Source organism: Tardiphaga sp. (genome assembly GCF_028290785.1).
Taxonomy (GTDB): Bacteria; Pseudomonadota; Alphaproteobacteria; order Rhizobiales; family Xanthobacteraceae; genus Tardiphaga.
The window spans coordinates 1-57061 of record NZ_JAQGJD010000294.1 but is presented as its reverse complement, the minus strand read 5'-3'; the positions used below and the strand labels follow the sequence as shown (position 1 = coordinate 57061).

General features: G+C 64.4%; 52 protein-coding genes and 1 other RNA gene (1 of these 53 cut by a window edge). 25 read left to right on the top strand and 28 right to left on the bottom strand.

Annotation, left to right across the window (positions count from 1 at the left end; translation table 11 throughout):
• From JWR89_RS17905 to JWR89_RS17860, 10 genes are all read left to right on the top strand, one after another.
• On the top strand, window positions 1-629 hold the 3' end of the coding sequence (locus JWR89_RS17905; protein ID WP_299718534.1) for a nitrite/sulfite reductase. Its footprint begins 1027 nt before the window's first position; 629 of the gene's 1656 nt are visible here — the last part of the coding sequence; the start codon falls outside the window, past its left edge; it ends in the stop codon at window positions 627-629.
• Entirely contained in the window at window positions 616-1128 is a 513-nt protein-coding gene (locus tag JWR89_RS17900; protein WP_299718533.1) for a DUF934 domain-containing protein, read from the top strand. The genes JWR89_RS17905 and JWR89_RS17900 overlap by 14 nt, the downstream gene beginning before the upstream one ends.
• A complete protein-coding gene (locus JWR89_RS17895) occupies window positions 1128-1871 on the top strand; it encodes a phosphoadenylyl-sulfate reductase (protein WP_299718532.1) in 744 nt (247 codons plus the stop codon). Before JWR89_RS17900 ends, JWR89_RS17895 begins: the two co-directional genes overlap by 1 nt.
• 124 nt (window positions 1872-1995) lie before the next feature.
• Window positions 1996-2985 carry a sulfate ABC transporter substrate-binding protein gene (locus JWR89_RS17890; RefSeq protein ID WP_299718530.1) on the top strand — a complete coding sequence of 330 codons (990 nt, stop codon included), beginning with the start codon at window positions 1996-1998 and terminating at the stop codon, window positions 2983-2985.
• A gap of 82 nt (window positions 2986-3067) precedes the next feature.
• Window positions 3068-3907, top strand: a complete 840-nt coding sequence (cysT, locus tag JWR89_RS17885; protein WP_299718557.1) for a sulfate ABC transporter permease subunit CysT — start codon at window positions 3068-3070, stop codon at window positions 3905-3907.
• 5 nt (window positions 3908-3912) lie between these two features.
• Window positions 3913-4827, top strand: a complete 915-nt coding sequence (gene cysW, locus JWR89_RS17880; RefSeq protein ID WP_299718528.1) for a sulfate ABC transporter permease subunit CysW — start codon at window positions 3913-3915, stop codon at window positions 4825-4827.
• The gene (locus JWR89_RS17875) at window positions 4817-5860 is read left to right on the top strand and encodes a sulfate ABC transporter ATP-binding protein (RefSeq protein WP_299718554.1); all 1044 of its coding nucleotides are present in this window, start codon (window positions 4817-4819) and stop codon (window positions 5858-5860) included. Before cysW ends, JWR89_RS17875 begins: the two co-directional genes overlap by 11 nt.
• A gap of 270 nt (window positions 5861-6130) precedes the next feature.
• Window positions 6131-6640 carry a CAP domain-containing protein gene (locus JWR89_RS17870; RefSeq protein WP_299718527.1) on the top strand — a complete coding sequence of 170 codons (510 nt, stop codon included), beginning with the start codon at window positions 6131-6133 and terminating at the stop codon, window positions 6638-6640.
• Between the two features lie 97 nt (window positions 6641-6737).
• On the top strand, window positions 6738-7955 hold the full coding sequence (locus JWR89_RS17865) for a DUF3734 domain-containing protein (RefSeq protein WP_299718525.1): 1218 nt from the start codon (window positions 6738-6740) through the stop codon (window positions 7953-7955).
• Complete coding sequence (locus JWR89_RS17860; RefSeq protein WP_299718523.1) at window positions 7956-8744, top strand: 3-hydroxybutyrate dehydrogenase; 789 nt, start codon at window positions 7956-7958, stop codon at window positions 8742-8744.
• 129 nt (window positions 8745-8873) lie between these two features.
• Here JWR89_RS17860 and JWR89_RS17855 read toward each other — a convergent pair whose 3' ends face one another.
• The gene (locus JWR89_RS17855) at window positions 8874-10256 is read right to left on the bottom strand and encodes an oligosaccharide flippase family protein (RefSeq protein ID WP_299718522.1); all 1383 of its coding nucleotides are present in this window, start codon (window positions 10254-10256) and stop codon (window positions 8874-8876) included.
• A 165-nt stretch (window positions 10257-10421) separates the two neighbouring features.
• Window positions 10422-11258 carry a protein-disulfide reductase DsbD domain-containing protein gene (locus JWR89_RS17850; protein WP_299718520.1) on the bottom strand — a complete coding sequence of 279 codons (837 nt, stop codon included), beginning with the start codon at window positions 11256-11258 and terminating at the stop codon, window positions 10422-10424.
• Window positions 11259-11394: 136 nt separating this feature from the next.
• Between JWR89_RS17850 and JWR89_RS17845 the strand changes: the two genes are divergently transcribed.
• Window positions 11395-12030, top strand: coding sequence for a YqgE/AlgH family protein (locus JWR89_RS17845; RefSeq protein ID WP_299718518.1), 636 nt, complete (start codon window positions 11395-11397; stop codon window positions 12028-12030).
• A 72-nt stretch (window positions 12031-12102) separates the two neighbouring features.
• Here the strand turns inward: JWR89_RS17845 and JWR89_RS17840 are convergent, their stop codons facing one another.
• The 3 genes from JWR89_RS17840 to JWR89_RS17830 form a co-directional block, all read right to left on the bottom strand.
• Complete coding sequence (locus JWR89_RS17840; protein WP_299718516.1) at window positions 12103-13644, bottom strand: glycosyltransferase 87 family protein; 1542 nt, start codon at window positions 13642-13644, stop codon at window positions 12103-12105.
• Window positions 13645-13936: 292 nt separating this feature from the next.
• Window positions 13937-16813, bottom strand: a complete 2877-nt coding sequence (locus JWR89_RS17835) for an EAL domain-containing protein (RefSeq protein ID WP_299718552.1) — start codon at window positions 16811-16813, stop codon at window positions 13937-13939.
• Between the two features lie 124 nt (window positions 16814-16937).
• Window positions 16938-17933 (bottom strand): NAD(P)H-quinone oxidoreductase, encoded by a 996-nt coding sequence (locus JWR89_RS17830; protein WP_299718514.1) that lies wholly within the window; start codon window positions 17931-17933, stop codon window positions 16938-16940.
• Between the two features lie 102 nt (window positions 17934-18035).
• On the opposite strand from JWR89_RS17830, the gene JWR89_RS17825 reads away from it, so the two are divergent.
• The 4 genes from JWR89_RS17825 (at window position 18036) to JWR89_RS17810 (ending at window position 21677) form a co-directional block, all read left to right on the top strand.
• Window positions 18036-18227: a DUF1192 domain-containing protein gene (locus JWR89_RS17825; RefSeq protein ID WP_299718511.1), complete on the top strand. Its 192-nt coding sequence runs from the start codon at window positions 18036-18038 to the stop codon at window positions 18225-18227.
• A 518-nt stretch (window positions 18228-18745) separates the two neighbouring features.
• Window positions 18746-19258 (top strand): DUF1465 family protein, encoded by a 513-nt coding sequence (locus JWR89_RS17820; protein ID WP_299718509.1) that lies wholly within the window; start codon window positions 18746-18748, stop codon window positions 19256-19258.
• A 149-nt stretch (window positions 19259-19407) separates the two neighbouring features.
• Entirely contained in the window at window positions 19408-20520 is a 1113-nt protein-coding gene (locus tag JWR89_RS17815) for an acyltransferase (protein WP_299718507.1), read from the top strand.
• Between the two features lie 323 nt (window positions 20521-20843).
• Window positions 20844-21677, top strand: a complete 834-nt coding sequence (locus JWR89_RS17810) for a MipA/OmpV family protein (protein WP_299718505.1) — start codon at window positions 20844-20846, stop codon at window positions 21675-21677.
• Between the two features lie 237 nt (window positions 21678-21914).
• Here JWR89_RS17810 and JWR89_RS17805 read toward each other — a convergent pair whose 3' ends face one another.
• Entirely contained in the window at window positions 21915-22538 is a 624-nt protein-coding gene (locus JWR89_RS17805) for a TetR/AcrR family transcriptional regulator (RefSeq protein ID WP_299718503.1), read from the bottom strand.
• A 172-nt stretch (window positions 22539-22710) separates the two neighbouring features.
• On the bottom strand, window positions 22711-22953 hold the full coding sequence (gene rpmE, locus JWR89_RS17800; protein WP_299718501.1) for a 50S ribosomal protein L31: 243 nt from the start codon (window positions 22951-22953) through the stop codon (window positions 22711-22713).
• Window positions 22954-23125: 172 nt separating this feature from the next.
• Here rpmE and JWR89_RS17795 point away from each other — a divergent pair, with 172 nt between their 5' ends.
• Window positions 23126-24985 (top strand): ABC transporter ATP-binding protein/permease, encoded by a 1860-nt coding sequence (locus JWR89_RS17795; protein ID WP_299718499.1) that lies wholly within the window; start codon window positions 23126-23128, stop codon window positions 24983-24985.
• 7 nt (window positions 24986-24992) lie between these two features.
• Here JWR89_RS17795 and JWR89_RS17790 read toward each other — a convergent pair whose 3' ends face one another.
• The 5 genes from JWR89_RS17790 to JWR89_RS17770 all read right to left on the bottom strand — a co-directional run bounded on the left by JWR89_RS17790 (window position 24993) and on the right by JWR89_RS17770 (window position 28312).
• Window positions 24993-25286 (bottom strand): type II toxin-antitoxin system RelE/ParE family toxin, encoded by a 294-nt coding sequence (locus JWR89_RS17790; protein WP_299718497.1) that lies wholly within the window; start codon window positions 25284-25286, stop codon window positions 24993-24995.
• Window positions 25283-25510 (bottom strand): hypothetical protein, encoded by a 228-nt coding sequence (locus JWR89_RS17785; protein ID WP_299718495.1) that lies wholly within the window; start codon window positions 25508-25510, stop codon window positions 25283-25285. Before JWR89_RS17785 ends, JWR89_RS17790 begins: the two co-directional genes overlap by 4 nt.
• A 47-nt stretch (window positions 25511-25557) precedes the next feature.
• Window positions 25558-26004 (bottom strand): GNAT family N-acetyltransferase, encoded by a 447-nt coding sequence (locus JWR89_RS17780; RefSeq protein ID WP_299718493.1) that lies wholly within the window; start codon window positions 26002-26004, stop codon window positions 25558-25560.
• 105 nt (window positions 26005-26109) lie between these two features.
• Entirely contained in the window at window positions 26110-27141 is a 1032-nt protein-coding gene (locus tag JWR89_RS17775; protein WP_299718491.1) for a peptidoglycan -binding protein, read from the bottom strand.
• Window positions 27142-27313: 172 nt separating this feature from the next.
• On the bottom strand, window positions 27314-28312 hold the full coding sequence (locus JWR89_RS17770) for a flagellar motor protein MotA (RefSeq protein ID WP_299718489.1): 999 nt from the start codon (window positions 28310-28312) through the stop codon (window positions 27314-27316).
• Between the two features lie 178 nt (window positions 28313-28490).
• Here JWR89_RS17770 and JWR89_RS17765 point away from each other — a divergent pair, with 178 nt between their 5' ends.
• The 4 genes from JWR89_RS17765 to JWR89_RS17750 all read left to right on the top strand — a co-directional run bounded on the left by JWR89_RS17765 (window position 28491) and on the right by JWR89_RS17750 (window position 34937).
• Entirely contained in the window at window positions 28491-29300 is an 810-nt protein-coding gene (locus JWR89_RS17765; protein ID WP_299718487.1) for a DUF1295 domain-containing protein, read from the top strand.
• Window positions 29297-30325 (top strand): cyclopropane-fatty-acyl-phospholipid synthase family protein, encoded by a 1029-nt coding sequence (locus JWR89_RS17760; RefSeq protein WP_299718485.1) that lies wholly within the window; start codon window positions 29297-29299, stop codon window positions 30323-30325. Before JWR89_RS17765 ends, JWR89_RS17760 begins: the two co-directional genes overlap by 4 nt.
• 240 nt (window positions 30326-30565) lie before the next feature.
• Window positions 30566-31774 (top strand): efflux RND transporter periplasmic adaptor subunit, encoded by a 1209-nt coding sequence (locus tag JWR89_RS17755; RefSeq protein WP_299718483.1) that lies wholly within the window; start codon window positions 30566-30568, stop codon window positions 31772-31774.
• Between the two features lie 10 nt (window positions 31775-31784).
• Window positions 31785-34937: a multidrug efflux RND transporter permease subunit gene (locus JWR89_RS17750; protein WP_299718481.1), complete on the top strand. Its 3153-nt coding sequence runs from the start codon at window positions 31785-31787 to the stop codon at window positions 34935-34937.
• A 57-nt stretch (window positions 34938-34994) separates the two neighbouring features.
• Here JWR89_RS17750 and JWR89_RS17745 read toward each other — a convergent pair whose 3' ends face one another.
• The 16 genes from JWR89_RS17745 to tkt form a co-directional block, all read right to left on the bottom strand.
• Window positions 34995-36971: a S8 family serine peptidase gene (locus JWR89_RS17745; protein ID WP_299718480.1), complete on the bottom strand. Its 1977-nt coding sequence runs from the start codon at window positions 36969-36971 to the stop codon at window positions 34995-34997.
• A gap of 42 nt (window positions 36972-37013) precedes the next feature.
• The gene (locus tag JWR89_RS17740; protein WP_299718478.1) at window positions 37014-38057 is read right to left on the bottom strand and encodes a phosphatase PAP2 family protein; all 1044 of its coding nucleotides are present in this window, start codon (window positions 38055-38057) and stop codon (window positions 37014-37016) included.
• 185 nt (window positions 38058-38242) lie between these two features.
• Complete coding sequence (locus tag JWR89_RS17735; protein WP_299718476.1) at window positions 38243-39964, bottom strand: adenylate/guanylate cyclase domain-containing protein; 1722 nt, start codon at window positions 39962-39964, stop codon at window positions 38243-38245.
• A 389-nt stretch (window positions 39965-40353) separates the two neighbouring features.
• Window positions 40354-42174: a hypothetical protein gene (locus tag JWR89_RS17730; protein ID WP_299718474.1), complete on the bottom strand. Its 1821-nt coding sequence runs from the start codon at window positions 42172-42174 to the stop codon at window positions 40354-40356.
• Window positions 42175-42297: 123 nt separating this feature from the next.
• On the bottom strand, window positions 42298-43347 hold the full coding sequence (locus JWR89_RS17725) for a putative sulfate exporter family transporter (protein WP_299718472.1): 1050 nt from the start codon (window positions 43345-43347) through the stop codon (window positions 42298-42300).
• Window positions 43344-44129: an inositol monophosphatase family protein gene (locus JWR89_RS17720; protein ID WP_299718470.1), complete on the bottom strand. Its 786-nt coding sequence runs from the start codon at window positions 44127-44129 to the stop codon at window positions 43344-43346. Before JWR89_RS17720 ends, JWR89_RS17725 begins: the two co-directional genes overlap by 4 nt.
• A 99-nt stretch (window positions 44130-44228) precedes the next feature.
• The gene (locus tag JWR89_RS17715; protein ID WP_299718468.1) at window positions 44229-45293 is read right to left on the bottom strand and encodes a tetratricopeptide repeat protein; all 1065 of its coding nucleotides are present in this window, start codon (window positions 45291-45293) and stop codon (window positions 44229-44231) included.
• Window positions 45294-45300: 7 nt separating this feature from the next.
• Complete coding sequence (locus JWR89_RS17710; RefSeq protein WP_299718465.1) at window positions 45301-46047, bottom strand: thiamine phosphate synthase; 747 nt, start codon at window positions 46045-46047, stop codon at window positions 45301-45303.
• On the bottom strand, window positions 46011-47045 hold the full coding sequence (locus tag JWR89_RS17705) for a class I fructose-bisphosphate aldolase (protein WP_299718463.1): 1035 nt from the start codon (window positions 47043-47045) through the stop codon (window positions 46011-46013). The genes JWR89_RS17710 and JWR89_RS17705 overlap by 37 nt, the downstream gene beginning before the upstream one ends.
• A 48-nt stretch (window positions 47046-47093) precedes the next feature.
• Window positions 47094-47417 (bottom strand): type II toxin-antitoxin system PemK/MazF family toxin, encoded by a 324-nt coding sequence (locus JWR89_RS17700; protein ID WP_299718461.1) that lies wholly within the window; start codon window positions 47415-47417, stop codon window positions 47094-47096.
• The gene (locus tag JWR89_RS17695; RefSeq protein ID WP_299718459.1) at window positions 47414-47620 is read right to left on the bottom strand and encodes an antitoxin MazE family protein; all 207 of its coding nucleotides are present in this window, start codon (window positions 47618-47620) and stop codon (window positions 47414-47416) included. The genes JWR89_RS17700 and JWR89_RS17695 overlap by 4 nt, the downstream gene beginning before the upstream one ends.
• 68 nt (window positions 47621-47688) lie before the next feature.
• Complete coding sequence (gene fba / locus JWR89_RS17690) at window positions 47689-48756, bottom strand: class II fructose-bisphosphate aldolase (RefSeq protein ID WP_299718457.1); 1068 nt, start codon at window positions 48754-48756, stop codon at window positions 47689-47691.
• A gap of 160 nt (window positions 48757-48916) precedes the next feature.
• Window positions 48917-49213: a hypothetical protein gene (locus tag JWR89_RS17685; protein WP_299718455.1), complete on the bottom strand. Its 297-nt coding sequence runs from the start codon at window positions 49211-49213 to the stop codon at window positions 48917-48919.
• Window positions 49214-49221: 8 nt separating this feature from the next.
• Window positions 49222-50418, bottom strand: coding sequence for a phosphoglycerate kinase (locus JWR89_RS17680; protein ID WP_299718453.1), 1197 nt, complete (start codon window positions 50416-50418; stop codon window positions 49222-49224).
• A gap of 206 nt (window positions 50419-50624) precedes the next feature.
• The gene (gene gap / locus JWR89_RS17675; protein WP_299718452.1) at window positions 50625-51635 is read right to left on the bottom strand and encodes a type I glyceraldehyde-3-phosphate dehydrogenase; all 1011 of its coding nucleotides are present in this window, start codon (window positions 51633-51635) and stop codon (window positions 50625-50627) included.
• Between the two features lie 124 nt (window positions 51636-51759).
• Window positions 51760-53745, bottom strand: a complete 1986-nt coding sequence (gene tkt, locus JWR89_RS17670) for a transketolase (protein WP_299718450.1) — start codon at window positions 53743-53745, stop codon at window positions 51760-51762.
• A gap of 289 nt (window positions 53746-54034) precedes the next feature.
• On the opposite strand from tkt, the gene JWR89_RS17665 reads away from it, so the two are divergent.
• From JWR89_RS17665 to JWR89_RS17645, 5 genes are all read left to right on the top strand, one after another.
• On the top strand, window positions 54035-54376 hold the full coding sequence (locus JWR89_RS17665; protein ID WP_299718448.1) for a DUF4164 domain-containing protein: 342 nt from the start codon (window positions 54035-54037) through the stop codon (window positions 54374-54376).
• Complete coding sequence (locus JWR89_RS17660; protein WP_299718445.1) at window positions 54373-54756, top strand: cell division protein ZapA; 384 nt, start codon at window positions 54373-54375, stop codon at window positions 54754-54756. The genes JWR89_RS17665 and JWR89_RS17660 overlap by 4 nt, the downstream gene beginning before the upstream one ends.
• A 100-nt stretch (window positions 54757-54856) precedes the next feature.
• A non-coding RNA gene (gene ssrS, locus JWR89_RS17655) (6S RNA) lies at window positions 54857-55016 on the top strand.
• A 140-nt stretch (window positions 55017-55156) separates the two neighbouring features.
• Window positions 55157-55738: a 5-formyltetrahydrofolate cyclo-ligase gene (locus JWR89_RS17650; RefSeq protein ID WP_299718443.1), complete on the top strand. Its 582-nt coding sequence runs from the start codon at window positions 55157-55159 to the stop codon at window positions 55736-55738.
• Between the two features lies 1 nt (window position 55739).
• A complete protein-coding gene (locus tag JWR89_RS17645; RefSeq protein ID WP_299718441.1) occupies window positions 55740-56564 on the top strand; it encodes a TIGR00282 family metallophosphoesterase in 825 nt (274 codons plus the stop codon).
• Window positions 56565-57061 lie beyond the last annotated feature (497 nt).

The window sequence follows — 57061 nt, the reverse complement described above, 5'->3', positions numbered from 1 at the left end:
TCGGCGGACCGCCCGGCGACGCCACCGCTGACCAGATGGACGCTATTGCCGATCTCGCGGAAAAATATTCTTTTGGCGAGATCCGCGTCGGCCACGAACAGAATTTGGCGCTGCCGCATGTGGCCAAGCGCGACCTGCCGGCGCTGTGGAAGGCGCTCGACAAGATCGGCGTCGCCACGCCCAACGTCAACCTGGTCACCGACATCATCGCGTGCCCGGGGCTGGACTATTGCTCGCTGGCCAATACCCGCTCGATCCCAATCGCGCAGGAGCTAACGCATCGCTTCGCCAACCACGACACCGCCAACCTGATCGGCCGGCTGCATATCAACATCTCCGGCTGCATCAATGCCTGTGGCCATCACCATGTCGGCCATATCGGCATTCTCGGCGTCGAGAAGAACGGCGAGGAGTATTACCAGATCACCATCGGCGGTCGCGCCGACGAGCATGCGGTGGTCGGCACGCTGATCGGGCCGGCGGTACCCTATGCCGAGGTCGCCGATGTGATCGAGGATATCGTCGAGGCCTATCTGGCGCTGCGCCAGCGGCCAGACGAATTGTTTGTCGAGGCCGTGACGCGGCTCGGCGTCGAGCCGTTCAAGGAGCGCGTCTATGCCACTCGTTAAGAACGGCAGGGTCGCCGCCGACACGTTCGCTCATCTTGCCGACGATGCGGAGATTCCGGTCGAGGGCGCGGTGCTGATCCCGGCCGTGCGGTTTCTCGCGGACGCTGCAGCGCTGTCGCAACGCGCAGCGCCGACCGGCGTGATCTGGCCGAACAACCGCGACCTCGACGAACTCGTGCCATACCTCGACAAGCTCGCGGTCGTAGCGCTGGTATTCCCGACCTTCCGCGATGGCCGGGCCTACAGCCAGGCGCGGCTGTTGCGCGAGCGCTACAAGTTCAAAGGCGAGTTGCGCGCCACCGGTCAGGTGCTGCGCGACCAGTTCGTGTTCATGCTACGCGCCGGCTTCGACGCCTTCGAGGTGAAGAAGCAAGCCGACGCCGAAGCCTTCCTCGCCACCGCCAAGCGCTACACGGTGTTCTACCAGCCGACCGGCGATGGCCGCATCACCGCGCTGCACCGGCGTATGCAGTTGCGTCATTCGGAGAGCGCGAGCTGATGACGGCCGCTGCGCAAAACAGTTCGATTCCCGCGCAGGATGCGTTGTTCGACGTTGCCCTGAAGGCGCAGGAGTTCGACCGGCAGTTGCGTGACGCCGCGCCCGCGGAGGTGATCGCCGCGGCGTTACGCGAACTCGGCCGCGACAAGCTTGCCGTGGTGTCGTCGTTCGGCACCCAGTCGGCCGCGCTCCTGAAGGTGATGGCCGATGTCGATCCGGCGATCCCGGTGGTGTTTCTCGACACCGGGTGGCTGTTCGAGGAAACGCTGGCCTATCGCGACACGCTGGTCGCCACGCTGGGCCTGAGCGACGTGCGCTCGATCCAACCGCTGGAAGAAACCCTGCAGCACGACGATCCCGAGCGCGATCTGTGGTTCGCCAATCCCGACGCCTGCTGCCGAATCCGCAAGGTCGAACCGCTGGCGCGCGCGCTGGCGCCGTTCAGCGGCTGGATCAATGGCCGCAAGCGGTTCCAGGGTGGCCTGCGCGCCGCGATGCCGGTGGTCGAGGCCGACGGCGTCCGGCTGAAATTCAATCCGTTCGCCAATGTCTCGCGCGAGGATATCGAACTGATCTATGCCTCCGCGAAGCTGCCGCCACATCCGCTGGCTGCGTCGGGTTTCTACTCGGTCGGCTGCATGCCGTGTACCAGTCGTACTGCGCCCGGCGAGGACGAACGCTCCGGCCGCTGGCGCGGAAATGCCAAGACGGAATGCGGCATTCATACGACGAACGTTTCCTAGCACATTGCTGCCGTCATCTCGCCGATATCGAAATCTGGTTTCGTTGACTTCGAACCTGATTTTAATGACTTTCGCGATCTTGCCGTCGATGACGATGACGTTGTCCGGACGAATGGAGATTGGCATGTATCGTCGTATTCTTCCCGTGGTCGCGGGCCTGATTTGGGCGAGTTCGGCGTTGGCCGCCGACGTTTCGCTGCTCAACGTGTCGTATGATCCGACGCGCGAACTCTATACTGATTTCAACAAGGCCTTTGCTGCTGCCTACCAGAAGGACACCGGCAAGAGCATTGAGATCAAGCAGTCCCATGGCGGCTCCGGCTCGCAGGCGCGCTCGGTCATCGATGGCCTGCAGGCCGACGTCGTGACGCTGGCGCTCGCCTACGACATCGACGCCATCGCCAACAAGGGACTTCTGGCGAAGGACTGGCAGAAGCGCCTGCCGCAGAATTCGTCGCCCTACACATCGACGATCGTGTTTCTGGTTCGTAAGGGCAATCCAAAGGGCATCAAGGACTGGGATGACTTGATCAAGTCCGGCGTCAGCGTCATCACGCCGAACCCGAAGACCTCGGGCGGCGCGCGCTGGAATTATCTCGCCGCCTGGGGATATGCCGTCAAGAAGTTCGGCTCGGAGGCAAAGGCGCAGGAGTTCGTCGGCAATATCTACAAGAACGTGCCGGTGCTGGATACGGGCGCCCGCGGTTCGACCATTACCTTTGTCGAGCGCGGCGTCGGCGATGTGCTGCTGGCCTGGGAGAACGAGGCATTCCTCGCGGTCAAGGAATTCGGCAAGGACAAGTTCGAGATCGTGGCGCCGCAGTTGTCGATCCTGGCCGAACCGCCGGTCGCTGTGGTCGATACCGTCTCTGACAAGAAGGGCACCAAATCAGCCGCCGAAGCCTACTTGAAATACTGGTATACCAAGGAAGGCCAAGAAATCGCCGCACGTAACTTCTACCGTCCGCGCGACGCGGAAGTCGGCAAGAAGTATGAATCGTCGTTTGCCAAGGTCGAGTTGTTCACCATCGACGATCAGTTTGGCGGCTGGACCAAGGCGCAGAGCACGCATTTCGCCGACGGCGGGATCTTCGACAAGATCTACAAGAACTAACCGGCGACTGCCCCAGCCGAATGTTCGGCCGGGGCAGACATAAAGATACCGTTCAAGATTTTTAATGTGATGGTCAGGGGACATTGTGCGCGGGGCACCGAAACGGAGCGCTTTGCCGGGGTTTGGCCTGACCATGGGCCTCACCCTGACGTGGCTGTCGTTGCTGATCCTGATCCCGCTCGCGGGTCTTTTCATCAAGACGACCGAACTTAGCTTCACCCAGTTCGTCGATACGGTCACCAGCAACCGCACGCTGCACGCGCTGAAGATATCGTTCGGGCTGGCCTTCCTCGCGGCGTTGGTCAACCTGGTGGCCGGCCTGCTCATCGTATGGGCGTTGGTGCGCTACCGGTTTCCCGGCCGTCGTATCTTCGATGCCATCGTCGATATTCCCTTCGCGTTGCCGACCGCGGTGGCGGGCGTGGCGCTGACCGCGTTGTTCGCGCAGAAGGGCTGGCTCGGCGCGCCACTGGCGGAACTCGGCATCAAGGTGGCCTTTACCCCGCTCGGTATTTTCATCGCGATGGTCTTCATCGGGATTCCCTTCGTGGTGCGCACGGTGCAGCCGGTGCTGATCGATCTCGAGGTCGAGATCGAGGAGGCCGCGGCGTGCCTCGGCGCCAATCGCTGGCAGACCGTCACGCGGGTCATCCTGCCCAGCCTGACCCCGGCGATCCTGACCGGCTTTGCCTTGGCTTTCGCCCGCGCGGTCGGCGAGTACGGCTCGGTGATCTTCATTGCCGGCAATCTGCCGAACGTCTCGGAGATTGCGCCGCTGCTGATCGTGATCCGGCTGTCCGAATATCGCTATGCCGACGCGACCGCGATCGCCGTGGTCATGCTGGTCACCTCGTTCCTGATTATCTTCGTTCTGAACCGCATCCAGCGGTGGGCGCAGACCCGCGCTTTAGCCGTAGGCTGAACCGCATGACTCTCGTGACCATAGAGACATCGACCAGCGCCGCGGCTGTCCAGCCGTTTCCCTCCCGCGTGGCACCGCTGGCGCGGCGCGATGCCCGCACCGAGCCCCGTCTGGTGCGCGGCATTATCATCACCCTGGCGCTGACGTTCCTCACGGTGTTCGTCGTGCTGCCGCTGGCACTGGTGTTTCTGGAAGCTTTCTCCAAGGGCGTTGGTTTCTATCTGAAGGCGCTGGCCGATCCGGAGGCGCTTGCCGCCATCTGGCTGACGCTTGTCACCGCGGCGATCTCGGTCAGCCTCAACCTGGTGTTCGGGGTGGCTGCGGCCTGGGCGATCGCCAAGTTCGAATTCCGCGGCAAGACTTTGCTCATCACCTTGATTGATCTGCCATTCTCGGTGAGCCCGGTGATTTCCGGCCTAGTGTTCGTGCTGCTGTTCGGCGCACAGGGCTTCTTCGGGCCGTGGCTGATGGCCCACGGCATCCACGTCCTGTTCGCGCTGCCGGCCATCGTCCTGGCAACCGCCTTCGTCACCTTCCCGTTCGTCGCCCGCGAATTGATTCCGCTGATGCAGGAGCAGGGTTCGCAGGAGGAGGAAGCGGCGATCTCGCTCGGCGCGTCCGGCTGGCGTACGTTCCTGCTGGTCACGCTGCCGAACGTCAAATGGGGCCTGCTGTATGGCGTGCTGCTCTGCAACGCGCGAGCGATGGGCGAGTTCGGCGCGGTATCGGTGGTGTCGGGCCATATCCGCGGCGAAACCAATACGATGCCGCTGCTGGTGGAAATCCTGTATAATGAATATCAATTGGTGGGGGCGTTCGCGATCGCTTCGCTGCTCGCCTTTCTGGCGCTGGTGACGCTGATCGTAAAGACGATCCTCGAAGGCCATCTCGATGAAGGACAGCCCGCAAGTGACGATTGAAGTCCGCAATATCGTAAAGCAGTTCGGTGCGTTCAGGGCGCTCGACAATGTCGATCTCAAGGTCGCGAACGGCGAATTGCTGGCGCTGCTCGGCCCGTCCGGTTCCGGCAAGACCACACTGCTGCGGATCATCGCCGGGCTCGACTGGCCGGATGCCGGCGAGGTCTCGTTCGACGGCGAGAACGCGCTGGCGCGCGGCGCCGGCGAGCGCCATGTCGGCTTCGTGTTCCAGCACTACGCGCTGTTCCGCCACATGACGGTGTTCGAGAACGTCGCCTTCGGCCTGCGCGTGCAGCCGCGTGCTGTGCGCAAGGACGAAGCGGCGATCCGCGCCCGCGTCAAGGAACTGCTCGACCTGGTGCAGCTCGACTGGCTGGCCGGCCGCTATCCCAGCCAGCTCTCCGGCGGCCAGCGCCAGCGCATTGCACTGGCCCGCGCGCTGGCGATCGAGCCGCGCATCCTGCTGCTCGACGAACCCTTTGGCGCGCTCGACGCGAAAGTGCGAAAAGAGCTACGGCAATGGCTGCGTTCGCTGCATGAGGAGATCAACGTCACCTCGATCTTCGTGACGCATGACCAGGAAGAGGCGCTGGAAGTCGCCAACCGCGTGGTGGTGATGGACAAGGGCCGCATCGAGCAGATCGGCACCCCCGGCGACGTCTACGACAATCCGGCCACCGCCTTCGTGCATTCCTTCATCGGCGAGTCCATCATCCTCCCCGTCGATGTCAGCGAGGGCCATGTAAAGCTCGGCAGCAGGGTGCTGAATGTCGATGCCAACGGCGCTTCCGGCCCGTCAAAACTGTTCGTGCGGCGTCACGACATGCATGTCGGCCCGGTCGGCGAGGGCGCGTTCGACGGCACCGTGCGCCGGGTCCGCAGCTTCGGCCCGATCCAGCGCGCCGACATCGCGCTGAACGGCGACGGCGATACCCTGGTCGAGATCGACGCGCCCCGCGACCGCAACCTGACCGCCGGCGACATCGTCAGCCTGCAGCCGCGCCGCTACCGGATTTTTGCGGGACGGGATTGAGCGGGAACTGAGGGGTCTCCGTTCCCCGGACGCGATGCAGCACGCAGTGCTGCTTCGCAGATCCGGGGTCCCGGTGGAGTGAGAAAACCGGGATCCCGGCTCTGCGCAGCAGCGTTCCGTACGATGCTGCGCATCGCCTGCACGCTGCAGCGCGTCCGGGAAACGGCGCCGCAGCCAACGACCGGACCGTCGTCTCTCCTCATCGTGTCCCCGTTCACCTTTCAGCCACGGTTGATGTGCAACAACTCCGGCTTGGACGGGGGATTGCCGATGATGCGCGTGGCTACAGCCATTCTGGGATTTTTGCTGCTGGGCGGATGCGCCGCGGATGTCGCCACGGTTCCCGACCAGCCCACCATGTATCTCAGCATGGCCCATGGCGGCGCGAAGCTGGATCCGGTCGCCGCCGCGTCGATGATCTCGCTGTACCGTTCCAACAACGGCCTCGGTCCCGTGGTGGTCGATCCCGCACTGATGGCGCTGGCGGAAGACCAGTCCACCGCGATGGCGAAAAAGAACAAGCTCGATCACGACGTCAAGGCACCGCTAGCCAGACGTCTAAATGCCGGTGGCTATCCGGCGACACTCGCGGTCGAGAACGTCTCCGCCGGCTATCATACCATGGCGGAAGCGTTTTCAGGCTGGCGGGACTCGCCGCCGCACCGCGCCAACATGCTGAAATCCGGTGTCACAAAACTGGGCATTGCCGCCACCTATGCTCCCAACACCAAATACAAGGTGTTCTGGACCATGATCCTGGCCTCCACCGACGCCAAATAATCCGGCTGGGATGCTGCCGCGCAGCAATCCCGTTGACTGAGGGGTAAAGGAGCGCCACGCTGGGGTTCCCTTTCACCATTTTGATCGCAGGCCTGCCATGGACTCTTCCGATCATTCGACGACCGACGCTCCCGAGCCGGCCAAGGCCCCTGATAAGTCGCGTCGCGTGCTGGTGCTGCAGGGCGGCGGCGCGCTGGGCTCCTATCAGTCCGGCGCCTATCAGGCGCTGTGCCACCACGATTTTGAGCCCGAATGGGTCGCGGGCATTTCGATCGGCGCCATTAACGCCGCCATCATCGCCGGCAATCCGCGCGAGAAGCGGATCGGTCGGCTCAAGGAATTCTGGGAGATGGCCTCGGCGCCGGTGCCGTGGAAGCCGACGCTGTCCGGCGACCGTGCCCATACCGCCTTCGACAATGCCTCTGCGGCGATGATCATGGCGTTCGGCGTGCCCGGCTTCTTCACGCCGCGGTTTCCGCCGGCGCAGATTTTCCCATCCAGCAACCTGACCTCAATGAGCTACTACGACACCACGCCGTTGCGCGCGACGCTGCTGCGCTTGGTGGATTTCGACCGTATCAATGCCGCGACGACGCGCTTCAGCGTCGGGGCCGTCAACGTCGCCACCGGCAATCTGGAATATTTCGACAATACCACGCGCAACGACGATGGCTCGAAGAAGTGGACCATTGGCCCCGAGCACATCATGGCCTCGGCCGCGCTGCCACCGGGCTTTCCGGCTGTCCAGGTCGGCGAGGATTTTTACTGGGACGGCGGCATCGCATCAAACACGCCGCTGGACTACGTGCTGCAGGAGGAGACCCGCGAGGATCTCTTGATCTTCCAGATCGACCTGTTCAGCGCCCGCGGGCCACTGCCGGCGACGCTGCTCGACGCCGCCGAGCGCGAGAAGGACATCCGTTTCTCCAGCCGCACCCGCATGAACACCGACAAGAATAAGACCGTGCACAATGCCCGCAAGGCGGTGCGCGACCTGATCGGCAAGCTGCCGGAGGAGCTGAAGAACGATCCCTCGGTAATTTTCCTCAACGAGGCGGCCAAGGAAAACACCGTCACCGTGGTGCATCTGATCTATCGCAGCAAGCTCTACGAATCCTCGTCGAAGGACTACAACTTCTCCCGCCTCAACATGATCGACCACTGGCAGTCCGGCGAACGCGATGTCGGGCTGGCGATGCGCCATACCGAATGGTTTGAGCGGCCGCAGAACGGCGAGACCATGGTAACCCACGACCTGACCGCGGCGGACTACGAAGCCGCGGGCGGCATTTCGAATCTCAACAGGAGCACCTGAATGGCTAATCTCAAGGGCAAGGCTGCGGTCGTCACCGGATCGACCAGCGGCATCGGTCTGGCTTACGCGCGCGCCTTCGCCGGCGCCGGCGCCAACATCGTCCTCAACGGCATGGGCGCGCCGGAGGATATCGAGAAGGAGCGCGCCGCCATCGAGAAGGACTTTGGCGTCAAGGCCGTCCATTCGCCGGCCGACATGACCAAGCCCGCGGAAATCGCCGCCATGGTGGCGCTCGGCGAGACCACCTTCGGTTCGGTGGATATCCTGGTCAACAATGCCGGCATCCAGTTCGTCGCGCCGATCGAGGATTTTCCCGTCGAGAAGTGGGACGCCATCATCGCCATCAACCTGACCGCGGCGTTTCACGGCATCCGGGCCGTCATCCCCGGCATGAAGAAGCGCGGCTGGGGCCGCATCATCAACACCGCCTCGGCACATTCGCTGGTGGCGTCGCCGTTCAAGTCGGCCTACGTCTCGGCCAAGCACGGCATCGCCGGCCTGACCAAGACCGCCGCGCTCGAACTCGCCACCTTCAAAATCACCTGCAACTGCATTTCGCCCGGCTATGTCTGGACGCCGCTGGTGGAGAAGCAGATTCCCGACACCATGAAGGCCCGCGGGCTCACCAAGGAGCAAGTGATCCATGATGTGCTGCTGGAAGCGCAGCCGACCAAGGAATTCGTCACCTCGGAACAGGTCGCGGCACTGGCGCTGTTCCTGTGCGGCGACGACGCCGCGCAGATCACAGGGACGAATTTGTCCATCGATGGCGGGTGGACCGCGGAGTAGGGCTTAACCTCTCCGCGCGCTTCGCGGCCGTAGGGTGGGTTAGGCGCTCTTGCACCGTAACCCACCGCCGTGGTCGCTTCAGGAACGGTGGGTTATGCGCTTCGCGCTAACCCACCCTACGACGGTGCGCTAACCCCGCTTCCCGAACGCCAGTACGTGCAGCCCTAGCCTCGTCCGCACGATCCAGAACAGCAGCACCGTTTCGAACGTCAGCGCCAGCGACGTCGCCGCCGCGGCACCATAGCCGCCGTAGCGCGGCACCAGCATGACGCACAGCACCAGGTTCAACGCGAACGACACCGCATAGGCCAGCGCGCAGATTTTCTGGTGGCCGAGCATGTTGAGCAGCCGCTCCACCGGGCCGATCGCCGATCGCACCACCAGCCCGATGGCGGCGATGAACATGATGTCGTAGCCGGCAACGAAGCTTGGTCCGAACAGCCACAGCAGCGGCTTGCCGAGCGCCAGCAGGATTGCGGTTGCGGCGAGCGATGGCCAGAACGTCCACTTGATGGCGTGGGAGACATAGGCCGCCAGCCGATCGTTGTCGCCAGCCTGGTGATATTCGGTAAAACGGTGCGCCGTGGTCGCCGACATCGCGTAGTGGATGAACGACACCAACGCCAGGGTCTTCACCACGGCGAAGTACACGCCGACCTCTTCGGAGGAGCGGTACTGCTGCAGCACCAGCACGTCAGTGTAGGACAGCAGGAGGTAAAAGCTCTCCACCAGCAGGATCGGCAGCGAGGTGGCGAGCCAGCCGCGATAGTCGTAGGCCTTCGGGCCGGATTCGATATGCGCGTGCAGCCGGCGGTTCAGCACGATCATCTGCCCGATCATCGCCACCCACACGGCGCCGACGCTGGCCAGCATCGCGATGGTGGCGCCGAGCTGGAAGCCGAGCGCAAAGGCGCCGGCGGTGAAGCCGATGATCAGTGCCTGCCGGACAATGAATTGCGGCATCAGGCCGAGCGTCATCCAGTCGTGGGAACGCGCGATGCCGTCCTGGGTGTTGGCGACGACGAAGGCCGGCAGCGTCAGGCAGCCCAGATACAATGGCACGACGCTGTCCGGCGCGATCCAAGGCGACAGCAATTTGACGAGCCCGGCGAGCCCGAGCGACATAACGACGGATACGACGCCGGTCAGCCAGCGGCTGCCGGACAGGAAGCCGCGCAGCCGCGCCTGATCGCCGCTGGCGCGGTATTCCGGAATGATTTTTTGCGCGGAGGCGGCGATGCCGAAATCCATCATCGAGCCGAGCAGCAGCACCCAGGTCCAGACGTAGACATAGATGCCGTAGTCGGAGCCACCCATCCACCGCGCCAGCAGGATCTGGGAGAAGTAGGCCAGCCCGGCGCTGACGACACGGATCAGAAAAATGGTGCCGGCGAGGCGGCGCGTCAGCGCGGCTTCACCGCCGCCGCCGAGTTTGGCGCGCAGCCGTGCGATGAGGCCGGCGGGAGGCACAGCAGGCGCGGCGTTCACATCCATCACGGCCACAGCAGACATCCTGGCCGCATCCGCGCGGCGATCTCCCGGAGATAGCAAGCAGACGTTAATATCGGGTTGGATCTTCACCTTCGTAGGGTGGGCAAAGCGAAGCGTGCCCACCATTCGAAGCACACCGTAGCGGTGGTGGGCACGGCGCAAGGGCGCCTTTGCCCACCCTACGGATCAGTTCAAATTGACATTGAACTCATAGGCCTTGTCCGCCCCCACCAGCGTCAGTTTCAGCGCCGCGCCGTCGGCGCTGGCGCCGGGCGGCAGGCCGTCGAGCTCGAACTCGAACCGCTTCACCCCGGCCGGGCTATGCGCCTGCAGCTTCGGCACCGGCAGCGCCCACTCCGGGGTCGGGCCCTCGACGAACAGGCTGGGGTCGCCGCCATCGGGCGCAACCACATCGACCAGCACGTTCTTGCCGTCGCGTTTGACGTCGCGGATGGTCAGCGGATTGGGGTCGCCGAGGGTGGCCGGCTTCGGTACGGTATCGAGGGCGGCGGTCAAGGCGGCGTCCTCGGTGCTGGCAACGCTGGTGAAGGCGAGCTCGGCCTGGGCTTCCACCGGGATGCACAGCTTCTCGCACACCGCATAGCTGATCGCGGCGCGCAGCGTCACCGGCTTGCCGGCGTCCTTGGCGACGACGCGCAGCGGCATCACCACGTGCTTGACATAGCCCAGCGACTGGCCGCCGGCGCCGTCCTCGAATTTCTTCGGCGCCGGCCACAGCACGGTGACGGCCTCGACATTGTCGGATTTGGAAAAGTCGAACCGGGGAGGTACGCCGGAATCGCCGGGGTTGCGCCAATAGGTATGCCAGCCCGGCTGCAGCTGGAACGCGATGCCGCCCAGCATCACCGGCCCGCTGCGCGAGCCGGCCATCAACCGGACCTGGGAATGGCTATCGACCTGCCACGGCGAGGCGTCCTCCGCCTTCGCACCAACTATTAGTGATACTACAATGACACCGGCGGCGAGGCTTGCGGCAAGATGGTGCGGAACGGATGCGGTCATCGGACGTCCTTACAGGCCAAGCCTGTCATAAACCACTGAACTGCTTGTGATCCGCATATCGTGTGCACTGCGGAAGGTAGATTGACAGAACCGCCACCCAATATCAGGATAGCACCAACATGAGAGCGCCTTGCTGATGGAACCCACTCGCAAGCGACCCCGTAAAAGCCGCGCCGCTGCTCGCACCGAACCGGGCAGCTATCTCGATGGCCAGTTGCTGATCGCGATGCCGGTGATGGAAGACGAGCGCTTCGCCGGTTCGGTGATCTACGTCTGCGCGCACTCCTCCGAAGGCGCCATGGGGATCATCGTCAATCGTCCTGCCGGCAGCATCGATTTCCCGGAACTGCTGATGCAACTCGACATCATCGACAAGGCCGACGGCATCAAGCTCCCGGAAAGCGCCGAAAGCATGAAAGTGCTGAAGGGCGGGCCGGTGGAGACCGGCCGCGGCTTCGTGCTGCATTCCAGCGATTTCTTCATCCAGGATGCCACGCTGCCGATCGACGACGGCATCTGCCTCACCGCCACCGTGGACATCCTGCGCGCCATCGCGAATGGCGGCGGACCGAAGCACGCGATTTTGGCGCTGGGCTATGCCGGCTGGGCGCCGGGGCAGCTCGAGACCGAAATCCAGGGCAATGGCTGGCTGCATTGCGCCGCCGACGAGGACCTGATCTTCGGCGGCGATGTCGAGGCGAAGTATCAGCGCGCCCTGCACAAGATAGGCATCGAGCCCGGCATGCTGTCGAACGAAGCCGGCCACGCGTGAGAGCGTTGCTGGTTCGAGGCTGGCACCGGCATGCGCTCCCTCGCTCCACGGTTGCAGGGCGAGGTAATAATATTACTTCTGCTCGGTTAGCGGGCAGGCTACGTTCGACGAGTTGAGCTGCGCGCCCTCGATCTCGACGCAGGGCTTGGAGGCGTCTATCGCCAGGCCATAGGCCGCGAGCAACTCGGCGTGAAATGGCCTCCCTTTGATATGCATCTCCCACAACCCGCCCGGCAGCGGATCGCGCAGCCCGTCGCGGATGCGGTGGTCGAACTGGCCGCCCGGCAGGATCGGCAGTGCGATGTCCGCGATCAAGTAGAAGCGCGAACCCGCCGGGAGCTGTGGCGCCATAAAGGACAGCGGCTTGTCGAGCAGGAAGTACGTTGCCGGTTGCGCCAGCGGCGCCGGGATGGCCGGCGCGTAAGCGTTCGACCACGGCCGCCGCCACCAGTCAGTGGGTTGGGTCCACGCCGCGGCCAGCGCCGCAATGACGACGATGACGATTGTGCCGCGCCGGCGCGCGACGCCGACTGCCGTGAAGATGCGCGTCAGCAGCAGTACGATGGCCGGGCCGGTCAGCAATTCCAGCGCCACTGCGTAGCGCTGGATGGCGAACAGCGTCAGCCACACCGCATATGACACGCCGAGGAAGACCAACAGCGTCAGGTCACGGCGATTGAACAGAACCGCGGCCGCGCGCACCCGCGCGAAAACGGCGAGCGGCAGCAATACGATCAGCAGCGCGAAGCGCGCGTCGCGAAACGGCAGTTCGGAACTGCGGTGGTCGCCGATCGCCCAGTAGAACGGATAGAGCAGGCCATCGATAAAACTGTGCGGGACGAACTGCAGGTCGAGCACGCTGAGCGGCTGCATCTCCTTGGACGGGAAGAAGCTGTTCATCAGCGGAAACAGCGGATTGCCGAATTCGCGCCAGAGCATCAGGCTCCAGCCGCCGCCGGTCAGCACCGTACCGACGGCGCCGCCGAGCGCGAGACAGATCATCGCCAGCAATGGTCGCGCCGCGCACAGCGCGGCTGCGCCGAGCCCGAGCGCGAACACGATGTTCGTCAGCTTGAAGCCGACGGCGATACCGACCAGCAGCCCTGCGCCGAGATAGCGCAGCGGCTTTGGATCGTCGGAATTCAGCATCAGCGCGAGGCCGGCGATGATCAGGATCGAGGTCAGAATATCCGAGAAGCTGGTGCCGGTTTCCGACAAGGTCATCGGCCCGAACGCCGCCAGCAGAACGGTGGCGCCGAGCGTCGCCACGGTGGCAGCGTGGCCGAGCACGATCCGCGCCAACCACCACACCAGCGCCAGGTTGAGTCCGTGCACCGCGCCCATAATCATGCCGGCGGCAAGCGGCGGCAGCGCGTGGCGCAGGAAGTACCAGGGGAAATAGATGATCGGATTGAAGTAGGTCTGGAAGCCCGGCGGGATCACGTCGCGGTCGTAGCCGCCGTGCAGCAGGGCCCAGACGCTGTATTCGTGATAGTTCTGCCAGTCCCAGTTGGCGTCCTCGCCGACGAAAGCCGCATAGGCCGCGCCGACCGCCATGGAGGCGAGGATGATCAGCAGCGGCTGAACGTAGCTGCGAGTCGTAACCGCGGGCATCGCTGCTTCCTGATGATGGATCGACGCGACTGTCTCCACGAGCCCCTGCCGCCGCGATGGATCGACCAGCATAGATAAGTCGGGAATGTTGAGGATTTGCTAAGTGGCGCGCAGGCGTCAACCGCGCCCTCCCCCTTGCGGGGAGAGCCGGCCGAACAGCGATAATGCGCAGCAGCATCGTCGGATTTGGAGGCCGGGGTGGGTGGCCGGGATGGGCGGAGCTTGTGGCACCGCTACCCGACCAGCCTTCGCCGGCCCCCTCCTCGTAAGGGGAGGGAGAAGAAAGAAGCCTCTAGCTCGCCGCTTCCAGCCGTTCTTCCGTCAGCAGCCGCATCGCGGCGTCGGCGTCCATCGGCTCGCCGAACGCAAAGCCCTGCGCGTATTCGCAGCCCAGTTGGTACAGCTCGACCGCATCGGAATCCGTCTCGACACCTTCGGCGACCACGTCCATGCCGAGATCGTGGGCCATCGCGATGATCGATTTCAGAATCACCGGGCGGGTGCCGCGGGCGGTGGTGCGGACGAAGGACTGGTCGATCTTCAGCGTGTCGAACGGGAAGCGCTGCAGGTAGCTCAGCGAGGAATGGCCGGTGCCGAAATCGTCCAGCGACAGGCCGGTGCCGAGTTCGCGGATCCGGTGCAGCATCTGGGCTGCATGTTCCGGATTCTCCATCACCAGCGATTCGGTGAGTTCGAGCTTCAGCGTGCCCCTGGCCACCGAGGAGCGCGACAGCACGGTGCGGATGTCGTGCAGCAGGTCGTGGCGCAGCAACTGCCGCGAGGACACGTTGACGCTGGCGAAGATCGGCTCGCGGGCGCGCATCGCGCGTTGCCAGATCGCCAGTTGCCGCGCGGTCTGGTCCATCACGAACATGCCGAGGTCGATGATCAGGCCGATTTCTTCGGCAATGGCGATGAATTCCACCGGCGACATACGGCCGAGTTTGGGGTGGTCCCAGCGCGCCAGCGCCTCGAAGCCGGCGATCGAGCGATCTTCCAGCCGCACGATGGGCTGGTACAGAATGGTGATTTCCTGGCGCTCGATGGCTCGGCGGAGTTCGGATTCCAGCGTCAGGCGGTCGGTCTTGCGGGCGCGCATGGCCGGCTTGTAGACGTCGATGCGGTCGCCGCCGATCCGTTTCGAGTGATACATCGCCAGCTCGGCGTCCTTGATGATCTCGTCGGACAGCGGCGTGTTGGGATCGGACAGCGCCAGGCCGATCGAGGCGGTGAGGAAGATCTCGCGGTCGTTGAAGGCGATCGGCGCCCGGATGGTCTTGCGGATGGTCTCGGCGAAGGCGGTGATCTTGGTCGGGTCGGTTTCTGACATCAGGATCAGGCCGAACTGGTCGCCGGCGAGGCGGGCCAGGGTGTCCTGCGGCTTCAGGATGCGGGTCAACCGGCGCGCCAGCGTCAGCAGGATGGAGTCGCCGACCGCGATGCCGACGGAATCGTTGACCTGCTTGAAGCGGTCGAGGTCGATTACCATCAGCGTCGGACGCAGCGTCGGCATGGTCTTGGCGAAATTGGCGACGGCGCCGAGCCGGTCGATGAACAGTTTTCGATTCGGCAGGCCGGTGAGGTTGTCGTGCACGCTATCGTGCAGCAAGCGCTCTTCGGCGTTCTTGCCCTCGGTGACGTCGGTCAGGGTGCCGACCACGCGCGACACTTCGCCGTCGGAGCCGACCACCGGGCGGGCCTTCAGCGCGAACCACATGAAATGGCCGTCGGGGGTGCGCAGACGGAAATCCTGCACCAGCCGGCCGCGGCGCTGGTCGAGCACGCTGTCCAGCGCGGCGCGAAAGCGGTCCTGGTCGAGCGGGTGCAGTACTTCGAGCCAGCCGGCGGCGGGGCCTTCCAGCGCGCCGCGCTTGAGGCCCAGCAGGGCCTCGGTCTCGGGGCTAGTGAAGACCTTGTCGGCGGAGACGTCCCAGTCCCAGATCAGGTCGCCGGAGCCGGTCAGCGCCAGCGCGCGGCGCTCGACGTCGGAGACGATCCCGTTGGTGGCGCCGCCGCCGGCAAAAGCGTGCTGCATCACCGTGAAGCCGATCAGCATCACGATCAGCACCAGGCCGCCGAGCAGCGCGGGACCTACGATGTCGTTGGTGACATTGCCGGCGACCGTCATACCGGCGGCGATGACCCACACCACCAGCAGGAACCAGGTCGGGATCAGCAGCACCGCGCGGTCGAAGCCGTGGGTAGAGAGGTAGACGATCAGCCCGAAGCCGGCGAAGGCGATCAGCACCAGCGAGATGCGTGCGATGCCCGAGGCAACCGCGGGATCGAACAGCGCGAGGCCGACCAATGATCCGAGGAATACCAGCCAGCCCAGCGTGATGTGGGAATAGCGCACGTGCCAGCGGCTGAGGTTGAGATAGGCGAACAGGAAGACGAGCAGGGTGGCGGCCAGGATGGCTTCGCCCGAGGCGCGCCAGATGCGCTCGGCGCCGGCCGACATGTCGAGCACCTTGCCCCAGAAGCCGAAGTCGACGCCGATATAGACCAGCACGGCCCAGGCCAGCGCCGCGGCGGCCGGAAACATGATGCTGCCCTTGACCACGAACAGGATCGTCAGCACCAGCGCGAGCAAGCCTGAAATGCCGATCACGATGCCCTGGTACAGGGTGAAGGAGTTGACCTTGTCCTTGTAGGCTTCCGGCTCCCAGAGATAGAGCTGCGGCAGCTTGCCGGTGCGCAATTCGGCGACGAAGGTGATCACCGCGCCGGGATCCAGCGTCACGCGAAAAATGTCGGCGGTGGCGGAATCCTGCCGCTCCGGGCGGTCGCCGGTGGATGGCGTGATGGTGGCGATGCGCGACAGACCGAGATCCGGCCACAGCAGGCCTGAAGACACGATGCGATAATGCGGGGCGACGATCAGGCGGTCGAGCTGGTCGTCGGTATTGTTGGCCAGCGCAAACACCACCCAGTTCTGGCCGGCCTCGCGGGCGCGCACTTCGATGCGGCGGACGATGCCGTCGGTCCCCGGCGCGGTAGAGACCTGAATGCGGTCGGTGTCGCTATGCTGATATTCGAGGATCGCGGTGAGGTCGATCGCAGGCGCGTCGCCGCGGACGCTGACGGCGTCAATCGCGTGTGCCGGCTGGGCGGCAACGAAAATCATGAGGCCCAGCGCGAGGGGCGCAAGCCACCTGATCAAACGCAATGTCATTACTCCGCTATCGACGAACCCCGGGAGCCTGCGCCATAGCGAAGCAGGCCCCGTCCCAGTTGCCGATAAATGACATGAAAGTGAGATAAATCAAAGGCTTTCCGGCTCGTTTCCCGGGCTAAACCACCAACACAATTTTGCCAATATGTGCGCTGCTTTCCATCCGCCGGTGCGCGCCGGCGGCATCCTCCAGCGGAAATTCGCTATCCATCAGCGGCTTCACCTTGCCGGCGTTGAGCAGCGGCAGCACATTGGCCTCGATCGCCTTGACCATGGCAGCCTTGTCGGCAGGCGAGCGCGGCCGCAGCGTCGAGCCGGTGTAATGCAGCCGCTTCACCATGATCTTCGCGGCGTTGATGGTCGCCTTCGGGCCGTTCAGCACCGCGATCTGCACGATACGGCCATCGATCGCCGCACAGTCGAGATTCTTGTCGACGTACTCCCCCCCGACCATGTCGACGATCAGTTCGACGCCGTGGCCGGTGATTTCCTTCACGCGGGCGACGAAGTCCTCGGTCTTGTAATTGATGGCATGGTCTGCGCCGAGCTTCAGGCAGGCATCCGCCTTGTCCTGGCCGCCGACGGTAACGATGACCTTGGAGCCAAACGCCTTGGCGAGCTGGATCGCCATGGTGCCGATGCCGGAGGAGCCGCCATGGATCAGTAGCGTCTCGCCGGGTTGCAAGCCGCCGCGTTCGAACACGTTGTGCCACACCGTCATCAAGGTTTCGGCGGTGGCGCCGGCCTCGGCCATGGTAAAGCCGTCCGGCACCGTCATCGCCTGGGCGTCGGGCGCGATGCAATATTGCGCGTAGCCGCCGCCGGCCACCAGCGACATCACTTTGTCACCGAGCTTGTGCTTGGTGGCGCCGTCGCCGAGCGCGACCACTTCGCCGGCCACTTCCAGGCCGGGCAGGTCGGAAGCGCCGGGCGGCGGCGGATAGCTGCCGGAGCGCTGCGCCACGTCGGGCCGGTTGACGCCGGCAGCGGCGACCTTGATCAGGATTTCGCCGGGACCAGGCTTCGGCACCGCCCGCGTTTCGGGGATCAGGACCTCCGGTCCGCCGGGGGTGCTGATGCCGATGACGGTCATTTGCGCGGGCAGCTGTTCCATGATTTGTCCTTGGCGAGCACGGGATGCGAGACGATCTGATTAGACAGCCGCGCCGGGGCTGGCAACCGTCAGAAGCTGCGTTGCAGACGACAGAGGTGTGACATGGCGATCGAAGACGACGACAAGCCGAAGCGCAAGATCAGCCACGAGATCGGCCAGGACCTGACGCTGCTGTCGGTCGAGGAACTCGCCGAGCGCATCGCGCTGCTCAACGCCGAGATCGCACGCCTGCAATCCAGCATGCAGCTCAAACGCGCCACCCGCGACGCGGCGGATCGGTTTTTCAAAAGCTAAGTGCAAGGCGATAGCGCTGCTCTCGTTCCCCGGGCGCGATGCGATACGAAGTATCGCTTCGCAGAGCCGGGGCCCCGGTTTCGCGCATGACCGGGATCCCGGCTCTGCGCAGCGCCATAAGGATGCCGCAGCGCGTCCGGGAAACGATCACGACTTCGACATCGTCTCGTTTTGGCACAGCGCAATGGGCTGCTGATAGCAAACAACCCCTTACCAAAACCCGCTCATTTACGAGCAATTAAGCTTTCTCGCATATTACTTAAATTGTCCTTGTTCGGACACCGAGTGGCTCCTGTCCACTCTGTTTGACGCCTCCCTGTTATCAACTTCAAAGCCGCCGGAAACGGCGGCTCTTTTTTTGGGGCGTTCGCGGCCGTGGTCCGTGCTGGAAACCATAAATACTTCTTTAATTTCTCGAAGCTGGACTCTGCGTCGCGCAGGCGTAATGATTTGTTCATCATAATGGCCGGCCGCAGATTCAAAGCGGACTGCGTAACACGTGGCGTGAGGCGTTAACTATGTCGGACCGTTTGCACAGCGAACCCTCGCTCGTTCAGTTCAGCGAGCGGCTGACCAACTCCGCTGCCTTCGGTACCCTGTTTCGCGAAGGCATGGACCTGGTCGAGGAGACCGCCGCCTATCTCGACGGCGTCGGCCGCACCGAAGCCAAGGCCCTGGACCGTTCCGTCAGCCTGACCTACGCCACCGAAAGCATGCGGCTCACCACCCGCCTGATGCAGTTGGCCTCGTGGTTGCTGCTGCACCGCGCGGTGAAGGAAGGCGAGATGACGCTGTCCCAGGCCAACCGCGAAAAGACCAAGGTCAAGCTCAGCGCCGCCGATCCCAGCCCGGACGAGATGCTCAGCAAGCTGCCCGAGCAACTGCAGGAATTGATCGCGCGCTCGATGGCGCTACAGACCAAGGTGCGCCGTCTCGATGTCTCGATCCACGCCTCGACCACCGAGCGCGCGGCGATCGGCAACCCGTTGGTGCCGCAGATGAACCGCCTGAAGGCCGCCTTCGAGCGCTAAGCATTGTCATTCCGGGGCGGGAGCAGCGCTAGCTGCGAGCGAACCCGGAATCCGGAGATGGCGGCACGCTGAACATTTCGAGATTCCGGGTTCGCTCGGGCTTTGCCCTCGCGCCCCGGAATGACAGCACTTCCGGAAATGCGCTAAACATGCCCCGCACAGTAGGGGTGTATCACATGGCGGGAGATATCAGGGCGTTGACCGGTGTGCGCGGCGTCGCCGCGGCCATCATCGTCGTCTATCATTTCGGCGACGTGCAACTCGCCACCGGCGGCACCGCCTCGTATTTCCGAATTCCGTTCGGTTACCTGATCGTCGATCTGTTCTTCATGCTCAGCGGCTACGTGATGGCGCTGACCTATCGCGATGCCTTCGCGCATCTCACCCCGCACACCTTCGCCACTTTCATGGTGAAGCGTGTGGCGCGGCTGTATCCCGCCTATTTCGTCATCGGCCTGTTTTATATAGCGAAGATGGCGGCCGGCCTGTCCGGCGATCATCTCGCGATGTATTCCGCATGGGACTGGGTCGGCAATCTGCTGATGATGACCGGCTGGGGCCTCTACATCTATCCGGTGATAGGCGTCGCCTGGGCGGCAAGCGCCGAGATGGGGTCCTATCTGCTGCTGCCGATCCTGATGGCCTTCACCCTGCGCAAGAGCTCGCCGACGGCCGCTGTCGCGGTGCTTGCCGCTTTTGTCGCAATCTACGCCGTCAGTATCAGCGGGCGCGGCTCCGGCGGCTCGCTCGATGTGGTCAACGGCAATTCGTTCTATCCGCTGCTGCGCGCGGTGGCGGGCTTCACGCTGGGGCTGGCGATCTTCCGTTTCGCGGATGCGATCGACCGGCTCTCGATGACGCTGCAGGATGCGCTGGTGATCGGCATCCTCGTCGCGATGGTCGCCGTCGGCGCGCTGAGCCGCAGCGACCTGCCGCTGTACCTGCTGTTCATTCCGCTGGTGGCCGTGCTGTCGCGCGATGGCCGCATGGCGCAGGCGCTGTTCGGCAATGCGCTGGCCTATAGGCTCGGCGTCATCTCCTATTCGATCTACCTGATCCATCCGCTGTTCGTCAGCTTCGCCGTGCGCACCTGGCGGCACTTTGGCGAGACCGAGGCAGTCTATGTCGCCGCGGCCTGCGCCTGCTTTGCCGCGATCTGGGTGTTGTCCGAGCTCAGCTATCGCTTGGTCGAGATGCCCGGCCGCAACTGGATCACGCAGTGGATGGCGCCGCGGAAGCGCGACGTTGTCGCGAAGGCTTGAGGCCGTCCGAAAGCAAGGCCGGCGCTGCGGCGCGATGCCGCAGCCAACCGAGACCGGTTGATTCAGACGGCCCCACTAGTCTCGCCTCGAAATGCGAGTGCGATATCCCTCCGTTGTGTGAAATGCCTGCAGCACAGGGCTTCATGGCGCGGTGCCGGCGATCTACGCGTGGTGAACCGAATGCGAGTTTCGATCGGCCGATAGGCCGCGTATCTTGGCGGTGCTGCGGGGGATCTCCTGTCACATGGGAGATCGCAGCGAAGTGGCATATCGAGGCGCGGCCACCATGGTCATACGCACCTGAAATCGAAGCTGGGGATTTAATGTCATTTTCGCGTGTGCTGCTTGGCGTCTTGAGCGTTGTCGCATTGCCGTCGGCGGCTTTTGCGGCCGATCCAGTGGTGATGCTGCCCTCGGTGCCGTTCGTGCCGTCGGCGTCCGGCGGCTGGACCGTGACGCTCGGGATCGGCGGCGAGATGAAGCCGTCCTATCCGGGAGCCGGCAGTTCGATGCTGGACCCGAAGCCGATCATTTCGATCCGCAGGGCCGGCACGCCGGCGCGCTTCAAGAGCATGCGCGACAATGCCAGCTTCGCATTGATCGACTATGGCCGGTTTCGCGCCGGTCCGGTCGGCGCCTTCAAGTCGGCGCGCAAGGCCGAGGATCACAGCGAGCTGCGCGGCCTCAACGACGTCAAATTCGCCGTCGAGATCGGCGGCTTCGCCGAATACTACGCGTTCGACTGGTTGCGCGTGCGCTCCGAAGTCCGCCGCGGTTTTGGCGGCCATGAAGGCATCGTGGCGGATTTCTCGGCGGATGTGATCTTGCCGCTGAACGAGCGCATGACCTTTGCATTCGGCCCGCGATACACGGTGACCGATGCGAAGTACGCGTCGAGCTATTTCAGCGTCAGCAATGTCGAGGCGCTGGCGTCGGGCCTGCCCGCCTATGACGCCAAGGGCGGTTCGAATTCGGTCGGCGTCGGCGCGCAGCTGCGCTACCAGCTCGACAAGCAGTGGGAAGTGCGCGGCTACGTCGAATACGACAAGCTGCTGGGCAGCGTGGCTGACAGCCCGCTGGTGCAACTCCGTGGCTCCACCAACCAGGTGACTTACGGCCTCGGCGTCGCCTATTCGTTCGACATCGGCGTACGATAGCGCCGCCGGCGCCAGCTTCACCTATAGCAGAATTCAGCTCAACTGAATCGTGTCCCGGACGCAGCGCAATGCGCCTCCCCTGATGATGCGAAGCATCGTTTGAGGAGGCGTAGTGAGCTGCAGAGCCGGATCGTCAAGAACACCGCCCTTGGTACGGTCCGGCTCTGCGGAGCGGCACTGCGCGCCGCACCGCGTCCGGGACACGGTCAAACCGTTTCGCTCCCGATGGATCAAACTCTACCGTCCACCCATCAGGTAATACGACAGCATCGTGGTGAGTTCGCGCTCGAGTTCGCCGTTGGTGAGGGCTGCCGGTCGCATCAGGATCGCGGCGTCGATGGCGGACCCGACCATTCTTGGAAGGAAGAAACTGCTGACCTCGACGTCGAAATCCTTGCGAAGTTCGCCGGCGTGGGCATTGAGGCACTTCCGTAGAATGATCTGCCGTTCGCGGAAAGCGTCCACCGACCATTCTACTGCCGCCGGCCGCGATGTCACCTCTAGCAAGATCCGGAATAGCGGCAGCGCGCTGGCATGACTGGCGATGGACGTGCGCAGGCCGCCAGTGATTTGGCTGCGCAGGTCCGGCTCCGGCTTCTCCGACATGGCCCGCCAGAGCGGCGTTGCGATGCCGTCCTTGAGACGGTGCGCGACCGCCGCCACCACCGATTCGCGGTTCGGAAAATACTGGTACAGCGAGCCGATGCTGACCCCGGCACGTTCGGCGATGCGGTTGGTGGTGGCCTGATCGTAGCCCTCATCGACCAGCAGCAGCGCCGCGGCATCGAGGATCACCTCGACGGTGGCGAGCGACCGAGCCTGACGCGGAATCTTGCGTGGACGATGGGCGCCTTGCGGCATGATCGATGCGCCCCCGCGCAAGCTGTATTGTTTCTGCATTGACATGCATGGCCAACGGGGGCGGTTTTAAGGTTCCATCGCGGCGCGGTTGCGGCATACCGCCAGATCCGTGGCCGGGGGCCCACGAAAAACGCCCCGCAAAGCGGGGCGTTTTGTAACAAAACACGAAGGATCAGGCCGAAGCGGCTTCGTCTTTCTTGAGAAAGCCCGAAAACTTCTTCTGGAAGCGCGAAACGCGACCGCCGCGGTCGAGCATCTGGGCCGAACCGCCGGTCCACGCCGGATGGGTCTTGGCGTCGATGTCGAGGTTCAGCTTGTCGCCTTCCTTGCCCCAGGTGGAACGGGTCTGGAACTCGGTCCCGTCGGTCATAACGACCGTAATCATGTGATAATCCGGGTGAACTTCGGCTTTCATGGCAATTCCTTCGGCGCGCTGGCGCCTGCATCACGGCGTAAGAGGAGTGGATTTGGCCGCTCTATATCGCAGGACTTGCGCTAAGACAAGGACTCCCGCACCGATCCGGCCTTGATTTGCGCCTGGGCCGCGGCAGGCCTATTTGAGGCAGGCGGCAAGGACAGTTGGAATCATGAGCGCAGTTGAACGGCTTGAAATCCCCCCCGGCGTCAAATCGCTGCCACCACAGCCGGATCCTGTGCTTTCCGAGCCCTCGCTGGTCGATGCGGTGGTGGACGCGCCGGCACCCAGCCGCGCCAGATTGCGGCCGCTGCTGGCGCTGGCGCCCTATGTCGCGCGCTACCGCGGCCGGGTGGCGCTGGCACTGGTCTCGCTGACCATCGCCGCACTGACCACCCTGATCGTCCCGATTGCGGCGCGCCGCATGATCGACTTCGGCTTCAGCCCCGAAGGCATCGCCATGATCAACAGCTATTTCAGCGTGATGATCGCGGTGGTCGCGGTGCTCGCGGGCGCCAGTGCCGCGCGCTATTACCTCGTGATGACCATCGGCGAGCGAATCGTCGCCGATCTCCGCCGCGACGTGTTTGCGCATCTCACGGCGCTGTCGCCGGCGTTCTTCGATTCGGCCCGGTCCGGCGAGCTGGTGTCGCGGCTCACCGCCGACACCACCCAGATCAAGTCGGCGGTCGGCGCCTCGGTATCGATCGCGCTGCGCAACATCATCATGTTTCTCGGCGCCGCCGCGATGATGGTGATCTCCAGCCCAAAACTGTCCGGCTTCGTGCTGGCGGCGATTCCGCTGATCGTGATCCCGCTGGTGGCGTTCGGGCGCTGGGTGCGCCGGCTGTCGCGCGATGCGCAGGACAGCCTGGCGGAGGCTTCCGCCTATGCCGGCGAGCTGGTCGGGTCGATCCGCACCGTGCAGGCCTATACCAATGAAAATCTCGCCAATGCCCGGTTCGGCGGCGAGGTCGAGCGCGCCTATGACGCCGCGCTGGGCTCGACGCGGGCGCGCGCGGTGCTAACGGCCGTGATCATCTTCATCGTGTTCTCCAGCGTCGTCGGTATTCTCTGGGTTGGCTCACACGACGTGCTGTCCGGCGCGCTGACGCCGGGCCGGCTCAGCCAGTTCGTGCTCTACGCGGCGTTCGCCGCCTCCAGCCTCGGCCAGCTCAGCGAAGTCTGGGGTGAGGTCTCGGCCGCCTCCGGCGCCGCCGAGCGATTGTTCGAAATCCTCCACGTCAAATCCGCAGTCACCGCGCCGGTGGTGCCCCGCGCGCTGCCGCAGCCTGCGCGCGGCGACGTCAGCTTCGACAACGTTACCTTCGCCTATCCGACCCGGCCCGACATCCTGTCTGCCGACGGCGTCTCATTTGCGGTCAAGTCCGGCGAAAAGGTCGCCATTGTCGGGCCAAGCGGCGCCGGCAAGAGCACACTGTTTCACCTGCTGCTGCGGTTCTACGACCCCCGCAGCGGAACGATCTCGTTCGACGGCCTGCCGATCCGCGACGCCGACCCGAAGGAGCTGCGCCGCCGCATCGCCTTGGTGCCGCAGGATTCCGTGGTGTTCGCTGCCACCGCCCGCGAAAACATCCGCTTCGGCCGGCCCGACGCCACCGACGCCGAAGTCGAGCACGCCGCGAGCCTGGCGCATGCCACCGAATTCATCCGCCGGCTGCCGGACGGGTTCGGAGCGCAGCTCGGCGAGCGCGGCGTGACCTTGTCCGGCGGCCAGCGCCAGCGCATCGCGATTGCCCGCGCCATCCTGCGCGACGCGCCCCTGCTGCTGCTCGACGAAGCCACCTCGGCGCTCGATGCGGAGAGCGAGACGCTGGTGCAGACCGCGCTGGAAGAGCTGATGAAGCACCGTACCACGCTGGTGATCGCGCATCGCCTCGCCACCGTGCTGTCGTGCGACCGTATCCTGGTGATGGAGCATGGCCGCATCGTCGAACAGGGCACGCATGCCTCGCTGGTCGCCGCCGGCGGGCTGTACGCGCGACTGGCGCGGCTGCAGTTCGGGGTGTGACGGGCCGTTACAGTGACCCGGGCATTTCCGACGGATTGCGGGCTGCATGGCGGATCGCATGCACGATAATCTCTGTTTCGGTGGCCTCGTAAAACACGAGATAGGGATAGGGCGGCGTTGCCAAGCGACGAATGACGGGGTCATCCGTGCGCACGCCTATTTCCGGATGCTCCGGGAGAAGACTGACCATTCGCTGGATGCGGGCATGAACGCGCGCTGCCCCGTGCGGGGAATATGCGGTGATATGGTGGAGGATTGCATCGAGATCGGCGAGTGCCGGGATGGTGTAGCGGAGCTTCACAGCCCGTGCTTGGCCCACACCGCCCGGACCTGGTCGTCCGTCGCAAATTCGCCACGCACCGCCGCAGCTTTCGAAATCGCAATGGCAGTTCGCTCGTCGGAAGACAGCGTCACCGGCACACCGTCATTGCCGGCAAGCTGCAGCACGATGCGCGCGATGTCGTCCTGCGCATCCGACGGAAGGCTGCGGGCAAGATCAAGCGCCTGATCTAGAAGCTTTGTCATGGCGCGAGACTAGCTCAATTTTCGGCGGCGGTGAAGTGTCGGAAGCGTTAAGTGGTCCACGCCATAATCAGCACCGCGCGCCCCGACGAATTCACCTCCTCGCCGGTCCGCACAAACCCGTTGCGCTCGTAGAACCTGATCGCGCGAAAATTGTCGGCGTTGACCTTCAGCGTCACGCCATCCGGCGACAGCCGTTTCGCTTCATCGACCAACTCTCTGCTGACCGAAGATCCCCATTGCGCCGGGCTCACCACCAACTGGTCGAGATAGCCCGTGCGATCCATCGTCACGAATCCGACCAGCGCGCCGTCCTGCTCGGCAACCACAATGTCAGCCACCGGCACCAATTCGCTGCGCCAGCGGTTGCGCCACCAGTCGACGCGGGCGTCGAAGTCGATGGAGGGATAGGCCTGCCGCCAGGTCTCCAGCCACAGCGCGATCGACGCGTCTTCGTCGGCGTCAGTATAGCGACGGAGGTGAAACGAAACGCTCATGTTGCAGCCGTCATGGCCGGCGTTATGCCGGCCATCCACGTTCGCGCGGAACGTCGTGGATGGCCGGAACAAGCCCGGCCATGACGCCGAGTTTGGTTCATCACCTCAGCGCTCCGTCAGCTTCAGCTCGATGCGGCGGTTGCGCTTGTAGGCCTCTTCCGTCGTCGCGACGTCGAGCGGCTGGAATTCGGCGAAGCCGGCGGCGACCAGGCGCTGCGCGGGCACGCCGAGCGAGACCAGATACTGCACCACCGAGATCGCGCGCGCTGATGACAATTCCCAATTCGACTTGAACAGCGGGCTGTTGAGGATCGGGCGGGAGTCGGTGTGGCCATCGACCCGCATCACCCAGGCGATCTCGGCCGGGATCTGCTTGTCGAGTTCGGTCAGCGCGCTGGCGACTTTGTCGAGTTCGGCGCGGCCTTCCGGCAGCAGCAGGGCTTGCCCGGTGTCGAAGAAAACCTCGGACTGGAACACGAAACGGTCGCCGACGATGCGGATGTCCGGGCGGTTGCCGAGGATGGCGCGCAAGCGTCCGAAGAATTCCGAGCGGTAGCGCGACAATTCCTGCACCCGCTGCGCCAGCGCCACGTTGAGCCGCTGTCCGAGGTCGGCGATGCGGCCCGCCGATTCCCTGTCGCGCTTCTCGGAGGCTTCCAGCGCGTCCTCAAGGGCGGCGAGCTGGCGGCGCAGCGCCGAAATCTGCTGGTTCAGCACCTCGACCTGGGCCAGCGCACGCGCCGACAGCGCCTTCTCGGAATCCAGCGCCTTGTTGAGTTCGCCGGCGCGGCCGGCAGCGTCGTTGCCGGCGCCGGCGAGGCCGTCATAGAGGCCCTTGACGCGGTCGCGTTCGGATTGCGCGGCGGACAGCCCGGCGCGCATCTGCGCCAACTGGTCGTCGAGGTTGAGCTTGCCGAGCTTCTCGAGCGACAGTAGATCGTTGAGTTGCGCCAGCTTGGCGTTGAGTTCTTCCAGCGCCTTGTCCTTGCCGGTGATCTGTTGCGACAGGAAGAACTGCACCACCAGGAAGATCGACAGCAGGAACACGACCGCCAGCACAAGCGTCGACAATGCATCGACGAAGCCGGGCCAGTAGTTGAATTCGGAGGAGCCGCGCCGTCCGCGTGCGAGAGCCATCAGTTGTTCTCCAAAATGCGGAATTGTTTCCCGGACGCGGTGCGGCATTCTTCATGCCGCTCCGCAGATCCGGGATCCCGGTTTCGACGCAACCAACCGGGGCCCCGGATCAGCAGCGCACCACGCTGCAGGTGCAGCGCGTTGCGCAGCATCCGGGGAACGCGAGTCGTCACTAATTCTTCTCCGGCTGTTTTGCGATGCGCTCCAGCAGCTTCTTGATCTCGCGGTTCTGCTCGCCCTGGCCGTCGGCCCATTCGCGGATCATTTCCTGCTCGGAGCGCATATGCGCCACCAGGCTCTGGATCGCATCCGCGAGGTTGGCCATTGCGGTGGTGGTGCCGCGGTTGTTGCCGCCTTCTTCCATCGTGGTGCGCAGCCGCTCGATGGCGTTCTGCAGGTCGCCGGACGCGCCCGCGGCGGTTTCGCCGGAATATTCCTTCACGGTGGACGCCAGCCAGTCCTCGAGGTCAGTATAAAAGCGGTTCTGCGCGCCGGACGATTGCAGGTCGAGGAAGCCGAGAATCAGCGAACCCGCGAGGCCGAACAGCGACGACGAGAACGAGATGCCCATGCCGGCCAAGGGCGCGGCGAGGCCTTCCTTCAGGGTATCGAACAGCGAGCCGGCGTCGCCGCCGACCTTCAGTCCCTCGATCACCTTGCCGACCGAGCCGACGGTCTCGATCAGGCCCCAGAAGGTGCCGAGCAGGCCGAGGAACACCAAGAGGCCGGTCATGTAGCGCGAGATATCGCGGGCTTCGTCGAGCCGGGTGGCGATCGAATCCAGTAGATGCCGCATGGTCTGCTGCGAGATCGACATCCGCCCGGAGCGTTCGCCGCCGAGGATCGCGGCCATCGGCGCCAGCAAGGTCGGGCGCTTGTCCAGCGCCAGGCCGGGATCGGAGATCCGGAAGTTGTTGACCCAGGCGACCTCGGGATACAGCCGGATCACCTGCCGGAACGCCAGGATGATGCCGATGAACAGTACCCCACCGATCAGCGCGTTGAGGCCGGGATTGGCGAAGAACGCCACGATGATCTGCTTGTAGAGCACCGTCAGCACCAGCGCGCACAGCACCAGGAACACCAGCATCCGCACCAGGAAAATCCGGGGTGAGGACAGTTTGGTCAGTTCGATCTCCATCGCGGAGCGGGAAGTGGAGCCTGGCGCCATGGTGGTTTCAACTGCTTGCGAGGGAACTCAGATGCGCAATATGGCACAGCCCGGCGACAAAAAAAGATCGGAGTAGGCGCGGCGGGACTCATCCAATGGAACTTTGCCCTGAAACCCGGCTTGAATTGTAGCGTATTTGTGAAACGCGCAGCGGCGCGGCCGCTCAATGGGGCCTTGCATGACCTTTCTTTATCTCGAAGCGCTGGCCGCTATCGCGGTCTCGCTGTCCGTCCTGATGGCCGGTGCCTGGCTGGTGCAGCAGCGTACCGGCAATTCCGGCTGGGTCGATACCATCTGGACATTCTCGCTGGGCCTGGTCGGCGCCGGCAGCGCGCTCTGGCCGGTGGCGGGTGCTTCGCCGAATGCAAGGCAGTGGCTGGTAGCCGTTCTGGTGGCGATCTGGTCGGTGCGGCTCGGTTCGCACATCGCTGCGCGTACCCGGGGAATCACCGACGACCCGCGCTACGCGGCGTTCGCCAAGGAGTGGGGCGTCGATTCGCCGAAGAAGATGTTCGTCTTCCTGCAGAACCAGGGCTTCGGCTCGATCCCGCTGGTGTTCGCGATCTTCGTCGCGGCGCGGTTCCCGTCGGAGGCGCTGCGGCTGCAGGATGGGCTCGGCGTGCTGATCCTGTTCGCGGGCATCGCCGGCGAGGCGCTGGCCGATGCGCAACTCAAGGCGTTCCGCTCCGATCCGGCCAATAAGGGAAAGGTCTGCGATATCGGACTATGGCGCTGGTCGCGGCATCCGAACTACTTCTTCGAGTGGTTCGGCTGGCTGGCCTATCCGGTAATCGCATTATCCATTGACTATCCCTGGGGTTTCGCCACGCTGCTGGCGCCGCTCTTCATGTTCTGGATCCTGCGCTACGTCACCGGCGTGCCGCCGCTGGAAGACCAGATGCTGCGCTCGCGCGGCGACCGCTATCGTGAGTACCAGTCGCGCACCAGCGTGTTTTTCCCGTTGCCGCCGAAAGAGGCGACTCCATGAGCGTGGTCTCCCGCATCATCGGCACCGCCGAACGCGTGCCGCTGCCGGACATGGTGATCCGCGCCGGCATCCAGCAGCTCTGCTCGCGCACCGCGACGCGGCTGGCGTCCGGCGATGCGATCGCCGACGCCGCCTTCGCCAGTGAGATGGCGGCGCGCAGCATCGCCGAACACACCGAGGCGGCCAACGCCCAGCACTACGAAGTGCCGGCGGCGTTCTTCGCGCTGGTGCTGGGGCCAAACCGCAAGTACTCGTCGTGCTACTACAAGGAACCGGAATCGACGCTGCGGGAGGCCGAGGAAGAGGCGCTGCGCCAGACCATCGAGCACGCCGATCTCGCCGACGGACAGAGGATCCTCGAACTCGGCTGCGGCTGGGGGTCGCTGGCGCTGTCGATGGCGCGGCAGTTTCCCCATGCCAGCATTACCGCGGTCTCCAACTCCGTTTCGCAGCGCGAATATATCGAGCGTGAGGCGGCGGCGCGCGGCCTCGCCAACCTGAGCGTCATCACGCAGGACATGAATGTCTTTGCGCCCACGCAAAAATTCGACCGCATCGTGTCGGTGGAAATGTTCGAGCACATGATGAACTGGCGCGAGCTGCTGACGCGGATCCGCTCGTGGCTGGCGCCGGACGGCCGCTTCTTCATGCATATCTTCACGCACCGCTCCGGCACTTATCTGTTCGACCGCGCCGACGAGGAAGACTGGATCGCACAGCATTTCTTCACCGGCGGCGTGATGCCGAGTCATCAGTTGATCCGGCAATACGCCGACTTGTTCACCGTCGAGAAGGAGTGGCGCTGGAGCGGCGTGCACTACCAGCGCACGGCGCTCGGCTGGCTCCACAACTTCGATCGCAACCGCGCGGCCATCGAACGCATCCTGCGCCCGGTTTACGGTGGCAGCACGTCGCTGTGGATGCGGCGCTGGCGCTGGTTTTTCTTGGCGACGGCGGGACTGTTCGGCTACTCGAATGGCAGCGAGTGGGGCGTCAGCCATTACCGAATGACGGCGGTTAACTAGATTTACGCGCTCACACGATTCCGTGAGGGCCAGAAACCTGCTGCATTTCCAATGCGGTAAGCGCGTGTGGCATTGCGCCGCCACGAAATGTATTGCGCTGCAGCGCATCTGATTTATCGTCAGCTATCAACAGGTTCGAAATATCCGGAAAAGTCGCGATGGGCGTAGGCCCGGCGGCTCCGTCGATGCATGTGCAACTGGACATGCGCCTCGAATACCCAAGCAGGAACGATAGCTGTCATGACGACATTCAACCCACGCTCCGCAGCCCTGGCGCTATTGCTTGCCGGCCTTGCGCCGGTGCTGGCGGGATGCAACGAGCCGAAGCAGGCCGTTGCGGCAACCCAGGCGCCGGAGCCCGAAGTGAGTGTCGTCTCCGTCAAGCCGCAGGCGCGCTCTCTGATTCGCGAATTGCCCGGCCGCATCGCGCCGACCCGCGTCGCCGATGTGCGTCCGCGCGTCTCCGGCATCGTCGTCGAGCGCATGTTCCATCAGGGCAGCGTCGTGAAGGCCGGCGAACCGCTGTACCGGATCGATCCGAAGCCGTTCCAGGTCGAGCTGCAGGCCAGCGATGCCGCGCTCGCCAAGGCGACGGCGGCCTTCGATCTCGCCGCCCAGCATGCGCACCGCATCGCCACCCTCGCCGGCCAGAAGGCCGTGTCCGAAGCGGAGAACGAGAAAGCCATCGGCGCGATGCGCCAGGCCGAGGCCGAGATCGCCGGCCGCAAGGCCGACGTGGCGCGCGCCAAGCTCAATCTCGATTACGCCACCATCCGCGCGCCGATCAGCGGCATCATCGGCGCCGCGCTGGTCAGCGAAGGCGCGCTCGTGGTGCAGAACGAAAACACCAATCTGGCGACCATCCAGCAGCTCGATCCGATCTATGCCGACTTCACCCAGTCGGTCAGCGAGATGAACACGCTGCGCCGCGCCTTCGAGAGCGGCGACCTCGATCAGATCGCCGACGACGCGGCGCGGGTCCGGCTGGTGCTGGACGATGGCCAGGTCTATCCGCTGCCCGGCAAGCTGCTGTTCTCCGAAGCCAAGGTCGATGCCTTCACCGGCCAGGTGACGCTACGCGGCCAGTTCCCCAATCCGAAGCGTGAGTTGCTGCCGGGCATGTATGTACGCGTCCAGATCGAGCAGGGCATCGACACCGACTCCATCGCGGTGCCGCAGCAGGCCGTGCAGCGCAATGGCGGCGGCGGCAGCGAGGTCTTCGTCGTCAAGGACGACGGCCACGTCGCGACACAGGTGGTGCGTGTGGGCGCGGTACAGGACGGCCAGTGGTTCGTCACTGAAGGCCTCAAGGGCGGCGAACGTGTCGTCGTCGAGGGCTTTCAGAAGTTCGCGCCCGGCGACAAGGTGAAGCCGTTGCCATGGCCGGTGGCCGAAGCCGCCGCCAATGCCGCCGCGGGCGAGCAGCAGACCTCCCAAGCGAAGCCCTGAGACCTGACACATGGCTAATTTCTTTATCGACAGGCCGATTTTTGCCTGGGTCGTCGCGCTGTTCATTTGTCTGTTCGGGGCGATCGCGATTCCGCAACTGCCGATCGCGCAGTATCCGATCATCGCACCGCCCTCGATCTCGATCTCGACCAGCTATCCCGGCGCGTCGCCGGAGAACCTGTACAACAGCGTCACCCGGCTGATCGAGGAAGAGCTCAACGGCGCCGCTGGTATTCTCAACTTTGAATCGACGTCCGACTCGCTCGGCGCGGTGGAAATCATCGCCAACTTCGTGCCGGGCACCGACACCAGCCAGGCCTCCGTCGAAGTGCAGAACCGCCTCAAGCGCGTCGAGGCGCGACTGCCGCGTGCCGTAATCCAGCAGGGCATCCTGGTGGAAGAAGCCTCCGCCGCGGTGCTGAACATCATCACGCTGCGTTCCACCGATGGCAGCCTCGACGAGGTCGGCCTCGGCGACTTCATGATCCGCAACATTCTGGGCGAGGTTCGTCGCATTCCCGGCGTCGGCCGCGCCTCGCTGTATTCCACCGAGCGTTCGCTGCGCGTCTGGGTCGATCCCGCCAAGCTGGTCGGCTACCATCTCACTTCCGACGACGTCAACAAGGCGATCACGGCGCAAAACGCCCAGGTCGCATCGGGCAGCGTCGGCGCCGAGCCGAGCACCGCGACCACCAAGACGTCTTCGCTGGTGCTGGTCAAAGGCCAGCTCACCACGCCGGAGGAATTCGGCGCCATTGTGCTGCGCGCCAATCCCGACGGCTCCACCGTGCGGCTGCGCGACGTGGCGCGGATCGAGATCGGCGGCCTCAGCTACCAGTTCACCACGCGGCTCAATGGCAAGCCGACCGCCGGTCTCTCGGTGCTGATGTCGCCGAAGGGCAATGCGCTGGCGACGGCCGCCGCCATCGAAGCCAAGATGAAGGAGCTGTCGAACTTCTTCCCGGCCAATATCGCCTACGATATTCCCTACAACGTCACGCCGGTGGTCAAGGCTTCGATCGAGAAAGTCGTGATGACGCTGATCGAGGCGGTGGTTCTCGTCTTCATCGTGATGTTCATCTTCCTGCAGAACTTCCGCTACACGCTGATCCCGACCATCGTGGTGCCGATCGCGCTGCTCGGCACCTGCACGATGCTGCTGATGGCCGGCTATTCCATCAACATGCTGACCATGTTCGGCATGGTCCTGGCGGTCGGCATTCTCGTCGACGACGCCATCGTCGTGGTGGAGAACGTCGAACGCATCATGAGCGAGGAGGGGCTTCCGCCGAAGGAAGCCACCAAGAAGGCGATGGGCCAGATCTCCGGCGCCATCATCGGCGTCACGCTGGTGATGATCGGCGTGTTCGTGCCGATGGCGTTTTTTCCGGGTTCGGTCGGCATCATCTACCGGCAGTTCTCCGTCACCATGGTGGCCTCCATCGCGTTCTCCGCGCTGCTGGCGCTATCGCTGACGCCGGCTTTGTGCGCCACCTTCCTGAAACCGGTGAAGGCCGGCCACGGCCACGCCAAAAAGGGCGTGTTCGGCTGGTTCAACCGCAAGCTCGATGCCACCCGCGACGGCTACTCGAAGACCGTCGGCTGGTCGCTCAACCGCACTGGGCGCCTGCTGATCGTCTATGTCGCGCTGCTGGTCGGCCTCACCTGGGGCTTTATGCGGATGCCCGGCGGCTTCCTGCCGATCGACGACCAGGGCTTCATCACCACGGACGTGCAGACGCCGTCGGACTCCTCGTTCAGCCGCACCGAGGGCGCCATCGAGAAGGTCGAGGCCTATCTGGCCAAGCGCTCCGGCATCGAGAGCGTCGTGTTCCTTACCGGCTTCAGCTTCCTAGGCCAGGGCATGAACACCGCGCAGGCCTTCATCACCCTGAAGGACTGGGCGGACCGGCCGCCCGGCGATTCCGCCGCCGCCCTCGTCGCCGATATCAACAAGGAATTGTCGTCGATCCGCGATGCCAAGATTTCGGCGTTGCAGCCGCCGCCGATCGACAACCTCGGCAACTCCTCGGGCTTCAGCTTCCGCCTACAGGACCGCGGCCAGAAGGGCTTTGTTGCGCTCAACGCCGCGTCCGACAAGCTGATCGCCGATGCCAATGCCAGCCCGGTGCTGCAGAAGGTGTTCGTCGAAGGTCTGCCGCCGGCGCCTTTGGTCAACCTGATGATCGACCGCGAAAAGGCCGGCGCCTTCGGCGTCACCTTCGAGGACATCAATTCGACGATCTCGACCAATCTCGGCTCGAACTACATCAACGACTTCCCGAACCGCGGCCGCATGCAGCGCGTCGTGGTGCAGTCGGAGGCCGCCAACCGGATGAACGCCAGCGACATCCTGAATTACAATGTCAAGAACAGCCGTGGGCAGCTGGTGCCGTTCTCGTCCTTCGCCACCGTGGAATGGGCGAAGGGGCCGACCCAGATCACCGGCTTCAACTTCTATCCCGCGGTGCGCATCTCCGGTGAGGCGCGGCCGGGCTTTACCTCCGGCGACGCCATCGCCGAGATGGAGCGCCTGGCCGGCCTGCTGCCGCGCGGCTTCGGTTTCGAGTGGACCGGGCAGTCGCTGCAAGAAAAGCTGTCGGGCTCGCAGGCGCCGTTGCTGCTCGGCCTGTCGGCGCTGGTGGTGTTCCTGGTGCTCGCCGCGCTCTATGAGAGCTGGACGATTCCCATGGCGGTGCTGATGACGGTGCCGCTTGGCATCTGCGGCGCTGTGCTGGCGGCGACTTTGCGCGGCCTGCCGAACGACGTCTACTTCACGGTGGGTCTGATCACGATCATCGGGCTCGCGGCCAAGAACGCGATCCTGATCATCGAATTCGCCAAGGACCTGCGCGCGCACGGCAAGTCGCTGGTCGATGCGACGATGGAAGCCTGCTACCTGCGCTTCCGCCCGATCCTGATGACCGGCCTGGCCTTCATCTGCGGCGTGATCCCGATGGTGGTCGCCAACGGCGCCGGCGGCCAGAGCCAGCGGGCGCTGGGCACCTCGGTCACCGGCGGCATGGTGGCGGTGGTGATCCTGGCACTGTTGATGGTGCCGGTGTTCTTCGTGTCGATCCAGCGGCTGTTCTCGCCGGACAAGAAGACCGAAGAAGCGAAGCAGGACGAGCCGGCGGGGCAGGCGACGGTGGCGCATTCGTAGAGGTCCGCACTCCGGACGCGACGCCATACGCAGTATGGCGACGTAGAGGCGAAGCCGTCACCAGCGCGTCCAGCGCAGCTTCGCGCTACGGACTTCGATCCGGCCGGCGCCGATGCGCTCCTGCAGCGTCGGCTTGAGTGGCTGCGGCCCGGGGTCATGAGCTGCTGCGAAGTCCTGCACGGCACGGCGGTCGCTCGCCAGTCGATCGATCATCAATTTCGAAATCAGCCGTGTCACCTGCGGCGCGGCGACGCTGGTGCCGCTCATCGCCACCACCGAACCGGTCCGTGTGCCGGCGGCCAGGACGCCATGTAGCACAGCGGAGTCGTCAGCCACCGCCGCGGCATCCGGGCCGATGCGCGGAAGCGGAATGCTGGTGGGAGTCAAAGCCGGCCCGGCGCCCGAATAGCGGCTGGGATGATAGTCGCTGCGCCTGAAGCCTCCGATGACGATTGCGTTCTGCTCGGTCGCAAGCGCATTGATGGTGTCCCTTCTGCGAATGGGACTGGCGACATTGTCGCTCTCCTTCGGTCGGCCGGCTAGATCGAAGCGTACATAGTCGCGATCCTCGAACCGCGATTGCCGGCCACGGAGCGGATAACCAAACGGCGTGTCGCCACGCTGCACCCACGCATCGACCGCAATCGCATCGCCCTTGTTCTTGATTTCGACCAGCCAGGTCCCCGAAGGCGCCGTGGGATTCGGTTCGATCTGTGCCGTCGGCGCCATCGCCAGCAGAATCCAGGGACGCTCGCCGGCGGAATTCATATAGCGCGCCCGAAACCGCACATGTCCGTCGGCCGTCAGCCAGGACCAAAGGCCACCGGCATCGATCCAGGGGCTGGCTGGCGCGGCCGGCGGCGTGATGCGCACAGCGATGTCAGCCGATTCCGGCAGCCAGATTTCCATGAATGAGGCCGACTGGTCATCCGGTTGCACCCGCCAGTGCAGTTCTCTCACCGGATAGTCCGGCGCCGCCGCTTCGTCCATCTCGAAGCGGGCATGACATTGCGCCAGATAGTGATTGCCGGCGGGAAGCACGACGCGGAGCGGGGTCGGGCGCGCTGCGATCAGTTGATCGATCGCGCGCTCGAGCGGCGTCGTGCCATCGTGCGGCCCGGCGATGGTGCCGTAGCTCAGATTGACGACCACCTGCAGTGCCGCCGTACCGTCATCCACCGCGATCTGATCGGCGCGGCTCAGGATATAGGTCAAGGCGGCGTAGACGATCGGCGTCAGCAGTCCGCCGGACGTTTCCTTCGTCACCCATTGCGGCAACTGAACGCCGATGAGATAGGGCGAACTCGCGTTCGCTTCCTGCGGGTCGAGCCCGCAGGCGATATCCATCACATGCGTCCCGTGCTTGACACGTCGCGCGACAAGACGCTGTCCGGCCTTTCGATACACCTCGTCTTCATCGATGACGCCTGCATGGGTGCTCGACCTCAGCAGCGTGTTGATCTCGTCTCCGGGAAGTTCACGTCCCCAGCCGAGGTCCTGGGGAGCGCGATCGAACGTCGAGTCGTCCTGGTTCCAGAAGTATTTGAAGCGGGTGGCGCCCGTCGCAAAACGAAATCGCTCGTGGGCGAAGGCCAGGCCGTCATCGATCACGGCGACAATGGCCGTGCACGGCGGACGGGTCGCGAGCGGCTTGCGTCGCTCGGGCAGCGGCTTCGGGGTCGGGAAATGCGGCACGACCGGAGAGCCAAGCTCAAGCCGTCTGATCCATTTGAGCAGGGGCTGCAATTTGTCGTCGATCGAATCCGGACCTTTCCCTTCGACCAACGCCGTAAGCGCCGCGCGGTGCATGATGACCATCCAGAATGTCACTTCGGCATCGAAGGAGTCGCGGGCAGGGGCCTGATAGATCCAGGGGACCCGGATCAGATCTGGATTGAAGTCTCTGGTGACGAAGCTGGCAGCCGACGGTTCGACCTCCAGCAGCACCGGGAACCAGTCGCCGCTCAGATAGGCGAACTTCGTCGCAACAGCCCATTCCAGATAGGGATCAAATATTTTCCGTGTCTCGACCATGGCGAAGGTCCTGGAAGCTGACGGAGAAATGGGATCATGGATTTACGGGAGTTGGCGCCATTCCTGTACGGCTTGCAGCCACAGCCATTCCAGAATGTCCGACTTGTCCGGCGCTGGCTGCGCCGCGAGAGCGGCGATGTAGGAAGGCACGGGTTTTTCCGTGACGGTACCGGCCTCGCAAAAATCCCGAAAATCGAAATCGCCCTCTGGCGGATAACGCTCCCCGTCGAAGCGCCAGGCCTGAAAGTCCGTTGCCCCGGCCTGAGCCCTTTGAATGAAATAACGGCCCAGCGTGAGCCCGAGCATCTGCCCGACCGCCGTATCGACCGGGAAATGCACGCCCGCGACGGTTCGATTGATGGCGATGCGCGCGGCCTGTCGCATCAATTGCTCGCCGAGCACGGGTGACATGCCGTAAGCGGCTTTACGCAATTCCCAGAGGATCCGCGCAATCATGTGGTTCTCGGTGGCGTGACCGCTGGGAAAGCTGCCGTGCCCCGGCGTGAGGATGATCGGCTGAACCTGCAGCGAATATTCGTTGGGACGCCGGCAGGCGAGCGCGTGCTTGAACCGCATCTCAACGAAATTGGCGAGCCTCAGCGCCGCGTCGAGCAGCTCGATGGTTTTCTTCGTGCGATCAGGATGCAGGTACACGATCGAGGCCCAAAACGGGAATGGATATGAAGTCTGGGACAGTATTTCCGAAGCGCGATCTTCCCGGAGGTCGGAATACTCATCAAGGAACCTGAGCTGACTTTGGAATATCTCGGTGGTTGGTCGGATCACCGTCGCGATCCTGCTGGCAGTAGTGCGCGGCGATTGGTCGGCGCCAGGCGTCACGTTGAAGTGCCAGACCGAGACGCCCTCTTGCGACAGCGTGCCGTCCTCCCGCTTTTCGGAGTGTTGAGTAAAATGCAGATGCGATAGCAGATCGAAGTCGATGACGGACGCGCGTACGCCGGGGTCCCAATCCCTAAGATTGAGCGGCTCCTCCACGTCGCGCTGCGCAGGATATCCGGTAGGTGGCGGGGGCGACCAGCTCCCGACGATACCATCGCGATGCTTGATCAGGGCATCCGCCGCCATCGGCGATCCGTAGCCATAAGCTGCGCCGGCGGCTCCAGCTGCTCCGGCGGCGCCAGCCGCTCCAGCCGCTCCAGCCGCTCCAGCCGCACCGGCTGCTCCCGCCGCGCCGGCCGCTCCCGCTGCACCGGCCGCGCCGGCCAATCCTGCTTCAGGACCCATCGTACTCATCGTAGTCCCTTTCATCGTTACTGCGGGACGCCTGCCTCCCGCAACGCGTTGGACCAAATCTTGCCGGTTTCGAATCCCTTGCTCGGACTGCGTTCCATATAGTTTGCAATGGTCAGGCCCGGCTCAAGCCGCAGCAGCTCGCGGACCGTCTTGCGGGCGTCGTCGTGGAGTCCGAGCTGCCATTGCGAAATTGCCAGGGCTCGAAATGTCGAAGTGTGCGTGCGGTTGCTGCGAAGCGAATGTTTGGCCAGTTCGATGGCTCGTTTATAGTGTCCCGCCGATAAAGCCGCGGTGGCTGCCAGCGAATCGTAGAAATAGCGATGAGGATCGAGCGGCGACAATTTGAGCGCCCGCTGCGTATTGTCGATGGCGAGTTTCCCCTCTCCGCGAAAGGCATGCAGGGTCCCCTTCAGCAGCCACGCCAGCGAGTCGTTCGGGTTGATGCTGAGCGCCAGTTCATAATGGTCCTGAGCCACATCGAGCTGCTTCAGCAGGTTGGTGTGAACCAGGCCCGCAATCACCAGCGCCAGCGAACATTGCGGATCTGCGGCGAGAGCCCGTCGGCCGCAGTCGAGAGCCAGTTGCGTTTCCCTCTTCGGGTCCTCGGACCATCCCTGCTGCACGCGCAGCACATGCCATTTGGCCATCCAGGCCCACGGCACGGCTTGTCGTGGTGCGCGTTCACTCAGGGCTTGCAGCATCTGCCGGGAGCGGTCGAAGTCGTGCGGAGACAGCCGATGCATCAACGCGATCGCTCCCATCAGCAAGGTGTAGCTCTCCAGTGTCGGCAGCGGCAGGGATTGCGCCCGTTGAAGCTCGCGAGCCATCACCGCCATGCTGACCGACGCGACGATCGTGTCGACCAGTTCGTCCCTGCCAAAGACGACAGCATGGACGTTGCCGTGCAGGCTATCGGACCACACAACCGCGCCTGTATCGGCAACCGCCAGTTCGACCGTCAATCTCAGTTCGTCGCCCGTCCGGCGATAAGCCCCTGACAGCACGTAGTCTGCGTCGAGGTGTCGGCTGACTTCCTCAAGCGACGCATTGCGATCCCGAAACACGGTAGTCGAAAGCCGCGAGATAAGGTTCAACTCGGACGAGCGCGACAGCGCGGAGATGATTTCATCGGCCAGGACTTCGCCGACAACATGATGCTCTGACCGGCCGCCCCGGGCGGCAAACGGAATCACCGCGATGGTCGGCCGTAATTGCGGCATCGAAGACGTACTGGAATCAATTACAGGTTGCGGACCGGGAGGCCCGACGCGGTAGGCGCGAACGGGGTCATGCAGATGTTTCAGATAGCAGTGCCCGAGGTCTTCGATCTCGGCGTCGAGCGTCGGTGTCAGTTGGTCGCGGACATCGGCGGAAACGACAATTTCGCTGGGCCCGGCCAATGTCGCCAGCCGTGCGGCGAGGTTGACGCCGCTGCCATAGACGTCGTGCTCGCCGGTGATCAGGTGACCGACATGGGCGCCGGTGCGGAGCATGATGTGCTGTTGAGCGGGCAGGCCCAGATTGGCATTTTCGCAAGCGTGTTGAACTTCGAATGCGGCCTGAACGGCCGGTAAAACGCTGGGAAATTCCAGCATCAGCCCATCGCCCAGGCTTTTGACGAGTCGTCCTTGATGAGACGGCAGGATGTCGTTTTCCACAACCCGGACCAGCTGCAGCCACCGATGCACGGTGGAGGTTTCGTACTGCTCCATGAGCCTTACAGATTCGACGACGTCCATGAACAACAGGGTTCGGACCACCCAGTCGGAATGTTCCGCAATTGGGACGCTGTCTTGAACCATTGCCGAGCCGATCGATCGGAAGAGCAGTGTTAGTTTCGATCAGAGTCCCTCAGATGGCAAGTCGGAAACATGTTGCCAACTTGCATCAGTCGAAATGCGCATTCGCTGAGTTACGGAAAATCAAAACTCAACGCCGATGGCATCGTGTCGCGAACAATGTGGCCGAAGCAGCGCCAACACAATGCATCAGGGAGAGTCGGGATTGTCTCACGGCTTGTATGGAACAGCGTCCATGCACAGATGCAGATGCCTTTCGGTAGCGAGGCGATCTCTCTGTTAGTTACACATTTAGTATCTTGCTGCCGACGAGGATCGACGTGATGCATTCAGGTCTTCGACCCAGCGCTGCCTTGGCTTGATCGCCCGATGTTCGGCGTATCGGAGAGCTCTCGCATCTCGATATCGCGGCCCGCGCTCACAGCGCCATCGATGGCGTGGGGCGTTGTCATGTCAGGTGTCGAGGCGGCAACACTGTCGGGCGATTCGACCGGGACCAATGCCGGCAGATCTATTTTTTCTGACGCAGGCGCAACGACCGAAGCGGGTGACGGCGCTGGAGGTGGCGTCGTGTCTGCGACGGCAGGCGCCGCCGCGGCAGCGGATGGCCCGATGCGGGATTTCCGGAACAGATAGGCGACTGCCGCGAGCAGGACGACGACCAGCGCGATCAGAAAGATCACCAGGCCGTTGCCGGCTCCCGAAGGAGTCGGCGTCGGTGCCGCTGCCGGAGTAGCGGGGCGCAGCGCGATGGGTGGACCGACCACCCGCACCTCGGCCGGTGCGGGTGCTGCCGCCGCAGGTGCAGGTGTCTTGGCTTGCGGAGCCGGCACAGGGGTGGGCTCCGCAGGTTTTGGCGCGGTTTGCGTAGCGGCAGCTGGCGCAGGTGGCGCTGCATCAACAGGCTTCGGCGCTTCGGCCACGACGGCTGGCGGCTCCGCAGGTTTCACTTCTGCAGCAGCGCCGGGCAGCCGCGACGCGTCGATCGCCAGCATGCGCAGCGTGCCGCGGCCGCGACCGTTCCAGCTCGCCGACCAGACATAGCCCGCGCCGCCGCCGAGACGATAGATCGGCAGTCCCAGTTGCGCCGATCGTTGCGCGTTGCCGATGCCGTCGATCAGGATGCCGGGTTGGTCGTCGGTGCCGGCAGCGAGCGCAGCCCTCCGCTCCGGCCCTAGCGGCTGCAGCGACACCGCGCCCCAGGACGCGATCAAGCCGCTGGGCACGCCTCTGGCGTCCTGCATCGGCAGCAGCGTTGCCTTGCCGAGCGTTTCCGACAACCTGCCAATCTCGTCATGGGCGTCGTTGTCGTCCATGACGACCGGCTCAAGACTCTGGTTGATGTAGACAACAGCCCCATCGGCGGCGTGCAGAAACGCCGCGGACTCGGCGACGCGACGGCGCCGCGAGCGCTCGGCGGTCTGGCGCTGGCACACGGTGAAGCCGGCATATTGCTGGCTGGGCGCGCAGGCATAGTCGAGATAGTCCGGGCTGCTGACGTTGACACTGCTGCCGAGTCGCATGCCGTTGACGACATAGGCCGGATCGTCGCGCGCGGTCACCTGCGCCGGGGCGGGGACCTGGACCGGCGCGCCGCGCGCCTGGAACGCGGCGATGGCTGTGAGTTGCACGCGCTTGATGCACTCGATATCGGAGCCGCAGCCATGCCGACGTTGCAGCAGCGGCTCGGCGATGCCCTTCGCGACGGCCGCGCCTTCGTGGCCGAGCACATGCTCATAGCCGTCCACGACCGTGCGATCGAGACGCGCCAATTCGCCATTGCTGCAGATCGCCATCTCGTCCGGCTGGTTCGCGATCTTGCAGTTGAAGCTGGGAGTGGCTGGTGTATTCGAATTGCTCGCATCGGCACGGCAGTCGCTGACGATGCCGGCAACGCGATTGTCCGACGGGCCAATGCCGCGGTCGATCAGAACGTTGACCGACCGGCGGGCGCGGCGAAGCCTGTTGTCGATGCAGAGAAGTTCGGCTGCCGAGATCCTTTCCCATTCGGTCTGGATCGCAGCCCTGCGGGGCTGTCCTCCGCGGCCGATGCCCTGGAAAAACTGCTCCAGGCTCTGGGCGGCGGCGCCGTCGATGCCGGCAAAACTCATCGCGCCGATGAGCAACAGTTTCGCAGCAAGGTGCATCATCGGCTCCCGGCCGGTCCAGAAACCTGAGTGGTTTCAGCGGCGGGCCAGCATGGGAACGCGCCGGCAACCCCGCGAGTTCCATTCGGCGCCTTCTTCGTTCTCCCCGCGAAGCTTAGTTTCCGCCTACGCCACTCCCGCTGCCAAAATCACGCCATAGCTGATCACGGCCAGCACGATCAGCGACAGAGTGACCGCGATGGTCACAGCGAGGCCGGCCTTCGCCACCACGCGGACATCGACGCCCAGCCCGAGCCCCGCCATCGAAATCGTGGTGAGGATGCTGGCGATGCCGGCGACCGGTTTGACCCACGTCATCGGAATCAGTCCGAGCGAACGGGCCGCGGCGACCAACAGGAAGCCGACGATGAACCACGGCAGCAACTGGTGCAGCGCCAGCTTTTCGTGAGGCGCGGTGCGCGGGCCATCGCTGCCGCGCAAGCGGCCCGCGGCGAGCGAAAGTCCGAACACCACGGGGCCCAGCATCAACACCCGCACCAGCTTCACCACCGTGCCGACCTGATTGCTCAGCGCGCCGATCGGCAGCGTGGCGGCCAGCACCTGCGGAACGGCATACACCGTCAGGCCCGCCAGCACGCCGTATTGCGTCAGGGATAATTGCAGCAGCGGCACGAGCAGCGGCAGCAGCAGCACCACGACCACGCCGAGTACCGCGGTGAATGCAATCGAGGAGGCGACGTCGTCGCTGTCGGCGCCGATCACCGGCGCGACGGCGGCGATGGCGGAGTTGCCGCAGATCGAGTTGCCGCAGGCGATCAGGATCGCCATCTTCTGCCGCAGGCCGAGCGCGCGGCAGATCGCATAGCTGCTGGCGATGGCGAAGATCACCACGACAACGATCCCGACCAGCAGCAACGGGCCGAGCGCCAGCACCGTGCCGGCGCTGAGCGCGGCACCGAGCAACACCACGGCGATTTCGAGCAGGATTTTGGCGGAAAAATCGATGCCGGGCAGCCATCGCGACCCGGGGCTCCACAGCGTCCGGATGATGACCCCGATCAGGATCGCCAGCACCAGCGCTTCGAGATAGGGTTCGCCGACGAGAGCGACTTCGATCTTCTCGAGCAGCATCGCGAGCAGCGCCACGGCCACGCAGAGCGCGAGGCCCGGCAGGCTGGCGAGCCGGAACGGCGTCGGCGCGCCATCGGCGGTCACAGCGGCCGAAGAATTTTCGTCAGTTCGCCGTTCACGAATTCATTGCCGCAGACCACGTTGCCGGTCTTCAACACGTCGCCGCCATGGATGTCGCCGACGGTGCCGCCGGCTTCCTTGATCAGCACGATGCCGGCCGCAATGTCCCACGGCTGAAGGTTGCGCTCCCAGTAGCCGTCGAGACGGCCAGCGGCGACGAAGGCGAGATCCAATGACGCCGCGCCAAAACGGCGGAGCCCCGCGACCTTCGGCTGCAGCGCGGTCATTTCCTTGCGCGACTGCTCGTGGTCGCCGCGGCCGATATGCGGCAGGCCGCAGGCGATGACGCATTCGTTGAGCTGCTTGCGGCCGGCGACGCGCAGGCGGGTATCGTTGAGGAACGCGCCAGAGCCCTTTTCGGCCATGTAGAGTTCGTCGTTGGCGGGATTGTAGATCAGGCCGGCGATGGCGACGCCTTCGCGCAGCAGGCCGATCGACACCGCGAAATGCGGAATGCCGTGCAGGAAGTTGGTGGTGCCATCCAGCGGATCGACCACCCAGCTATGGCTCTTGTCGGTGCCTTCGCGATTGCCGCCTTCCTCGCCGAGGAAGCCGTAGCCGGGGCGCGCCTTGTTGAGGTCGGTGTACAGCATCTCCTCGGCGCGCTTGTCGGCGAGGCTGACGAAATTCGCCGGGCCCTTCATCGAGACCTGCAGGTTCTCGACTTCGCCGAGGTCGCGCTTGAGGCTGCGGCCGGCGCGGCGTGCGGCTTTCACCATGACGTTCATCAGGGCCGAATTGATCATGATTTCGCTCAAGACGACCTGGGCGTCAGGTCTCAATGGATGCTGCGGGAGTTGCTGGGGCGATGGGTGCCCTGCAAGCGCGGGAACGTCAAGGGCCGATCATTTCGGAGCGCCCAGCCATTTTCGCGCGGCGTCCTGGGCGCTGCTGCGCTCTTCCGGGGTGGCCTTGGCAAGGAGCTCGTCGAGCATCAGGTCGCCCTTGCCGGCGGTTTTGGCGACAATATGCCATTTCAAGCCCTCCAGCCGCTCGGCGGTGTCGGGACGCATCGCCAGCACGCGCGCCAGCCGGTTTTGCGCAATCGGGCTGTTCTGCCTGGAGGCCTTGCGCAGCAGGGCCACGGCGGCCGTCTCGTTTTTCGGTGTCCCGGTGCCGTTGTACAGCGCGATGGCGTATTCGACCTCGGCATCGACATTGTCGGCGAGCGCGGCGGCCTGCAGCAGCCGGACCGCCTTGTCGACGCTCTTCTCGACGCCGGTGCCTTCCTTGTAGAACGTTGCCAGCGCGTATTGTGCCTCGGGATTGCCGGCATCGGCGGCAACACGCAGCAATTCGGCCGCGCGCTTGACGTCCTGCGGGAAGGTCTGGCCGTCCAGATAGAGCAGCGCCAGGTTATATGCCGCCTTGGGATTGCCGAGCTTGGCGGAGGAGGCCAGCAGCTTGGCGGCGTCATCGCGATTGCCGGACTTGCCGCCGCGATCCGACAGCCGCAGCATGGCGAGCGCGAACATCGCCTCTCTGTCGCCGCGTTCGGCGGCGCGCTGATACCATTCCGCGGCCTTGGCGTAGTCGCGCTTGACCCCCAGGGCATTGGCGTAGAGCTCGCCGAGCATGGTCATCGCCTTGGGGTCATTGTTCTCCTGCGCGCGCTTCATGGCGAGATCGAAGGCGGTCTTGTACTGGCCGCGCTGATAGGCGCCGTAAACCAGGTCGGCATTGGAATCGACAGGCGCTGCCGCCGTGGGCTCTGCGGGTTTGGGGGCCGGCGCCGGCGGCTTCTTCGCCACCGCCGCCGGTGCCTTGGCGGGTGCCTTCGGCGCCGCCGGCTTGCTGGCCTTCGGCGGCGCCGCGGGCGCGGCCTGCGGCGTCAGCTGAATCTGCGCGGAAGCGCAGCCTGCCCACGTCGCGCAACCCGCGAGGATGATAAGGAAACGCAGAATTTTCATTCCGGCGTCATTCCTGTTCGGCTTTGGCTGTTCCCGGCATGGCAGCTTCTGATTTGGCAACTTCCAGTCTGGCGGCATGACCCAGCCCGATCGCCTGCTCGGCGTCCATCAGCGCCGCGGTCGGGCCGCGCGGATCGGCCCAGATGAAGTCGCCCACCAGCACGAAGTCGGCGCCCGCCACGGCGAACGCCCGGGCTTCATCGACCGACGCCGCATAGCCGACGCAGGGCGGCTCGAACAGTTCGGCCCACCATTGCAGCCGCTCGGCGATGGCATCCGCCGATGGCCGCTCGCCCTTCGCATCCGGTTCGCCGAACAGCACGTAATCGACGCCGGCTTCGCCCGCCGCCATGGAATCGTGGCGCGTGGAAAGCCCGCCGACGCCGGCGATCCAATCCGGCTTCAGAGTTTCCATCGCGTCTTCCACGGCTTCGATGCCGTCGAGATGCGCGCCGTCAGCGCCGCCGCGGGCCACCAGTTCGGCGTGGCCCTCGATCAGCACGGCAGCGCCGCTCGGCTGGATCGCCGGCACCAGCGCCTTGATGCGCGAGATCAGGGTGCGCTGGTCGGTCATCTTCAGCCGCACCAGCACGGCGGCGACGTCGGCCTTCGCCAGCAACGCGGGCAACTCGGTCACCAGCGCGGCGGGATCCTCGAGCACCGGGGTCGCCAGATAGAGCCGCGGCGCGGGCGGCGGTGGAACGGGTTTGGCCAAGACTATGCCGCCTTCTGGGTTTCTTGAGCCGCCGTCCATTCGCCCTTGCTGGCGAGCGAATTCATGCGGGCGCGATGGGTGAAAGCCTGCTGCCCGGCGGCGACGTTTTCCGATCTGCCGGACCACGCCTTTTGCGGCGCCGCCTGCAGCGCGCGGCCATAGGAGAAGGTCAGCGGCCACGGCAATCCGCCGATTCGGTTCATGGCATCGAGATGCGCAGTGGCGTCCTCGTCGGACTGGCCGCCGGACAGGAAGGCGATGCCCGGCACCGCGGCCGGCACGCAGGCCTTCAGCATCCGCACGGTCTTCTCGGCGACTTCCGCGACACTGGCCTGGGTCTTCGACTTCTTGCCGGAGATCGCCATGTTCGGCTTCAGGATCATGCCCTCCAGCTCAACACGCTGGATGCGCAATTCCTGGAACGTCTTGTTGAGCACGCGCGTGGTCACCTCGACGCAGCGGTCGATGTCGTGGTCGCCGTCCATCAGCACTTCCGGCTCGACGATCGGCACGATCTGCGCCTGCTGGCACAGCGCCGCATAGCGGGCCAGCGCATGGGCATTGACGTGGATCGCCGTCATGCTGGGGATGTGCGAGGCTTGGTTGATGTCGATCACCGCGCGCCATTTCGCAAACCGCGCGCCGCGCTCGTAATATTTTGCCAGCCGCTCGGCGAGCTTGTCGAGACCGACTGTGACCAGTTCGCCCGGGCAGCCTGGGAGCGCCTGGGTACCTTCATCGACCTTGATGCCCGGGATCGCGCCGGCCTGCTCGATCAGTCTGACCAGCGGCGTGCCATCGGCAGCGTTCTGCCAGATCGTCTCGTCGTACAGGATGACGCCGGAAATGTAGTTCGACATCGCTTGCTGGGAGCGAAACATCATCTCGCGGTAATCGCGGCGGCTGTCCTCCGTGGATTCCACGCCGATCGCGTCGAACCGCTTCTTGATGGTGCCGCCGGACTCGTCGGCTGCCAGCACCCCCTTGCCGGGGGCGACCATGGCGCGGGCGATCTTGTTGAGGTCGGCGAGGTTCATCAAATGGTCCTGCAAAACGGTGTTCTTGAAGGTCAAACGTGACGGTTGTCAGGCAATTCCAGTGAAAACAGCAAAGGCGCGATCAACTCGATTTAGATCATCGGGAGCCAGACGTCCAAAGACCTTACCGATCTTTGCAAGCGGCAGCGTCGCGCACTTGTCGGCCATCACCTGCGATCTGGATTGCAGGCCGTTTTCAGGAGTCGGTTCGACCAAAATGCGAAATGTGCGGGCAATGGAAATCTCGCTGGTCAGCGGCAAGAATGTAACCGAGTCCAGACCTTCGGCCCACGTCGCTTGAATGACGACCGCCGGTCTCGGTTTTCCATACGCACCCTGCATCACAGCGGTCACGAGGTCGCCGCGTTTCATTTCCAGCCTTCGATCTCAATACCCGAAAGCTCATCAAGAATGACTTTTTCGTCCGCACTAGCATTGATGGCCGCGATTTCGCGAGCCACCTGCGCCTTGAATTCCGGCGCATTTACATCAGGCACCCAGATGGTCACCGGCTTCAGGCCGGCGGCCTTCATCTTGTCGCGGTGCTTGCGGACCCGCTTGGCTCCATCGGACATGGCGGCCTCCATTTGTTACATGTAACATATGGCAGGCCGCCGTGGCCTTCAAGCACGGAGGCGCCCGATCAGACGATCTTCGCGGCCAGCTCGCCGGAGGCATAGCGCTTGGCCATGTCCGCGGTGGTGTAGACCGTCTTGAACTTGCTTGCCTGGCCGGCGGTATTGAACTCCTGCAGGCGCTGCTTGCACAGCTTGACCATCGCTTCCATCGCCGGCTTCAGGTACTTGCGCGGGTCGAATTCGCTAGGGTTTTCCTTGAGAACCTTGCGGATCTGGCCGGTCATCGCCATCCGGTTGTCGGTGTCGATATTGATCTTGCGCACGCCGTGCTTGATGCCGCGCTGGATCTCCGACACCGGCACGCCCCAGGTCGGCTTCATCTCGCCGCCATAGGCGTTGATGATGTCCTGCAGGTCCTGCGGCACCGAGGAGGAGCCGTGCATCACCAGATGGGTGTTGGGCAGCTTGCGGTGGATTTCCTCGATCACGTTCATGGCCAGAATATCCCCGTCCGGCTTGCGGGTGAACTTGTAGGCGCCGTGCGAGGTGCCCATGGCGATCGCCAGCGCATCGACCTGGGTCTCCTTGACGAACTTCACGGCCTCGTCGGGGTTGGTCAGCAACTGGTCGTGCGACAGCTGGCCTTCGGCGCCGTGGCCGTCTTCGGCTTCGCCCATGCCGCTCTCCAGCGAGCCGAGCACGCCAAGCTCGCCTTCCACCGAAATGCCACCGAGATGCGCCATGTCAGTCACGGTCTTGGTGACGGACACATTGTAGTCCCAGTCGGCAGCGGTCTTGCCGTCGGCCTTCAGCGAGCCGTCCATCATCACCGAAGTGAAGCCGGCCTGGATCGCGGTCATGCAGGTCGCGGGACCGTTGCCGTGGTCGAGATGCACGCAGACCGGGATCTGCGGATAGATTTCGGTGACGGCGTCCATCATGTGCTTGAGCATGATGTCGTTGGCGTAGGAGCGGGCGCCGCGCGAGGCCTGGATGATCACCGGCGCGTCCACGCTCGATGCCGCCTCCATGATCGCCAGCGCCTGTTCCATATTGTTGATGTTGAAGGCCGGCACGCCATAATCGTGTTCCGCGGCATGATCGAGCAATTGACGCAACGTGATGCGGGCCATGGGAACTCCTTGTGAGGGATGGGACGGCGCGGTCGGCGTGACCGGCACGGAAATGCTGCCCCGCTATTAACGCGACGCTGGCAGGAATCCAAGTCGCCGAAGGTCGCGGGTGGTATGGGGATTAGTGGTGGCCGACCAAGAAGCCGGGCAACCAGGTCCGCTATGCGGTTGTCTCGGCTTCCAACGCCGCGACGCGCTCCTCGACGTCGCTGACCCGCTCGTCGAAATCGGTGACCGTTGCTCGCATCATGACCAGCATGCCAGCGCTATCGCGGCGCTGTTTGTGCATGACTGTCTCGATGCGTTCAAACCTTGTATCGGCGGCCAGTCTGAATTCGCCGAGTTCGGAACGAAGCGCGCCGATACCCTCCTGAATCTTGATCAGGATATCCAGCGTTACATCTGTGGGACGCTCTGCCATGTCCGTGAACATAGCATAAACATCGGCAACCAACAAGGGTAATATCAGGCCTTTGCGCGCAACACGTCCACGCCCGGCAGCGGCTTGCCTTCCATCCACTCCAGGAAAGCGCCGCCTGCCGTCGAGATGTAGCTGAACTCATCCGCCACCCCGGCATGGTTCAGCGCAGCCACCGTGTCGCCGCCGCCGGCGACCGAGATCAGCTTCTTCGCCTTGGTGCGCGCCGCGGCGTGCTTGGCGGCGCCCACGGTGCCGGTGTCGAACGGCGTCATCTCGAACGCGCCAACCGGGCCGTTCCACACCAGCGTCGCGGCGTCGTCGATCGCGGCGTTGATCCGCACGATCGACTGCGGTCCGACATCCAGGATCATGCCGTCTTTCGGAACCGCATCGAGCCCGTAGGCTTGCGATGGCGAATTCGCTTCGAACTTGAACGCTACGACCGCGTCCACCGGCAGGATGATCGCGCAGCCGGCGGCTTCCGCCTTGTCGATGATGCGCAGCGCGGTCGCGGCGAGATCCTTCTCGCAAAGCGACTTGCCGACGCCGATGCCTTGCGCGTGCAAAAATGTGTTGGCCATGCCGCCGCCGATCACCAGCGCGTCCACCTTGGTGACGAGGTTTTCCAGCAGGTCGATCTTCGACGACACCTTTGCGCCGCCGACGATGGCGATCACCGGCCGGGTCGGCGCGTCCAAGGCCTTGCCGAGCGCGTCGAGCTCGGCCTGCATGGTGCGGCCGGCATAGGCCGGCAACTTGTGGCCGAGGCCCTCGGTCGAGGCGTGGGCGCGGTGTGCGGCGGAGAACGCGTCGTTGACCCAGATGTCGCCGAGTTCAGCGAGTTCAGCGACGAAGGCCGGATCGTTCTTTTCCTCGCCGGCATGGAAGCGGGTGTTTTCGAGGCAAAGGATGTCGCCGTCCTTCATCGCGGCAACGGCCTTGGCCGCGACGTCGCCGATGCAGTCTTCCGCAAATGCCACGGGCTTGCCGATCACCTCGGCGAGCGCCGCGGCCACCGGCTTCAGCGACTGCTTGGGATCGATACCCTTCGGTCGGCCGAAATGCGCCAGCAGGATGACCTTGCCGCCCTTGCCGGAGATCTCGGTGACGGTCGGCGCAATGCGCTCCAGCCGGGTGGCGTCGGTGACGCGGCCGTTGTCCATGGGGACGTTGAGATCGACGCGCACCAGCACGCGCTTGCCGGAGACATCGACGTCATGGAGGGTGCGGAAGGAGCTCATCTATGACCAGTCTTCTTGGGCTGCAGTTGTAATTCAAAGGAGGGGGCCGCCGTCACTTTGTTCCGACGGCGATCCATCCTGCTCGCGCGTAACCTGCATGCCTTGTCGGAATGCAAACACGATAAACGCCAGTAGAAGAATTCCGGCCGGAACGCCAATCCATGGGGACAGTGTCATTCCGGCCTCCTGTTTTGCGAAGTCGATCCTTAGATCAGCTTGCCCATCGCGACAGCCGTGTCGGCCATGCGGTTGGAGAAGCCCCACTCATTGTCATACCAGGACAGCACGCGCACCAGCGTGCCGTTCTGTACCTTGGTCTGGTCGAAGGCGAAGGTGGAGGAGTGCGAGTCGTGGTTGAAGTCGATCGACACGTTCGGATGCGCGGTGGTGCCGAGGATGCCCTTCAGATCGCCGCTCTCGGCGGCGGCCTTGAACGCGGCGTTGACCTCGGCGGGAGTCACCGACTTCTTGGCAACGATCTTGAGGTCGATCACCGAGACGTTCGGGGTCGGCACGCGGATCGAGACGCCATCGAGCTTGCCGGCCAGTTCCGGCATCACCAGGCCGATCGCCTTGGCGGCGCCGGTCGAGGTCGGGATCATCGACATCGCCGCGGCGCGGCCGCGGTACAGGTCGCTGTGCAGCGTGTCCAGCGTCGGCTGGTCGCCGGTATAAGCGTGGATCGTGGTCATGAAGCCGGTCTCGATGCCGACCAGCTCGTTCAGCACCTTGGCCACCGGCGCCAGCGCATTGGTGGTGCAGGAGCCGTTGGAGACGACCAGGTGATCCTTGGTCAGCGTCTTGTGGTTGACGCCGTACACGATCGTCGCATCGGAGCCGTCCGACGGCGCCGACACCAGCACGCGCTTGGCGCCTGCCGTCAGGTGCATCGAAGCCTTCGCCTTGGCGCTGAAGATGCCGGTGCATTCCAGCGCGATGTCGATGCCGAGATCCTTCCACGGCAGCGTGTTGGGATCGCGCACCGCGGTGACCTTGATCTTGCCGCGGCCGATGTCGATGCTGTCGCCATCGACGGTGACTTCGCCGGGGAAGCGGCCGTGCACGCTGTCGAAGCGCAGCAGATGCGCGTTGCTCTCGACCGAGCCGAGATCGTTGATGGCGACGACTTCGATATCGGTGCGCTTGGACTCATAGATCGCCCGCAGGACGTTGCGGCCGATGCGGCCAAACCCGTTGATCGAAACCCGGACTGCCATTCAACTTCTCCCTGTAATGCTCAAGATATTGGTATTACCCGCATATAGTGACGTTTAACGGCCGTTTCATGCCCTGATTGGAACGCTGGCGCAATGCGTCTATTTCGCCAGTGTTCCGATAGGGTTAAGCCGCGTTGTGACGCTTGGTGGCGGCGTCCACGACGGCCTCTGCCGTAATGCCGAAATGCTTGTAGAGGTCTTTGGCCGGCGCGCTCGCGCCGAACGTCGACATGCCGATGAACACGCCATCGTGCCCGATCACCGCATCCCAGCCGAACCGCACCGCCGCCTCGACGGCGATCTTGACCGGCGCCTGGCCGATGATGGCTGCCTGCTTCTCCGGCGACTGCTGCAGCAGCAGTTCGAGCGACGGCACCGAGACCACGCGCGCCGCGATGCCCTTGTCGGCGAGCTGCTTTTGCGCGGCGACCGCGATCTCGACTTCGGAGCCCGACGCGAAGATCGACACCTGCGCCTCGCCCTTCGCCGCGATCAGCTCGTAGCCGCCGGTGGCGCACAGGTTGTCGTCGTGGTGCACGGTGCGCGCGGGCGTCAGGTTCTGTCGCGACAGCGCCAGCACCGTCGGGCCCTTGGTGTTTTCCAAGGCGAGCTGCCAGCATTCCGCGGTCTCGATCGCGTCGGCCGGGCGGAAGGTGCGCATGTTCGGCATGCAGCGCAGCGACGCCAGGTGCTCGACCGGCTGATGGGTCGGGCCGTCCTCGCCGAGGCCGATGGAATCGTGGGTCATGATGTAGACCACCGGCACATGCGACAGCGCCGCGAGCCGCATCGAGGGGCGGGCATAGTCCGTGAAACACATGAAGGTGCCGCCGGCCGGCGCAAAGCCGCCATGGGTGGCAATGCCGTTCATCGCCGCGGCCATGCCCATCTCGCGGATGCCGTAGTGGATGTAGCGGCCGCTGAAGTCGCCGGGCTTCACGTCCTTGGCATTCTTGGTGCGGGTGTTGTTGGATGGCGTCAGATCGGCCGATCCCAGCAGCAGTTCCGGCATCTCCGCGACCAGCACTTCCAGCGCGATCTCGCTGGCCTTGCGCGTGGCGACGGTCTGCGGCTCGTCGATCAGCTTCTGCTTCAGCTTGCGGATCGAGGCGGCGAGCCCCGCCGGGCGTACGTGATCGACACGGCGGGTAAACTCGCTGCGTGTCTCGTCCGCCAGTGCTTCGAAGCGCTTCGTCCAGTCGGCATGCGCCGACGCGCCCTGCTTGCCGACGTTGCGCCAAGCCTGCAGGATATCGTCCGGCACTTCGAACGGGCCGTAGTTCCAGTCGAGCGCCTTCTTGGCGCCGGCGAGTTCCTCGGCGCCAAGGGGCTCGCCATGGGCCTTGGAAGTGCCGGCGCGGGTCGGTGCGCCGAAGCCGATGGTGGTCTTGCACGCGATGAACGAGGGGCGGTCCGAGGTCTGGGCTTCCTTGATCGCCGCAGCGATGGCCTTTTGGTCGTGGCCATCGACATGCACGGCGTTCCAGCCATGGGCCTTGAAACGCGCCACCTGATCGACGCTGTCCGACAGCGTCAGCGGGCCGTCGATGGAGATGCCGTTGTTGTCCCACAGGAAGATCAGCTTCGACAGCTTGAGATGGCCGGCCAGCGCCGCGGCCTCATGGCTGACGCCTTCCATCAGGTCGCCGTCGGAGCACAGCACATAGGTGTAGTGATCGACGATGTCGCCGTATTCGGCGGCCAGCAGCCGTTCGGCGAGCGCCATTCCGACGGAGGTGGCCACGCCCTGGCCGAGCGGGCCGGTGGTGGTCTCGACGCCGGCGGTGATGAAGTTCTCGGGGTGGCCCGGGGTCTTGGAATTGAGCTGGCGGAAGTTCTTCAACTGATCGAGCGTGACGTCTTCGTTGCCGGTCAGATAGAGCAGCGCGTAGAGCAGCATGGAGCCGTGGCCGGCCGACAAAATGAAGCGGTCGCGGTCCGGCCAACGCGGGTCGGCGGCGTCGAACTTCAGGAACTGGGTCCACAGCACGGTGGCCACGTCGGCGGCGCCCATTGGCAGGCCCGGATGGCCGGACTTGGCCTTCTCGACGCCGTCCATCGCAAGCGCGCGAATCGCATTGGCCATCTTCGAGTGATCAACCTGCGCCATGTTCATTCCGCCTGAAGTGAGATGTTGGGGACGTTCCGCCTCCGCTGGAAGGTGCGGCTCTGCAGCAAGTCGTGGCATGCCAATGGAGAACGCGCTGGATAGCATTTGGTTGGCCGGGAGTCCAAGCCGGTTGGTCTTTACCGCCCAATTTTGTGGCCTTTGCAGTGCATAGCTTCTGTGCGCCGTTGCGCCAGGCTCGCTTGCCACGTAAATTTAAGGGCCTAAAGGCTTGCCGAGCCGCCACTTTTGCGACTTTGGCGGCTGTGCACCCAAGGTCCGCGTACCCCGTATGATCGAACGTCCCGCCCATCGCGCTGCCAGCCCGGACCCCGCTCCCAGCGGGGCGGCGGAAATCGACGCGGCGACGCGGCGGCTGATGGCCGCGCTGGATGCGCTTGAAAGCGCGGTGGAGCGCCGCCGCGAGGCCGATCGCGACGAGGACGAACTGGCGACGCGGATCCAGGCGCTCGGCGCCGACCGTTCGCGGCTCGCCGATGAACTCGATGGCACGCTGGTGAAATCGCGCCGCTTGGAGCGCGCCAACCGCGAGATCGCCGACAAGCTGGATGCGGCGATCGGCACCATTCGCGCGGTGCTCGATGCCGACGCGCCCGCGGAAGAAGCCGAATGAGTCACGTCAATGTCACCATTAATGGCCGGCAGTACCGCATGGCTTGCGAGGAGGGCCAGGAGACGAGGCTGCTGCGGCTGGCCGAGAGCCTGGAGTTCCGCGTCGAGAACCTGCGCGGCAAATTTGGCGAGATCGGCGACGCCCGCCTCACGGTGATGGCGGCGCTGACCGTGGCCGACGAGTTGCTCGACGCCAACCAGCAGGTCCGCGCGCTGCAGGAAGAGCTGGCAGCATTGCGCGACGTCCGCGTCGTCTCCGCCGACCGCGCGCGGGCGACTCAGACCGCGGTGGCCGCAGCACTGAACTCCGCCGCCGACCGTATCGAGAAGACCACCCAGGTGCTCAACCGCACCATCGGCGGCGGGGTATCGATCGGGTAGGAATCTATCGAGGCGGGGTCCTTCTTCACCCTCCCCCTCAAAAGGAGAGGGTGAAGCCTAGCCACTGGCGCACGCCATCCATAACGCCTACATTGCTCCTGCGAGGCTGCGTCGCGCGTCAGGAGCCACATATCCCCGGGGCCTTATCGATCCTCACGGGAACTGTCCCTGGCCAGGTCCGTGGACTTGGCTACATGGTGCCCACCTACTTTCGTAGGTGCTCCGGGATCGAGTGCTTCAACGGCCATCGTGGCTTCGCACTTTTATATTCTGCGTGACCACGCCGTCATGGCCGGGCAAAAGCGCGTCTTCGCGCTTGCCGTTCCGGCCATCCATGTCTTTAGCTTGCGGCAAGCAGAGACGTGGATGCCCCGGACAAGCCCGGGCACAACGGTGGTGAATGACTGAGACTTTCCTCGATAAAGCATCGCTCCGAACCGCCGCCCTCGCACGCCGCGCTAGCCTCTCCGGCGAAACGCGCGGCGCCGCCGCGCAATCCATCGCCACCCGCGCCTTTCCTGTCCCCATCACCGCCGGCACCATCGTCGCCGGCTATTCGCCGATCCGCAGCGAGCTGGACCCCATTCCACTGATGCATGCGTTGGCCGCGCGGGGCGCACGCCTCGCGCTGCCCGTCATCGTTGCCCGCGACGCGCCGCTGATGTTTCGCCAGTGGTCGCCGACCGATGCGCTGGTTGCCGGCGCGCTCGGCATCCTCGAGCCGCCGCCGGAAGCGCCGCCATTGCTGCCGGATATCGTGCTGGTGCCGCTCGCCGCGTTCGACCGGTCCGGCCATCGCATCGGTTACGGCGCCGGGCACTACGACCGCACATTCGAACAGTTGCGTGCCAGCAAGGCGTTCGTCGCCGTGGGCCTCGCCTTCGACGTGCAGGAAATCGCGGCGATTCCCGTGCAGCCGCACGACGTCGCGCTGGATTATGTGCTAACGGAAACCCGAACGATCGATTTCCGGAGCATCTGATTTGCGCATTCTTTTCATCGGCGACGTGGTCGGCAAGACCGGACGCAATGCCATCGCCGACCATCTACCCGCCTGCGTGCGCGACTGGAAGCTCGATCTGGTCGTCATCAACGGCGAGAACGCCGCCGGCGGCTTCGGCATCACCGAAGCGATCTACAACGATTTCATCGATGCCGGCGCCGACGCGGTGACGCTCGGCAACCACGCCTGGAATCAGAAGGAGGCGCTGGTGTTCATCGAGCGCGCGCCGCGGCTGATCCGGCCGCTGAATTTTCCGCGCCACACGCCGGGCCGCGGCGCGGCTTTGGTCGATGCCAAGAACGGCGCGCGCGCGCTGGTGATGAACGCCATGGGCCGCGTCTTCATGGAGCCGCTCAACGATCCGTTCTCCGCCGTTGGCAAGCAGATCGAGGCCTGTCCGCTGGTGGAGGCCGCCGATGCCATCGTGGTCGATTTCCACGGCGAGGCGTCGAGCGAAAAGCAGGGCATGGGTTTCTTCTGCGACGGCCGCGTCAGCCTGGTGGTAGGTACCCATACCCATGTACCCACCGCCGACCACCAGATCCTCCCCGGTGGTACTGCCTACATGACCGACGCCGGCATGACCGGCGACTATGATTCCGTGATCGGCATGCACAAAGACGAGCCGCTGCGCCGCTTCGTCACCGGCATTCCCTCCGGCCGCTTCGAGCCCGCCACCGGCATCGCCACCATGAGCGGCGTTGCGGTGGAAACCGACGACAAGACCGGCCTCGCGCTACGCATCGCCCCGGTGCGCCTGGGCGGACGGCTGTCGCAGACGGTCCCGGAGTTCTGGGTGAATTGATCGCCACTGTCTGGGGCCGTCGCAACCGCCGGCCCGGTACGGTCCTGGCTCCGCGCAGCGGCATGAAGAATGCCACACCGCGTCCGAGACCGGACATTGTCGCTGCAGAAGTTCCGCTTCGCTCGACCTGTGCTGCGACCAACGTACTACGAACAACCACTTGCAACCGAAGTACAATCCGAGCCAGGTTACACACGCAGATGTAGCTCGTTTTGATTGTATCATGACTCGCCCGATTTCCTTCGACCAGGCATCGCTGTCACTGCTCGATGCCGCCATCGATCCTTCGCAATTGGGGAAGGCGATGGACACCGTTGCGGAATATGCGGGAGCGACGGGAGCGGTGTTGCTTCAGATCCGGGGCCGGGGCCCCTGGCACGCCGCATTCGGCGTCGCTGCAGGAGGGGCTCGACGTCTACTTCAGGGACGAATGGCACCTGCGCGACGAACGCGAACGCGGCGTGCCGCATCTGCGGTCGAAAGGCATCTTCGTCGAT

Excerpts from the sequence above, each read along its gene's own strand:
- JWR89_RS17900 (WP_299718533.1), top strand. The coding sequence starts at position 616 with ATGCCACTCGTTAAGAACGGCAGGGTCGCCGCCGACACGTTCGCTCAT.
- JWR89_RS17895 (WP_299718532.1), top strand. The coding sequence starts at position 1,128 with ATGACGGCCGCTGCGCAAAACAGTTCGATTCCCGCGCAGGATGCGTTG.
- JWR89_RS17890 (WP_299718530.1), top strand. The coding sequence starts at position 1,996 with ATGTATCGTCGTATTCTTCCCGTGGTCGCGGGCCTGATTTGGGCGAGT.
- cysW (WP_299718528.1), top strand. The coding sequence starts at position 3,913 with ATGACTCTCGTGACCATAGAGACATCGACCAGCGCCGCGGCTGTCCAG.
- JWR89_RS17870 (WP_299718527.1), top strand. The coding sequence starts at position 6,131 with ATGATGCGCGTGGCTACAGCCATTCTGGGATTTTTGCTGCTGGGCGGA.
- JWR89_RS17865 (WP_299718525.1), top strand. The coding sequence starts at position 6,738 with ATGGACTCTTCCGATCATTCGACGACCGACGCTCCCGAGCCGGCCAAG.
- JWR89_RS17860 (WP_299718523.1), top strand. The coding sequence starts at position 7,956 with ATGGCTAATCTCAAGGGCAAGGCTGCGGTCGTCACCGGATCGACCAGC.
- JWR89_RS17855 (WP_299718522.1), bottom strand. The coding sequence starts at position 10,256 with ATGTCTGCTGTGGCCGTGATGGATGTGAACGCCGCGCCTGCTGTGCCT.
- JWR89_RS17850 (WP_299718520.1), bottom strand. The coding sequence starts at position 11,258 with ATGACCGCATCCGTTCCGCACCATCTTGCCGCAAGCCTCGCCGCCGGT.
- JWR89_RS17845 (WP_299718518.1), top strand. The coding sequence starts at position 11,395 with ATGGAACCCACTCGCAAGCGACCCCGTAAAAGCCGCGCCGCTGCTCGC.
- JWR89_RS17840 (WP_299718516.1), bottom strand. The coding sequence starts at position 13,644 with ATGCCCGCGGTTACGACTCGCAGCTACGTTCAGCCGCTGCTGATCATC.
- JWR89_RS17830 (WP_299718514.1), bottom strand. The coding sequence starts at position 17,933 with ATGGAACAGCTGCCCGCGCAAATGACCGTCATCGGCATCAGCACCCCC.
- JWR89_RS17825 (WP_299718511.1), top strand. The coding sequence starts at position 18,036 with ATGGCGATCGAAGACGACGACAAGCCGAAGCGCAAGATCAGCCACGAG.
- JWR89_RS17820 (WP_299718509.1), top strand. The coding sequence starts at position 18,746 with ATGTCGGACCGTTTGCACAGCGAACCCTCGCTCGTTCAGTTCAGCGAG.
- JWR89_RS17815 (WP_299718507.1), top strand. The coding sequence starts at position 19,408 with ATGCCCCGCACAGTAGGGGTGTATCACATGGCGGGAGATATCAGGGCG.
- JWR89_RS17810 (WP_299718505.1), top strand. The coding sequence starts at position 20,844 with ATGTCATTTTCGCGTGTGCTGCTTGGCGTCTTGAGCGTTGTCGCATTG.
- JWR89_RS17805 (WP_299718503.1), bottom strand. The coding sequence starts at position 22,538 with ATGCCGCAAGGCGCCCATCGTCCACGCAAGATTCCGCGTCAGGCTCGG.
- rpmE (WP_299718501.1), bottom strand. The coding sequence starts at position 22,953 with ATGAAAGCCGAAGTTCACCCGGATTATCACATGATTACGGTCGTTATG.
- JWR89_RS17795 (WP_299718499.1), top strand. The coding sequence starts at position 23,126 with ATGAGCGCAGTTGAACGGCTTGAAATCCCCCCCGGCGTCAAATCGCTG.
- JWR89_RS17785 (WP_299718495.1), bottom strand. The coding sequence starts at position 25,510 with ATGACAAAGCTTCTAGATCAGGCGCTTGATCTTGCCCGCAGCCTTCCG.
- JWR89_RS17780 (WP_299718493.1), bottom strand. The coding sequence starts at position 26,004 with ATGAGCGTTTCGTTTCACCTCCGTCGCTATACTGACGCCGACGAAGAC.
- JWR89_RS17775 (WP_299718491.1), bottom strand. The coding sequence starts at position 27,141 with ATGGCTCTCGCACGCGGACGGCGCGGCTCCTCCGAATTCAACTACTGG.
- JWR89_RS17770 (WP_299718489.1), bottom strand. The coding sequence starts at position 28,312 with ATGGCGCCAGGCTCCACTTCCCGCTCCGCGATGGAGATCGAACTGACC.
- JWR89_RS17765 (WP_299718487.1), top strand. The coding sequence starts at position 28,491 with ATGACCTTTCTTTATCTCGAAGCGCTGGCCGCTATCGCGGTCTCGCTG.
- JWR89_RS17760 (WP_299718485.1), top strand. The coding sequence starts at position 29,297 with ATGAGCGTGGTCTCCCGCATCATCGGCACCGCCGAACGCGTGCCGCTG.
- JWR89_RS17755 (WP_299718483.1), top strand. The coding sequence starts at position 30,566 with ATGACGACATTCAACCCACGCTCCGCAGCCCTGGCGCTATTGCTTGCC.
- JWR89_RS17750 (WP_299718481.1), top strand. The coding sequence starts at position 31,785 with ATGGCTAATTTCTTTATCGACAGGCCGATTTTTGCCTGGGTCGTCGCG.
- JWR89_RS17745 (WP_299718480.1), bottom strand. The coding sequence starts at position 36,971 with ATGGTCGAGACACGGAAAATATTTGATCCCTATCTGGAATGGGCTGTT.
- JWR89_RS17740 (WP_299718478.1), bottom strand. The coding sequence starts at position 38,057 with ATGGCGGCGGATGCCCTGATCAAGCATCGCGATGGTATCGTCGGGAGC.
- JWR89_RS17735 (WP_299718476.1), bottom strand. The coding sequence starts at position 39,964 with ATGGACGTCGTCGAATCTGTAAGGCTCATGGAGCAGTACGAAACCTCC.
- JWR89_RS17730 (WP_299718474.1), bottom strand. The coding sequence starts at position 42,174 with ATGATGCACCTTGCTGCGAAACTGTTGCTCATCGGCGCGATGAGTTTT.
- JWR89_RS17720 (WP_299718470.1), bottom strand. The coding sequence starts at position 44,129 with ATGATCAATTCGGCCCTGATGAACGTCATGGTGAAAGCCGCACGCCGC.
- JWR89_RS17715 (WP_299718468.1), bottom strand. The coding sequence starts at position 45,293 with ATGAAAATTCTGCGTTTCCTTATCATCCTCGCGGGTTGCGCGACGTGG.
- JWR89_RS17710 (WP_299718465.1), bottom strand. The coding sequence starts at position 46,047 with ATGGACGGCGGCTCAAGAAACCCAGAAGGCGGCATAGTCTTGGCCAAA.
- JWR89_RS17705 (WP_299718463.1), bottom strand. The coding sequence starts at position 47,045 with ATGAACCTCGCCGACCTCAACAAGATCGCCCGCGCCATGGTCGCCCCC.
- JWR89_RS17700 (WP_299718461.1), bottom strand. The coding sequence starts at position 47,417 with ATGAAACGCGGCGACCTCGTGACCGCTGTGATGCAGGGTGCGTATGGA.
- JWR89_RS17695 (WP_299718459.1), bottom strand. The coding sequence starts at position 47,620 with ATGTCCGATGGAGCCAAGCGGGTCCGCAAGCACCGCGACAAGATGAAG.
- fba (WP_299718457.1), bottom strand. The coding sequence starts at position 48,756 with ATGGCCCGCATCACGTTGCGTCAATTGCTCGATCATGCCGCGGAACAC.
- JWR89_RS17680 (WP_299718453.1), bottom strand. The coding sequence starts at position 50,418 with ATGAGCTCCTTCCGCACCCTCCATGACGTCGATGTCTCCGGCAAGCGC.
- gap (WP_299718452.1), bottom strand. The coding sequence starts at position 51,635 with ATGGCAGTCCGGGTTTCGATCAACGGGTTTGGCCGCATCGGCCGCAAC.
- tkt (WP_299718450.1), bottom strand. The coding sequence starts at position 53,745 with ATGGCGCAGGTTGATCACTCGAAGATGGCCAATGCGATTCGCGCGCTT.
- JWR89_RS17665 (WP_299718448.1), top strand. The coding sequence starts at position 54,035 with ATGATCGAACGTCCCGCCCATCGCGCTGCCAGCCCGGACCCCGCTCCC.
- JWR89_RS17660 (WP_299718445.1), top strand. The coding sequence starts at position 54,373 with ATGAGTCACGTCAATGTCACCATTAATGGCCGGCAGTACCGCATGGCT.
- JWR89_RS17650 (WP_299718443.1), top strand. The coding sequence starts at position 55,157 with ATGACTGAGACTTTCCTCGATAAAGCATCGCTCCGAACCGCCGCCCTC.